We start from the raw sequence: 57,671 nt of genomic DNA, 5'->3' as shown, positions 1-57,671 counted from the left end.
GCGCGCCGCCGTCGTCAGTGTTACGTTTTTGGGGAGTAATGAGTACCGGCATTAAGCCCTGACTGGCCGGTCGGCAACCCTCCTTCCACGGCGGGGTGCCTCAGGTGAATACTCGGCATATCGACCCCTTCGAGCTGCAAGCGTGAGAAAAGGAGATCCGTCGTGTCAGACGCCCCCGCCGTTGCACCGCTGTCATCCCAGCAGGATAAACCTGAGGAAAAGCTGTCCTACCGCCTGATCACTGGGCCGGACGACCGCTCGTTCTGTGAACGCATCTCGGCTGCCCTGAGCGAAGGATACGTCCTGCACGGCAGCCCGGCAGCCACCTTCAACGGCACCAGCGTCATCGTGGCCCAGGCCGTCATCCTGCCAGCCGCCATCGCCACCGCGGATGCCGCCGTCGCCACCGCCGTTGACCGGCTGGACTCCGACGAGGACCTCAGCGAAGAAGCATACGAGGGCCACGCATGAGCTACGCCGGAGACCTCACCCCGCAGGATGCGTGGGCCAAGCTCGAGGACGGTGCCATCCTGGTGGATGTGCGGACCGAGGGCGAATGGGCGCACATCGGCATTCCGGACACCGCGGCCACGGAGAACGATCCGCTCTTCATCCAGTGGACCTTTCCCGGCGGCATTCCCAATCCCGACTTCGTCGAGCAGCTGAAGCAGCAGGCGCCTGAGGACACCCGGGTGGAGCTGCTGTTCCTGTGCCGCTCCGGCCAGCGCTCCATCGCCGCCGCCACCGCTGCCACGCAGGCCGGCTTCACGGCCTACAACGTCCTCGAAGGTTTCGAGGGCGAGCCCGACCGCTACGGTGAGCGCACCGTGAACGGATGGAAGAACCGCGGACTGCCGACGAACCTGGGAAAGAACTAAGTTGACCTTTAATCACGACGCCGCCGGCTGGAGCCCCGATACCCAGGCCGTCCGCGGCGGGCTGGACCGCACCAATTTCCAAGAGACCACCGAACCGGTCTTCCTGAACTCCGGGTTCGTCTATGAGTCGGCCGCGGCCGCGGAGCGCGCCTTCACCGGCGAGGACGAACGCTTCGTCTACTCGCGCTACGGCAACCCTTCAGTGGCCACCTTCCAGGAGCGGCTCCGCCTGCTCGAAGGCACCGAGGCGTGCTTTGCGACGGCGTCCGGCATGGCTGCCGTTTTCACCGCCCTGGGTGCCCTGCTCGGCGCCGGAGACCGTGTGGTCGCCAGCCGTTCCTTGTTCGGCTCCTGCTTCGTGATCCTCAACGAGATCCTGCCGCGCTGGGGTGTGGAGACCGTATTCGTGGACGGTCCGGACCTCGAGCAATGGCGCACTGCCCTCTCGGTGCCCACCACGGCGGTCTTCTTCGAATCCCCGTCCAATCCCATGCAGGAAATCGTGGACATCGCTGCGGTCAGCGAACTCGCCCACGCCGCCGGCGCCAAGGTGGTGGCGGACAACGTCTTCGCCACCCCGCTGCTGCAGCGCTGCGGGGACCTCGGGGCGGACGTGATCGTCTACTCCGGCACCAAGCACATCGACGGCCAGGGCCGCGTGATGGGCGGGGCCATCCTGGGCACCAAGGAATTCATCGACGGCCCAGTCAAGCAGCTCATGCGCCATACCGGGCCGGCGCTCTCCTCCTTCAATGCCTGGGTCCTCACCAAGGGCCTGGAGACCATGTCGCTGCGCGTGAACCACTCCTCCGCCACGGCGCTGCGCCTGGCCGAATGGCTGGAAACCCAGCCTGCCGTCAGCTGGGTCAAGTACCCGCTGCTCAAGTCGCACCCGCAGTTCGAGCTGGCGGCCAGGCAGATGAAGGCCGGCGGCACCGTCCTCACGCTGGAACTTGCGACGACGGCAGGCCAGTCAGGCAAGGAAGCCGCCTTTGCGCTGCTGGACGCCCTGAAGATCATCGACATCTCCAACAACCTGGGCGATGCCAAGTCGCTGATCACCCACCCCGCCACCACGACGCACCGGGCCATGGGTCCTGAAGGACGTGCAGCGATCGGGCTCAGTGACGGTGTGGTGCGGCTGTCCGTCGGCCTCGAGGACGCCGATGACCTCATCGCGGACCTGGAGCAGGCGCTCAAGCAGATCTGACCTCTCCGCCCTTCGGGGCCGCCTGTTTCTTACCTCCAATGGCAGGCTGTGAACGTGCGTTGCGCTGCGCGTCCCTTCGTTTCGGGCATCCTTGAGAACGGCACGCCCGCACGGTTTAGTGGATGGACGGGCAGGGTTTACCCAGGGTTTACATGGATGGTCTTGTAGGGTCCATGTGCGCTGGGCAGACTCTAAGAACACCGATGGGCCGATGAAACCCCTATCGGTTCAGCACCCCACCCAAGGACAGACGCAGCGATGCGTTCGGGGCCGCGGCCGCGACGACGCTGCGTGCAGCCTCCCTGACCGGAAGGACCGCCATGGCCGGAGTATTTGAAGTATTTGTTGATGCAGAGTCCCAGTTCCGGTTCCGGCTGAAGGCCCCCGATGGAACCGTGCTGGCCATCTCCGCTCCCTTCGAGGACAAGCGTGCGGCTGCGGCCGGGATCGCCAACGTCCGCGAATGCGCAGGAACGGGGCTCATCACGGACCTCTCCCCGGCCGCATCCCAGGTGACAGCCGGCGCTGTGCAGGAGCCGGCCCCCGCCCGCGCATCAGCCCCCAAACAGGCGCCTCTCCCGGCACGGGCCGACCACCGCCGGCAGGGATTCGGCGCGAAGCGCACGCCGTCGGATGCCACCGGTTCGCCGCTCCGCCGTCCGGCGGCAGCGCCGACCCGGTGGACCGGGGCGGCGTAACAGGCACCTGGCCGGTTTTACTTAGGTAAGGCTTAACTAATATCCTCTTCCGGTGACCACGCAGCTTGATTTCGCGCGGGTGCCCTTCGCCGCCGATCTCGCAGGCCATGGGGACAGGCCCGCAATTCAGACCGACGATTTCACTCTCACCTACCGGGAACTGGCCGGCAGGGTCGATGCCCTCGCGCTCCGCCTGGGCACCCAGCGGCGCCTGGTGGCACTGGCCGCGGCGAACGACGTCGACTCGCTGGTGGCCTACCTCGCCGCCCTGGTTGGCGGCCACCCGCTGATCCTGCTTCCGGAAGACAAGCCGGCGGCGCTCGAGTCGCTGGTGGCCGCGTACGACCCCGATGTGGTGCTGCGCTCCGCGAACGGACAAACGCTGTTCGAGGAACGCAGGGCAGGCACCGCGCACGAACTCCATCCGGACCTGGCGCTTCTGCTCAGCACTTCCGGTTCCACCGGCTCGCCGAAGCTGGTGCGCCTGTCCGCCGCCAATCTGCAAGCCAACGCGGAGTCGATTGCCGAGTACCTGGGCATCGGCCCGGAAGACCGCGCCGCCACCACCCTGCCGATGTCCTATTGCTACGGGCTGTCCGTGATCAACAGCCACCTGCTTCGCGGTGCGGGCCTGGTGCTCACCGATCTGTCAGTAGTTGATCTGTGCTTCTGGGAGCTTTTCCGCACCGCCGGCGCGACGTCCTTCGCGGCGGTGCCCTACACCTTCGAACTGCTGGAGCGGGTGGGCTTTGCCGGGATGGACCTTCCCCGCCTGCGGTATGTCACCCAGGCCGGCGGCCGGCTCGCCCCCGAACGCGTGCAAAGCTACGCCGAACTCGGCCGCCGGAAGGGCTGGGAACTGTTCGTCATGTACGGCCAGACGGAGGCCACCGCCCGGATGGCGTACCTTCCGCCCAGGCTGGCCGCCGGGCACCCCGGCGCCATCGGCATCCCCGTGCCGGGCGGCGCCTTCCGCATCGAGCCGGTAGCCGGCCTCGAGCACGGCGAACTCGTTTACACCGGCCCCAACGTCATGCTCGGCTATGCGGAGACTCCGGAGGATCTCGGCGCCGGCCGCATGGTCCACGAACTCCGTACCGGGGATCTGGCCAGGAAGCACCCGTCCGGCGTCTACGAGGTGGTGGGGCGGCGCAGCCGGTTCGTCAAAATCGTCGGCCTCCGGGTTGACCTCGGCCAGGTGGAGCGGATCCTGGCCGACCTGGGGGTTGAAGCGGCGAGCGCAGGCACGGACCAGGGCCTCGTCGTCGCGGTCGAGGGGGACCACGACACTCATCTGCTGGCCAAAGTCCTGTCGCAGGGCATCGGTCTGCCCCGTGCGGCCCTGGAGCTGCACGGCGTCGGGCATCTCCCCCGCCTGGCCACCGGCAAGGTGGACTACCCGGCGGTCCTGGCGCTTTCAAAACGGGCGCTGCCGGAAGCCTCGGCACACGGCCCGGGTTCCGCCGTCGGGCCCGGCAGCGGACCGGACGACGTGCGGCGGATCTTCCGCGACACCCTGGAGCGCACCGACATCGGCGATGGCGACACGTTCGTCTCGCTCGGCGGCGACTCGCTGTCCTACGTGGCAACGTCCGTCCGCCTGGAGCAGCTGCTGGGCCACCTCCCGGCGGACTGGCACGTCACGCCGGTCCGCGTCCTGGAGCAGCGCGCGGGGAAGAAGCCTGCCGGGAAGATGCGGCGGTTCTTTGCCCCGCTCGAAACCAGCATCGTGCTCAGGGCCGTGGCCATTGTGCTCATCGTGGGCACCCACGTGGGGCTGATGAAATGGCCGGGAATGGCCCATGTGCTCATGGCGGTTGCCGGGTACAACTTCGCCCGCTTCCAGCTCACCGGGGAGCGGCTTCCCCGGTTCAGGCGCCAACTCAGCAGCCTGGCACGCGTGGCGGTGCCCAGCATGGCCTTCATCGGAGTGGCCTACCTGATCACCGACCGGTACACCCTGGCCAATGTCCTGCTACTGAATTCGATCGTTGGCCCCGAAGCCGTGACCACGCAGTGGCACTTCTGGTTCATCGAGGTGCTGGTCTACATTCTCCTGGCCATGACGGCCCTGCTGGCCATACCTTGGGCGGACCGGGCGGAGCGGCGGTTCCCCCTGCTTTTTCCGCTTGCCCTCACCGGTCTGGCGCTGCTCTCGCGCTATGACATCGTTGATCCCGGCATCCCCCACCCGTCGCCCACCCTGTGGCTGTTTGCCCTGGGCTGGGCCGTTGCCCGGACCCGGACCTGGGTCCAGCGGTGTGCGGTATCGATCCTCGCCGTCCTCACTGTCCCCGGATACTTCTTCGGAGACAACCACCGCGAGCTGACGCTCGTTGCCGGAATCCTGGTGCTCACGTGGCTGCCCACCATCCCCGTACCCAGGGGGCTGCAGCGGCTGGCGGTCCTGCTGGCCAGCGCCTCCCTCTACGCATACCTCGTGCACTGGCTGGTCTACCCGCTGCTGGTTGCCGTCAGCCCGGCACTTGCTGTGGCCGCATCGCTGGCGGCCGGGGTGGCCTACTGGGCAGTGTGCACGCGCGTCATGGGGCTGGTGGGCCGGACCAGCCGGGCCACGCTTCGCCGCCGGTTCGGCCGGGCCGGGGTCCGCTGCTCCTGAACAGATGGCCCTCAGACTGTCTGCAGCTCGCGGGAGGCCACGGCTGAGACCAGCATGGAGCCGGCCGCGGTGACGGGGTCGATCACGGGAAGCGCGTCGAAGATTCCTGTCGGCAGCAGGAAGGCTTCCGGCGTCTCCACGCTTTCGGGGCCGTCGATCAGGAGCATCCTGTCGCCGAGGGCATCAGAAATGGAGCCTGGTACCGAGTGCTTGAGGCCCAGTACACCCGCCCTGCCGCCGAAGGCGAGGGCCGCCGCCGCAGCCGCGGAACCGGCACCGATCACGGGGATATCCAGCAGGGCACGCGCCTCCGGCAGCCCGGGATCGGCAGCGCAGCTGATGACCAGCGCGTCGACGTCCGGCGCCATCTCCAGCGCCAGTTCAACCACCTTCGGCGCCGCGCGCCGCAGCGAGTCAGCGTCGTGGACTCCGGACGGCTGGTCCGGAATGCACCGCGACGTGACATCGAAGCCGAAGGTGTCGCGGAGCAGCTTGCCGTGCGAGTTGAGCAGCCGCCTGTCCGTGGTGGTCAAAGCCCTGATGATTCCTACGCGCATGGTCCGTTCCTTCCCCGGGCGGTTCTTGTGATGTCACACTAACCAGCCGACATTTCAGGCGGATTACCACGCGCGAACTGGCAGGTAATGCCTTCAAACGCGCGTTTTGAGGGCATTACCTGCCTGTTCGCGCTCCAGGGATGAGGCTTGAGTGTTCCTTCGCGCCTGGGGGTGACGGTCAGCGCTGGCGGACGCGCAGTAGTTCGGGGGCTTCCTCGTTGTCGGGACCGACATACCCCTCGCCCTTGTGGGTGGCCCGCACGGCGTGTGCGACGACGGCGCCCAGCCCGCCGTCGTCGGGCTCTGTTTTGTCCAGCACCGCCTGACGGACCGTGCGCTGCTCAGCGGCGCCGGTGCCACGCGCGAAGATCTCCTCGATTCCCCGCCGGGCCAGGTCCAGCTCCCCGTTCTCGGCCAGCACCGGTTCCAGGTAGTCGACCAGCGAACGGACCACGTCCTCGGCGGGCGCCGGCCGGAAGCTGCCGAAGTCCAGCAGCTCACCGCGCAGGCCGAAGTTGCTGGCCTGCCATGCCGCCATGCGCAGCAGCACCGTGGGCACGGGCGCCGGATCCACACCCTCGCGCCATTCCCGGCAGGCCGATTCCACGAGCGCACGGACCAGGACGGCGATCAGCGCTGCATCCTCGGCGCGGAGGCAGACATCGGCCACCCGCACCTCCACGGTGGGATGGTTCCGGGAGAGCCGCGCGTCGAAGTAGATCATGCCCTCGTCCAGCACCACGCCGCTGTCCAGCAGCCGGGTCACCACGCGGCGGTAGGAGGACAGGCTGCCGTAGATGGCGGACGGGCCCGACGACGGCCAGCGGTTCCACGCCTGCGTCCGGTAGCTCTCGAAGCCGGTCTCCAGGCCGTTCCAGAACGGGGAGTTGGCGCTGAGCGCGATCAGGACGGCCAGCTTGTCCCGGATCCTGTCCAGCACGGCCACGCCTTCGTCCGGGGATTCGATGTAGGTGTGGACGTGGAATCCGCAGGTGAGCTGTTCCTGGGCGGTCAGGCCGAACCGTTCCAGCATCCTGGCGTAGCGCGGATCCGGCGTCGTGTGGCTGGACAGGGCCAGCGGTGAGGTGGCCAGGGCGGCGATCCGCGCGCCGTGGACCTGTGCGGCGTCATCCGCCAGTGCGCGTCCGGCGCGGATCTGGCGCAGCAGTTCCGCGTGCTCGAGGCAGGGGCGTGTCTGCGTCTCGATCTGCTCAAGCTTGAGTTCGGCGCTCAAGCCCATCTCGTCGTCGTCGCACTTGGTTTCGGCCTTTTTCTTCACCAGCCGGGGCTTGCCCGGAGCGTCGTCGGCGGCGAGTTTGCGGCCCGCCAACAGGGCATCGGCGAGCGCCAGCGGTTCCCCGCTGCCCGGATCAACGATCAGGAGCTCTTCCTCCACGCCAAAAGTCCGCATGCCTACATTGTGCGCCAGGCCAGCGAAAACGTCCCCGACATGACGAAGCGCGAACGTACACTTGTGGCCCTAAACCGGGTGGTTAAAGGGGCCCCAAGTGTACGTTCGCGCTGGAGGAGGGGTCAGTCCTGGAAGTACTCGATCTTGGCACCGATGGTGTTGAGCCGCTCGGCCAGGTCCTCGTACCCGCGCTCAATGACGTAGATGTTGCGCAGCTCGGACACGCCGCGGGCCGCCAGCATGGCCAGCAGCAGGCACGCGGCGGGGCGCAGCGCGGGCGGGCAGCCCACCTCCGCGGCGCGCCAGCGCGTGGGGCCATTGACGTAGATCCTGTGCGGGTCCAGCAGCTGGATCCGGGCACCCAGCTTGTTCAGCTCCGTCAGGTAGATGGCGCGGTTCTCGTAGACCCAGTCATGGATCATGGTCTGGCCCTCGGCGTTACCGGCGATCACCGCGAAGAACGGCAGGTTGTCGATGTTCAGCCCCGGGAAGGGCATCGGGTGGATCTTGTCCTCCGGTGCGCGCAGCTCGGAGGGCTTGGTGGTCACGTCCACCAGCCGGGTGCGCCCGTTGCGGGCGGTGTACTCGCCGGAGACCTCCAGCTGCTGGCCCATCTGCTCCAGCGTGGCCAGCTCGATCTCCATGAACTCGATGGGCACGCGGCGGATGGTCACCTCGGAGTTGGTGACGATGCCGGCCGTGATAAGGCTCATCGCCTCGATCGGGTCTTCCGAAGGGAAGTATTCGATGTCGACGTCGATGGTCGGCTTGCCGGTGATCTTCAGCGTGGTGGTCCCCGACGCCGTCGATCTCCACGCCCAGCCGCTGCAGGTAGAAGCAGAGGTCCTGGACCATGTAATTGGGGCTGGCGTTGCGGATGACCGTGGTGCCGCAGCGGTGGGCGGCGGCCATGATGGCATTTTCGGTCACGGTGTCGCCGCGCTCGGTCAGCACAAAGGACCGGTCGAGGTCGTCGGTGGGCGGTGCCTGCACGGAGTAGAAGCCTGAGCTGGCCTCCACGGACAGGCCGAACTGCCGCAGCGCCTGCATGTGCGGCTCCACGGTGCGGATGCCCAGATCGCAGCCGCCGGCGTAGGGCAGCCGGTATTCATCGGTCTCATCAAGCAGCGGGCCCAGCAGCATGATCACGCTCCGGGTGCGGCGTGCGGCCTCGGCGTCCATGGACTCGAGATCAAGATCGGCAGGGCGGCGGAGCTGGAGGTCGTTGTCGTTGAGCCAGGTGCATTCGACGCCGATGCTGCTCAGGACCTCCACGATGCGGTTGACTTCCTCGATGCGGGCCAGCCGGCGCAGCGTGGTGGTCCCGCGGTTGATGAGGCTGGCGCAGAGCAGGGCGACCCCGGCGTTCTTGCTGGTGTTGACATCAACGGAACCGGAGAGCGTCCGGCCGCCTTCCACGCGGAGGTGGGTCATCTGCGATTTGCCGAGCTGGACGATGCTGCGGCCGAAGATCGTTTCCAGCCGCTGGATCATTTTCAGGCTCAGGTTCTGTTTGCCCTGTTCCATCCGGGCCACGGCGCTCTGGCTGGTGCCGAGTTCCGCGGCCAGCTGGCCCTGGGTCCACCCCTTCTGCCCGCGGGCATCGCGGAGCAGGAGGCCGACGTGTTCAGCGGTCTGTTGAGTCATGCACAAAAATATATCAGCTATGAGTTATTCCGTCGCCTTTGACGCGACCGAATCGGGTTACTGCGGCTTGACATACCCGTTACATGCATAAATTTTCCGTAACGGACGGGAGTGGTGTGACAGAATCCGTCTCGGCATCCGCGGCCCCGGTCAAGCCCCGGCGCACGCCTTGACCCCAAAGCACATTCGGGAGCAAGCTAGCGGTACCTGTTGCGGCCGCGAGGGAACGGGAGGCCGCCGTGTCCATTTTCAGCTCCGCTGTCCTGACCAGGAGGCGCCCGGAAGGGCGCCGGGCTTCAGCGCTGCTGTCCTTCATCGTCGCAACCGCCGTCGGATTTATCCCGGGACCAAGGCTCGACGACGGCGCGCCGCCGGCATCTGGATCAGAAGTCACCCAGGCGTCCCCCGGGGCTTCCGCCGGTCCCGGCGGCGCAGCGCAGGCGCAAACGCGCGCAACCCGGCAACCACCGCAGCAGGCAACCCGGCAACCCCCGCAGCAGCCGTCAGGGTCCGACGAGGATGCACCGGCAGGCAACGACGTTTCCTGGCCGCAGTGCAGCGACGACCTGCCTGACGATCCCGCGTTCGCCATTGTCGGGGTCAACAACGGGCTGGCGAACACCACGAACCCGTGCCTCCACGAGCAGCTTGACTGGGCGGATGGTTCCCCAGGCGGGACCGGGCAGCCACGCCTGGCGCTCTACGTGAACACGGCCAATCCCGGGCTGCGCGGCACCTGGTGGCCGACGAACAACGAGTACGGCGGCGAGACCGTCTCCAACCCCTACGGCACGTGCCAGGGGCAGGAAGACGCGGCGTGCGCCTACATGTACGGCTACGCCAAGGCCTTCGACGACGCCTACCTGCGCACCATCCCCGAACCTGAGACGTACCTCTGGTGGCTGGACGTGGAGACGGGCAACAGCTGGTCAGGCGACAGGAACGCGAACCGGGCTGACCTCGAAGGCATGGCGGACTTCTTCCACAGCATCGGTGCCAGGGTGGGCATCTACTCCTCCGCCCGGCAGTGGGGACAGATCGTCGGCGAGGTGGGGTCGGCCAGCAGCCTCTACTCCCTGCCAAGCTGGCTCGCCGGGGCGCACAGCGCCGCCGAGGCCAAGGACATGTGTTCCGCGGCGCCCCTCACCGCCGGAAGCAAGGTGGTCCTCACGCAGTTCGTGGCCGACGGTTTCGACCACGACCACTCCTGCATCTGAGGTCAACGGCTGGCTTTACCCAGGTTTGCTCCGCGCAGGCGGAGCAGGAAGCAGGTGGAGCAGGACGCAGGCGGAGCAGGACGCAGGCGGAGCAGGACGCAGGCGGAGCAGGACGCAGGCGGAGCAGGACGCAGGCGGAGCAGGACGCAGGCGGAGCAGAGGGAGCCGGCAGTGAACGAGGCCCGGATGGAGCGGCCAGCCCGGCCATAGCCTCCTAGGAGCCCTCCAGCCACACCATGTGCCACGTGCCGGCCCACAGCGCGGCGGCAACGGCACCGGCGGCGATGAGGACTCCGCCCAGCACCACCCAGATGTCCAGCACGCTGTAGGTGGATACACGCGCCCAGGTCCGGCTGGCACCACCGAAACCGCGGGCCTCCATGGTCACCGCCAGCCGGGTGGCACGGCGGATGGCCTGGACCATGAGGCCGAAGCTCTGCCCCAGGGTGGCCCGCATGCGCTGCCACGGGTTGCCGCGCGATCCCACGCCGCGGGCTCGCCGGGCCATGCCGATGGTTTGCCATTCCTCTGCCATCAGCCCGACCAGCCGCATCGCGGCCAGGGTACCCAGCACAAAACGGTGCGGCAGCCGGGCCTTCTGGGCCAGGGCGTCCGCCAGGTCGGTGGGATCGGTGCAGCTCATCAGCAGCACCGCGGGCAGGGCGATGGCCAGGCCCCGGAGCAGAAAAGCCAGCCCCAGCTGAAGGGAACCTTCGCTCATGGACCAGAGTCCGACGTCGAGCAGTATCCTTCCGCTGTCCGGCGCCAGGATGGAGGTGCTCCAGCCGCCCACGGCGGCAGCCAGGATCAGCGGCCAGCCGCGCTGCCAGAGCAGCGAAAACGTGAGCCCGGCCAGCGGAAAGACCAGCAGCTCGCAGGCGAGGGCCACGGAGGCGGACATCCAGTCGATGGACAGCGCCAGTGCCAAAGTGACGAGGAAGACCGCGGCGAACTTGGCCAGCGGATTGGCTCGGGTCAGCACCGCCCGGTTTCCGGCGAGTGTCAGCGCTTCCCTCATGTCGCCGCCTGTTCTGGTGTCGGCTCAATGGCTCGCGGCTCGGGCCGGCCCCTGGAGCCCAGCCGGAGCTCGGTGCCGCCGAGCACATGGGTGAACTCCTCGTCGTGCGTCACGGACACCACGGCAGTGCCGGCGTCGAGCAGTTCGGAAAGGAACGAGGCAAGCTCCGCCCAGGTGTTGGCGTCCTGGCCGAACGTGGGCTCGTCCAGGACCAGCACCTGCGGGTGCGCGGCCAGGACCGTGGCCACCGACAACCGGCGCTTCTCACCGCCGGACAGGGTGTAGGGGTTGGCGTCCACCAGGTGCGTGAGGCGCAGGCGCTCCAGGAGTTCGTCGACGCGCTCCTCGCCGTGGCCCAGGTGGCGTGGGCCGAACTGCAGCTCGTCCAGGACGCGGCCGGTGACGAACTGGTGCTCGGGCTCCTGGAACACGGTGCCGATCCGTGAGATCAGGTGCTCGGCCTTCCACTTGTACGGGTCGATCCCGGCGCCGCCGCTCAGCTCAACGGTCGCGGAGACCTTGCCGTCCACCGGCGGCAGCAGCCCGGCGAGGGTCAGCGCAAAGGTGGACTTGCCGGCGCCGTTGGGACCTGTGACCGTCAGCGCCTCCCCCGCCCGGACCTGTGCCGTGACGTCGCGCAGCACGGGCTCCGGAGGTACGGAGCGGAAGCCGCGGCGCCGGGGACGTTCCCGCGACACCGCGAGCTTTTCGGCCGCGAGCAGCAGCTGGCCGCTATTGGTGTTGGATGCGGCGGCCGCGGTGCGGTGCCGGGTTTCGGGAACGTAGCCCGGGACCCAGACGCCGGCGGCGGTGAGCATCCCGCGGGCCTGTTCGAGGACCTCGTCCGGCGTGCCGTCGATCAGCACCGCGCCGTTCGCCGCCGACCCCGGCTGCAGAACCACAATGCGGTCCACCAGGTCTTTCCAGGCAGCAACCCGGTGCTCCACCACCACCAGGGTGGCCCCGGTCTTGTCGAGGCAGCGGCCCACGGCGTCCCGGACCTCCAGGACACCGGCGGGATCGAGGTTCGCGGTCGGCTCGTCCAACAGAATCAGTCCCGGCCTCATCGCCAGGATCCCGGCGAGCGCCAGGCGCTGCTTCTGGCCGCCGGACAGGGCCGACGTCGGGTGGTTCAGCGGCAGGTGAGCGAGTCCGACGTCGTCCAGTGCCTCGTGCACGCGGCGCCAGATCTCCTCGCGGGGGACTGAGAGGTTTTCGGCGCCGAAGGCGACGTCGTCGCCCAGACGGGAAAGCACCACCTGGGTTTCCGGGTCCTGCTGCATGAGTCCGGCACGGCCGCGCTGCGCGCGCGGCGGTGCGCCGTCGATGAGCAGCTCACCGCTTTCGTCGGCGTCGTCGGGGTCCGGCGCCGCGGTGCCCCGTGGACCGCCGTCATCCGCCGGACCGCCGCCGGAGTCGCTGTCCCCCAGTACGCCGGCCAAGGCGTGAAGCAGCGTGGATTTGCCGGCCCCGGAAGGGCCCAGCAGCATGACCCGTTCACCGGGTCGGATGTCCAGGTCCAGGGCGTGGACGGCCGGCCCGGTCCGGCCGGCGTGGCGCCAGCCCCAGCCGCGGGCGTGTACCGCGGCGGGGCGGACGCCGCCGTCGTGATGTGCGGGCATCAGGAGAAGACAGGCTCCGTGGCTGCCTTGCGGGACGCGAAGGAGCTCAGTACGCCCGTCCTGGGAAGGAGCTCAGTACGCCCGTCCTGGCCAGGCCGCGGGTGGCGATCCAGGACAGGGCACCGGCGATGACCGCGCCGGAGATGGCGCAGAACAGGATGTACGCGAGCTTGTCTCCCGCGGTGTAGGCGATGTTCCAGCCCCACGGTGCGAAGGAGTCGTTGAGGCCGCAGAACAGGCCGGCGCCGGCACCCGCAAGCAGCGAGGCCGGGAGGTTGAACTTGCGGTACAGCAGGGCGGCGAACACGAGCTCCGCACCCAGGCCCTGGAGGACGCCGGAAATCAGCACCGTGGTGCCGTACTGGGAGCCCATGATGAGCTCGCCGGTGGCCGCGACCGTTTCGCAGAACAGGGCGGCGCCGGGCTTGCGGATAATAAGCATGCCCAGGACCGCCGGGATCATCCAGCCGCCGGCGTACAGGCCGCTGAGCGGCGGGTAGACGGCGTTGACGGGAGTGGAGATGAGGTTGGCGCCCTGGGACCAGGCCCAGAAGATGACGCCGCCGGCAACGGCGATGAGCGCCGCCACCACGATGTCAGCCACGCGCCAGTTATAGCTGGTCTTCTTGATTGCTGCAGTTGTCATGATGGTCCTCCTGAGGAACAGGAGGGGAAAGCGTTCCCCGGCTGCAGGTGGCGGGGCCACTGCTGCCGGGCGCTCTGAGAACTCGACTCCCTTGCGCCGGTACTAGCCGGATCAGGTTCGAGGGTCTGCGGCTGTCCGCACTCTCAGCGCCCATCCGCGGCTGCTCTGGCATTTGCCTTTGCATCCCGACGGCGGCGCTCCCCTGTCGTGATAAATCTGCCCTTGTGGGCTGGTCCAGTTTACACCTCGGCGGCCCCGGAATCCCGGGGCCGCCGTCACAATCCGGGAGTCTTCCTGCGCGGCCGGGACAGCCGCCCGGAGTACATTGGGGCCATGACGCTACAGGACTCCGGCAGCGCTGCCCTGCCCGCCTTTGACCCCGATTCCGCCGAGGAGCAGCCAGCGGGATCCCTGCAAGCCCTGATCGGTCAGATCGAGGGTGAAATCGCCGAACTGCAGTTCCCGAGGTTCAGCAAGGACGACGCCCTGGCGCTCGGCCTGGAACTGGTTGAACGCGGCAAGGAGGACAACCTCCCCATTGCCATCGACATCACCAAGGGTGAACAGGTCCTCTTCCACGTGGCGCTCGAGGGTGCCACCCCGGACAACGAGGGCTGGGTGCGGGCCAAGCAGCGCACTGCCGTGCGCTATGAGGAGCCGTCGCTGCTGGTGGGCCTGCGCGGCAGGGCCGGCGGCGGACGGATCGAGGACAACGCCTGGTTCGACCAGTCCATCTACGCCGCCCACGGCGGGGCTTTCCCCATCTATGTTCGGGACGTGGGAGCGGTGGCCGTGGTCACGGTGTCCGGGCTGCCCCAAAAGGCGGACCATGACCTCGTGGTGCAGGCGTTGCGGGAAATCCACGGGTCCATGGGTCATGGCTAGCGTTTCATGCCGATAGGCTAGGCAGAGACCAGTGTTCATCACGCGAGGAGTTCCGGAATGAGTTTCTTGATCAAGCTGCTTGGCACGGGCATCAGCCTGCTGGCAGGATTCGCCGGCACCAAGGCCGTCGATACCATCTGGGAAAAGGTCACCGGGCAGAAGCCGCCTAAGGGTGACAAGGACGATGTCCCCACCACGATGCGCACAGCCCTGACGTTCGCCCTCATCTCCGCGTCCGTGAGCGCGGTCATCCAGGTGCTGGCCAACCGCGGCACGCAGCGGGCCATCACCCGCTTCGCGAAGACCCAGGACATCGTCTAGGCGCTGCGGCCCCTCGAATAGGGTGGGGCTGTGACTGCTGGCTTCGCCGGCCCGTTGGGTTTTTCCAAGCCCGGCAGCCCAATCTATAGACGTTCTGAACCGGCAGTGCTGATGACCTCGGCCGGACTCACAACAGCCGGACCCGGCGCCGCAGATCCGCGGAGCCGGGTCCGGCCATGTCAGCAGCTCCGCAACTGTGTTCCTTGCGCCGCGTGTGGTTACCGGACCCCCACCGATCTCCTGCGGCACACGATAGATCCAAGGTTTTTCCAACCCAAAATCCGAACGTTTTTCCAACCCGTGCCGCTTTTAGTGGATGCCATCAGCGTCTTTTCGAGGAGACAAAAATGGTATTCACCCCACATTTCCTGTCGGTCCAGCAACTGACCCCACGGCATCGGGCCCAGCACCCCGCATCCCGGCGCCGCGGAATTGCCGCCCTGACCGCCGTTCTTCTGGCCGCGACTGGCGCGGGAACCTCGCTGGCCGCCACCCAGGTAACCCAGACCAACACGACCAAGCTGACCGCCGTCGGCCCTGTCAACACCGAGTACGGTTTCCCGTCCTGGTACGAAGACAGCAACAAGACCCGCCTCGAGCTCTGCCTGGACGCGGAAAACCCGCTCTGCGGCTTCCTGCCCGGCGACATTCCGGACGAGACCGCACCCATTTCCTTCCCGGACAACTTCCCGGAAGAGGCGTTCTACATGCTCGCCAGCTCCGAACTGACCCTTCCCGGCGGTGGCCGCGCCGTCCTGGTCCTTGGCCTGGAAGCAGCTTTCGCCAACACGGTCACCCAAGGCGACCAGATCGTCTTCGGCCGGCAGCGCATCGTGGTCAAGGGCGGACCCGCCAACGCCACCCTGACATTCCAGCACCCCTACGGCACCATCACCATCGACACCGACGGCACCGGCGGAGGCAAGCTCGTCGAGGACATCTCCCCCGCCGTCGGCAACTTCTCCACGGCGCTCAAGAGCAACATCGGGCCGTTCCTGAAGTGGGACCCGGCCACCGCCCCGGCGGCGCCCGAAGGCTACCTCGGCGACCCGGGCCAGGACCACACCGTCACCGGCAGCCCGTTCGGCTACAACAAATTCTCCGTTAACGGCGGCGGTCTGTCCCTGGAAACGGACCAGTTCACCGTCCAGGGCAAGATCTCCACCAACCAGGGCGTCAACGGCGACAGCGCCGTCGTGAACGGCAACATGATCGACGTGTTCGCCAGCAGCGGCAACGGCGCCCAGCTCCAGGTGGACGGCCAGGCCGGCGTTTTCGAGACCACCCCCATGCTCAGCGATCCCGACACTGGCCGGTACTACGCCCGTGTCCAGTTCACCGGAACCGCCCCCTCCACCGTGAAGATCACCAACATCGGCGACAAGCCCGCCAGCAGCAGCCAGATCAACGTCACCAAACCCAGCGGCGTCATGGTCACCAAGGCCCTCTACGACGGAACCAACCTGACCGTCGGCGCCATTTCCACCGTCGGCTACCCGCTGACCGTCACCGGCCTGGGAACCCTTGAGGCACCGGCCACCGCGGGAACGCCGGCCGAAAAGACCTTCGCTGTCAAGGCTCCCCCGGCCAGCGTCACCGTGAAAACCGGGGACGGCGGTACCGCTTCACTGCCCGTGACAGTCTCCGGCGGCGCGGCGTCCGCGACGGGCCTGCCCGCCGTCACTCCGGCCCCGGATCCAGGCCCCGTCGTCGACACCGGCAGCGGCTCCGTCCCCGGCGCAACGCAGCCGGCGACGGCGGTAGCCACCGCCGCGTCGACCTCCATCACCCGCGGCGGAACCGTCCAGCTGGACGGCAGTGCCTCCACCGGCGCCGCCAGCTACAAGTGGCTCCAGGTCAGCGGACCCGCCGTCAGCTTCTCCAGCGACACGGCCGCCAAACCCACCATCACCGTCCCGTTCTACGCCAAAACCGCGGACACGGCACCGTTGACCGCCAAGTCCAACGATCCCATCCAGCTCCAGCTGATCGTCACGGACGCCAACGGCATCGGCAGTGCTCCCGCGACCGTGAACCTGACGGTCCAGACGGACACCGTCACCGTCGCCGGCTCTCGGCACCGGCTCGGCACCGAGCTCCGGATCACGGGCACCTCAGCGCTGGCCGGCAACACCGCCGTCCTGACCCCGGCCACCACCGTGGTCATCTACGACACCACACCCGGCCGGGCGGTCTCCAAGATCGGCACCGCCCAGGTGGACACCCTCGGCGCCTGGTCCTACCGGGCCAAACCGGGACCGAACCGGCAGATCACCAGCGTCCTGGTCCAGTCCAGCCGCGGCGGCACCGCCACCGGGGTAGTGGCGACCCGCTAGATCCAGCCATCAAGCCAGTACCGGGGTCCTGTCTGTTCAGCAGACGGGGCCCCGGCCCTTTAAGCCCGCCCCTTTTTAGTCAGTCCCCTTTTAGTCAGTCCTCGACCCACTCGAGCAGGTCGCCGGGCTGGCAGCCGAGCACTTTGCACATCGCCTCCAGCGTGCTGAAGCGCACGGCCTTGGCCCGCCCGTTCTTCAGCACGGCAACGTTGGCCGGCGTCAGGCCAATCCGGTCCGCGAACTCCCCCACGCTCATCTTGCGTTTGGCCAGTTCGACGTCGATGCGCACCACGATGGGCATCAGATCACGGCTTCCATGTCGGTCCGCAGTGCCGTGGCCTGCCGCAGCAGAGCGCGCATCACCACCATGAGCAGTCCGATGACGGCGCCCCCGACCAGCATCAGCATCAGCATCATCGGCACTCCGGGATCGTCGGCGTTCAGCACGATGAAGAGGAAGAGGCCGGCGAGCAGGACCCAGGCAGTGAGCACCGCCCATACGATCGCGTCCACCCAGGCCAGGGCTGCCTTGCTGAAGATGCGGTCCCGTTTGACCATGGTGAGGAGTTTCCAGGTGCTCACGATCACCACCTGCACGCAGGCCACCTCCACCACGGCGAAGACGGTCAGCGGCCACTGCAGAGGCGCATCGGCGGGATTCTCCTGCGCCATGTGGGCAAACTGCCCGGGCAAGGACAGGGTCTGGAACACCAGCAGCAGGGCGAAGGCCATGACCAGCAGGATCCGGAGCGCGGTTACCGCCAGGTTTGTCTTGTGCATAGATCGAGTATCGCTGGTTTCCTATCGACTTTCAATCGCTTACGAGGACGGGTGGTTGCCGCCGTCGTCCTCTTCCTCTTCGCGGGCCGCCTTGGCTGCCTTCACCACCACGGCCTCCAGCTCGTCGGTGCTGAGCAGTTCCTTGTGGAGGTGCTTGGTGCGGTAGCCGGCGCGGCCGACCATGTGGGCCGAGACCGGCACGGTGAGCAGCTGGAAGATCCAGGCCACGGCCAGCACCGGCCACACCCACCAGGTGCGCAGCTGCAGCCCCACCGCAGCCAGCAGCAGGAACAGGCCGAGCACCTGCGGCTTGGTGGCGGCGTGCATGCGGCTCATCAGGTCCGGGAAGCGGAGCAGGCCGATGGCGGCGGCGAGCGACATCAGTGCGCCCAGCACCATGAACACAGCCGACACAGCATCGATCACGGCATCCACGGCATTCGGTTCAGGACTCATTGGGCTGCCCCCGCCTGTCGGCCACGAAGCGGGCCACCGTCACCGAGCCGATGAACCCGATGACGGAGATGGCCACCACCAGCATCAGGTTATTCAGGTGCCGGTTCACGGCCATGTCGATGCACAGCGCCGCACCGAGAATGGCCAGCAATACGTCCGCCGCGAGGACCCGGTCCAGCAGCGACGGGCCGCGCGCGATGCGGATGATCGCGCCCGCGGCAGCGAGGGCCAACGCCACGGCCGTAACGGTGAGGACCAGCTCCATCATGCGCCAACCTCCTGGTTCAGGGCGGCAAGCTCTTCCTTTGTTCCCATGATCCGGATAAGCCCCGCCTCAGTGGCGCGGACTTCCTTGCGCAGCCTGAGGACGTCCTCCCCGTTCCGGACGTTCAGTCCATGGATGTAGAGCGTGGAAGTGGACCTGTCCACCTCCACCACCAGCGACCCCGGGATCAGGGAAATCACGTGGCCGGTTGCCGTCACCATCAGGTCTGAATGGCTGCGCAACGGAACGGCGACGACGGCGTTGGTCACCTTGGGCCCCCGGGCCACCGCGAGGTAGAACACCTGGCAGCTGGCGGACACCACCTTGCCGAGGAACACCACCGCGAAGGGAATGGCCCGCAGCACGTTGAAGCGGCCGCTTAGCTCCACCGGCGGCAGGTAGAACAGGCGGGCCACCGCAATCGCCAATAGGGCTCCGAAGAGCAAATTGCCGGGGCTGAAGTCCTGCCAGAGCGCTCCCCAGACGATGACCAGCCACACCAGCAGCGGCAGTTCCTGCCGCAGGGACACCTTTTTCCGGCTCACTTTCCGCCCCCGCTCAGCGCCAAAGCGGGAACGGGCGCGCCGTCACCGAGCACCGCCTGGATGTAGGCGGACCTGTCCAGCATGGCCGCGGCGGACTGGTCCGCCACCTGGAACAGCGGCCCGGCGAAGACCGTGAGTGCTACGCCCAGCACCACCAGGCCCAGGGTGGAGCCCACCATGGTCCGCGGCAGGAGCCGTACCGCCGTGCCGCCTTCCGCTGCCGTGTCACGTTCCGCGTCCGGGGCGGGAGCCAGGAGCACGGGGTCGGGGTGCTCCGCATCCTCGGCCTTGCGCCAGAACGCACGGTTCCATACGCGGGCAACGGCCAGGAGGGTCAGAAGGCTCGTCAGCACGCCCCCGATCACCAGGGCGTAGGCCAGCGGGGTGCCCAGCCCGATGCCGGCCTGCATCAGGCCGAGCTTGCCCAGGAATCCGGAGAAGGGCGGGATGCCCGCAAGGTTCATGGCGGGAACGAAGAACAGCAGCGCCAGCAGCGGGGACAGCTTGGCCAGCCCGGCCAGGCGGTCCACAGCGGAACTGCCGCCGCGGCGCTCGATCAGGCCGGTGACCAGGAACAGGCTCGTCTGGATGGTGATGTGGTGCGCCACATAGAACACTGCAGCGGCCAGCCCGGCCACGGAGGACATCGCCAGGCCGAACACCATGTAGCCGATATGGCTGACCAGGGTGAACGACAGCAGACGCTTAATGTCGCTCTGGGCGAGCGCACCCAGAATGCCGACCACCATGGTCAGCAGCGCCACCACCATCAGGGGCGTGTTAAGGCTGTCGCCGGGAAACAACAGGGTTTCGGTGCGGACCATGGCGTAGACACCCACCTTGGTCAGCAGGCCGGCGAACACGGCTGTGACCGGGGCCGGCGCGGTGGGGTACGAGTCCGGAAGCCAAAAGGACAGCGGGAACACGGCGGCCTTGATGCCGAAGGCCACCAGGAGCATGACGTGCAGGAGCGTCTTGGTTCCCTGGTCCAGTTCGGACAGCTTGATGGCAAGGTCCGCCATGTTGATGGTGCCGGTCGCGCCGTAGACCATGGCGATGGCAATCAGGAACAGCACTGACGACACCACCGAGACCACGACATAGGTGACGCCCGCCCGGATGCGGGGGCCTGTGCCGCCGAGGGTCATCAGCACATAGCTTGCCGTCAGCAGGATCTCGAAGCCGACGTACAGGTTGAACAGGTCCCCGGAGAGAAACGCGTTGGAGACCCCGGCCACGAGGATCAGGTACGTGGGGTGGAAGATCGAAACCGGGGCGTCCTGGTCGCCGTCGGCCATGCCCTGCCCGGTGGCGTACACGAGGACGGCCAGGCTCACCGCGGAGGACACCACGAGCATGAGGGAGGAGAACTGGTCCACCACCAGGACGATCCCAAAGGGCGGAACCCAGCCTCCGATGTTCACCGCGGACGTGCCGCCGTTCCAGACGGACGCCAGGAGCAAGCACTCCAGCAGCAGGGTGAGTGAGAGCAGGCCGATGCTGACGGCCCGCTGTGCGCGGGAGTGCCGGATCAGCACGAACGTCAGCGCCGCTCCCAGGATGGGAAGTACGACGGCGAGCGGGGCAAGGCTTGCGAGGTTCACTTCGCGCCCCCGTCCGTGTCAGTGCCGTTTTCCGTGCCCGTGTTTGTGTCTGTGGCGATGTTCCCGGATCCCGGTTTCTCCTCCTGCGCCGCGTGTTCCGCCAGGAGGGTCCGGCCGCCTGCCTCCACGGTCGCCGTCGGCTCCGCCGCCGCGGAGCCGTCCGGTCCGCGCATGGGCAGCGGGAACTCGGAGGTTTCCACGGGGATGACGGCGTCGTCTTCCGCGTCGAAGCTGGGCGTCTCGGCCACGCGGCGGTCCTCGATGTCGTCCTGGATGTCGTCCTGGCGGGCAAGCACCCAGGTCCGGTAGATGATGCCCAGCATGAAGGCCGTCACCGCGAAGGAAATGACGATGGACGTCAGGATCAGTGCCTGCGGCAGGGGGTCGTTGTAGGAGGCCGGGTCTGTGTCCTTGCTGAAGAAGGGTGCCAGCCCGGCGTAGCCGCCGGTGGCGAGGATCAGCAGGTTGGTGGCGTTGGCCAGCAGCATCAGCCCCAACAGCACACGCGTGAGGCTGCGTTCGAGGATGAGGTAGATGCCGCAGGCATAAAGGGCGCCCATGACGGTCAGCAGGGTCAGGTTGACTGTCATGCGGTTCCGCCTCGGGTGGATCCTGCCGGGACGCCGCCGGACACTTCTTCGCTGCCCTCGTCGCCTTCCTGCGCGGCCTGCTGCAGGGGGCGTTCTTCAAAGTGCTCGTCGATCTCGGCGCCGAGGCTGCGGAGCACATCCAGCACCAGGCCGACCACGACGATGTACACGCCGGTGTCGAAGATGGTGGAGGTGACAAACTTGATGTCGCCGAACACCGGCAGCCAGAACTCGATGATGGCGCTCTGGAACACCTGCCCGCCCAGCAGGACCGGCGCGGCCCCGGACAGCGCGGCCGTGGCAAGTCCGACCCCGAGCAGGGTGCCGGCGCTGATGGGGGTGGCTTCCCGCAGTTCGAAGCGGCCGCCCGCAAGGTAGCGCAGGGTCAGGGCCATACCGGCCATGAGTCCGCCGGCGAAGCCGCCGCCGGGGAGGTTGTGTCCTGCCAGCAGCAGGTAGAGCGAGAAGATGATCATCGAGTGGAAGACCAGCCGCGTGACCACCTCGAAGATGATGGAGCGGCGCTCCGGTGCCAGCGTGCGTCCGGCAACAAGCCACGGGTCCCGCGTGGCCGCGGCGAACTTCCGGGTCAGCGCCAGCGCGGCGCCGTCCCGCGACGATTTGTCCACGCCGTGGCGGCGGCCCACGGTCCCCTCGGCCACGGCGGATGACGTGCGGAGCCGGTCCCCGCGGCCCCGGACGAAGATGAGGCTCGCCACGCCGGTGGCGGCCAGCGCCAGCACGGAGATCTCACCGAAGGTGTCCCACGCGCGGATGTCCACCAGGGTGACGTTGACGATGTTGAGCCCGCCGCCGCCCTCGTACGCCAGCTTGGGGAACTCGAGGGAGACGGGCGTGGCGATGCGGACGCCCATGGCGTGGATGGCTGCGAAGACCATGGTGGCGCCGAAGGACAGGCCGATGATTACGCGGACCACCCGGTACTTGCCGCGGGTGCGGTCCCGCAGTTCCGCGGGGAGGCTGCGCATGGCCAGCACGAACGCCACCAGGATGATGGTTTCGACGAGCATCTGCGTCAGGGCCAGGTCCGGGGCGCCCTGCAGCGCGAACATCAGGGCGATGCCGTAGCCGGTGACGGACACCATGAGCACGGCAAGGAAGCGCTTGTTGGCGCGGACAGCGGCGAGTGCCCCGATGACGATCCCCGCTCCGGCCACCAGTTGCAGCGGCGAGTTGGGGTCGACGAAATACAGCCCTTCGGGAAGCGGCTTGTTCGCAGCGATCAGGGCGGACAGGGGCAGCACAAAGGCGACGCTGAGGATCACAGCAAGGTAGAAATACAGCGAGCCGCGCTGCGTGCGTCCGGTAATCCACACGGCAATGTCGTCCAGCGCCCCGATGGTCAGCTGGTATCCGCGGTCGGCGTCGAACCAGGGCGGAACGGCACTCTGGATCCGGTCCACCACCGCCCGTCCGTAGAACATCGCCGCGCCGGCCGCGAAGGTGATGGCGGTCAGGCCCAGGGCGGGGGTCAGCCCGTGCCACAGCGCAAGGTGCCCTGCGGCACCTGCCGCAGTGCCGGCGTCGTGCGTTCCCTCGGTGAACGTTCCCCCGGTAAACAGGGCGGCATACGGCTGAATCCAGGCGTCCACCGGTACCGGCCACAGGCCGTAGGCGATGGTCAGGCCGCTCAGGACTGCCGGGGCCGCCAGGAAGGAGGGCCGGATGGCCTTGAACGGGGTGGGCTCAACGCCCGGTTTCACGGCGAAGGCACCCCACATGAAGCGCGCGCTGTAGGCGAAGGTCAGTATGGAGCCGAGCACCGTGCCCGCCAGGACCACTGCGCCCCAGGGCCCGTAGCCGGGCTCGCCGGCGAAGTGCACGAACGCCTCGAGCACGGACTCTTTCGCCACGAAGCCGCCCAGCAGCGGGATGCCGGCCATAGAGGCGGCGCCGACGCCGGCCACGATGCCGAGGGCCCGGGAGGAGCGGAAAACGCCAGAAAGGTTGCGGATGTCGCGTGTGCCGGACTGGTGGTCGATGATGCCCACCACCAGGAAGAGCGTTGCCTTGAAGAGCCCGTGCGCGAGCAGCATGGCGAGGCCGGCGAGCGCGGCGTCCGGCTTGCCGAGCCCCACCACCATGGTGATGAACCCCAACTGGCTCACGGTGCCGTACGCCAGGATGAGCTTGATGTCCGTCTGGCGCAATGCCCGGTAGCCACCCACCAGCATCGTGGCGAGCCCGAGCCCGAGGACCACCGGCAGCCAATAGGCGGTGTCCGTGAAGCCCGGGGCGAGGCGCGCCACGATGTACACCCCGGCCTTCACCATCGCTGCGGCGTGCAGGTAGGCGCTCACGGGAGTTGGCGCCGCCATGGCGCCGGGAAGCCAGAAGTGGAAGGGAACCAGCGCAGATTTGGTCACCGCACCGGCCAGGATGAGGACGACGGCGGCGCCCACGGCACCCGCCGCCGGTCCGGAAACCAGCTGTGGTGCCTGCTCGAGGATGGAAGAGATCCGGTAGGTGCCGGCGGTGGCACCTAGCATGATCAGGCCGACGAGCATGGCCAGGCCGCCGGCGGTGGTGACCATGAGGGCCTGCAGCGCGGAGCGGCGGGCGGCCAGCCGTGTCCGTGCGTAACCGATCAGGAGGTACGACAGGACGGTGGTGAGTTCCCAGAAGATGAACATCATCAGCAGGTCATCCGCGGTGACCAGCCCGAACATGGCCCCGGCGAATGCCAGCAACTGCGCGCCGAAACCGCCGAGGTAGCTGTCCTTGTCCTTGAAGTAGCGTGCGCAGTAGACCAGCACCAGGGCGCCGACGCCGAGGACCAGCAGCGACATGACCCAGGCCAGGGCGTCCATGCGGAAGGCGAATTCGATGCCGAGGCTCGGGATCCACGGGACGGTTTCGGCTGCGGCTCCGGTGTTCGCGGCTCCGGTGCCGTAGACGGCGGCGTGCTGGAACAGGAGCCAGATGAATGAACCGGCGGGGACCGCGGCCAGCGCGTAGAACGAGTTGCGGCCGAACTTCCGGAAGATGAACGGCGCCACAGCGGCCACCGCGAAGTGCACGGCAAGGACTGTGATCACTGGTATCTCCGCAAAGTCAGAATTCGGTTATCAAAAGTTGGAGCAGGCGGTCATTCGTTGGGTTCGGTCCCGACAGTTTATCAAGGGGGCACTGCCAGTTTTCCCCGCACTGGACAGCCGCAGCGCAAGTTTCTCCAGCCTGCGGGAGAGTTCCCCTTCCCTGTTCGCTGCGGGCGGATAGCATCGGCCTATGAACTCCGCAGCCGCATCAGAGGCAACGCAGCCGTCGTCGGAACTCGAGGCAGGGCCGCAGGCCTCCAGCAAGGGCCGCATCCTGGCCTGGGCGGCGTGGGACTGGGGGTCCGCGGCGTTCAACGCGGTCATGACGACGTTCGTCTTCACCGTCTACCTGACGTCCCAGGCGTTTGGCGGCGAAGACCGGGCGTCAGCAGTGCTCGGTGGAGCGCTGGCCATTGCGGGGGCGGCCATCGCGCTGCTCGCACCCGTCACGGGCCAGCGGTCCGACACCGGGGGCCGCCGCAAGCTCTGGCTGGGAGTGAACACGGCCGCCGTCGCAATCCTGACGGCGTTGTGCTTCTTCGTGTTTCCCCGGCCCGGGTTCCTCCTGCTGGGGGTGTCGCTGATCGCCCTGGCCAACATCTTCTTCGAGTTCGCGGCCGTCAACTACAACGCCATGCTGGCGCAGATTTCGACGCCGCGGAACATCGGCAAGGTCAGCGGCTTCGGCTGGGGCATGGGCTATCTCGGCGGCATCGCGGCCCTGCTCATCGTGCTTGAGCTGTTCGTGCAGCCTCGCTTCGAGTGGTTCGGCGCCTCCACCCAGGACGGCCTGAACATCCGGCTGGTGGCGGTGTTCTCCGCCCTGTGGTTCTTCATCTTCGCGCTGCCGGTGATGTTCGCTGTCCCGGAGCTGCCCAAACCGAAGCGCGCGGCGCGCCTGGGGTTCCTGGCGTCGTACGGGCTGCTGGCGCGCAGGATCAAGGCCATCTACCGGACCAGCCCGCACACCATCTTCTTCCTGCTGGCCAGCGCCATCTTCCGCGACGGGCTGGCGGCGGTCTTCACCTTCGGCGGGATCATCGCCGCCGGCACCTTCGGCTTCGCACTGCCGCAGGTCATCTTCTTCGCGATTTTCGGCAACATCGTGGCGGCCGTGGGCGCGATCCTCGGCGGCTTCCTGGATGACAGGGTGGGGCCCAAGGCCGTGATCATCGGTTCCCTCACCGGCCTGCTGGCCGCGGGAACGGTCATCCTGGTGCTGGGCAACGACAACCACACGTTCTTCGGAGTGCCCTGGTCCGGGGCCGCGACGTTCTGGGTTTTCGGCCTGTTCCTTTGCCTGTTCGTCGGGCCCGCCCAGTCCTCCTCACGCGCGTATCTGGCCCGGCTGGCCCCGCAGGGCGAATCCGGCGAGCTCTTCGGCCTGTACGCGACCACCGGCCGTGCGGTCAGCTTTCTCGCCCCGGCCCTGTTCACGCTGTGCATCACCGTGGCCACTCCCCTGGTGGCCCAGGGCGACGCGCAGCGCTGGGGCATCCTGGGCATCATGGTGGTGCTGCTCGCCGGGCTGCTGGTCCTTCTGCCCGTCAAGGCCCCGAGCGAGGCAGAGATCGCCGTCGTCCCGCAGTCCTGACCGGCTCCGGCCCCGGCTCGGAGCGCGAACGTACACTTCAGCCCCCCGGCGGAGCGCGAACGTACACTTCAGCCCCCGGGCGGAGCGCGAACGTACACTTCAGCCCCCAGCGGGGCCCCACGGATTCAATCGAAATCGCAGGTTCGCGGACTAGGCTGATGTTATGTACATGGAAGAGACAGACCTCCCGGGACTGGGCAGGCGCAAGGACTTCATGACAGCATCCGGCCGGCGCATCGGGGTGGTGGAACTGCGCGAGGGCCAGACCGAGCTGTTCGTTTCCACCTGGGATGACCCGGACACGTGCCAGGCTTCCATTCCGCTGACCGGCGAGGAGGCGGCGTGCCTGGGAAATCTGCTGGGTGGCCAGCACCTTGCCATGACGCTGACCGAGGCGCACCGGGAAGTTCCCGGCATTGCCACCCGGCAGTTCTCCATTGCCGCGGACTCCCCTTTCCAGAACCAGCCCATGGGCAAAGCCCGCATCCGCACCAGGTGCGGCGTTTCGATTGTGGCGATCATGCGTGAAGGCGAGGTGGTTCCTTCGCCAGGCCCCGACCTAGTCCTTCACCCCGGCGACCTGCTGGTCGCCGTCGGCACGCAAGAGGGGCTGGACGCTGCGGCCGACATCCTGCGCAACGGCTGACCCTCATGGACCGCGTGGCCCTGTCCCTCATCGAACTCGGGGCAGTTGTGTTCTGCCTCGGCCTGCTGGCGAGGCTGGCGGGGCGGATCGGGATGTCTCCCATTCCGCTGTATCTGGTGGGCGGGCTGTGCTTCGGCGCCGGTGGCGTCGTGGAGCTGAGCGGCATGAAGGAGTTTTCCCACCTTTCGGGTGAGATCGGAGTCATCCTGCTCCTGCTTATGCTCGGTCTGGAATATACGGCGACGGAGCTTGTGACCGGCCTGCGCAGATCGTGGAAAGCCGGCATCCTCGACTTCGTCCTGAACTTCCTTCCCGGCGCTGCGTTGGCCGCCCTTCTCGGCTGGGGCGTCGTAGGCGCCATGGTTATGGGCGGCGTCACGTATATATCGTCGTCGGGCATCGCGGCCAAGGTCATCACGGACCTTGGCCGCATCGGTAACCGTGAGACGCCGGTGATCCTCTCCATCCTGGTCTTCGAGGACCTGGCCATGGCGATTTATCTGCCCATCCTCACCGCCACGCTTGCCGGGGTCAGCTTTCTGGGCGGCCTGCAGACCGTGGGCGTTTCGCTGGCTGTGGTCACGGTGGTGCTGCTGGTTGCCCTGCGGCACGGGCACCATGTCTCCAAAGCCGTGCACAGCGAGAATTCGGAGGTCTTCCTGCTGAACCTGCTGGGGGCAGCCCTGCTGGTGTCCGGCGTGGCTGCGGTGCTGCAGGTGTCCGCCGCAGTGGGCGCCTTCATGCTCGGCATCGCGATCTCGGGCGCCACGGCCCACAGTGCGACGCGGATCCTCGAGCCGCTGCGGGACCTCTTCGCCGCCATCTTCTTTGTGGCGTTCGGGCTCAACACCGACCCCACCTCCATCCCTCCGGTGCTGGCGTGGGCGCTCGTCCTGGCGGTTATCACAGCCGCCACCAAGATCATCACCGGAGTGTGGGCTGCCAAGCGTGCCGGCATTGCGCGGCCGGGCCGCTTTCGCGCCGGGGCTGCGCTGATTGCACGCGGCGAGTTCTCCATTGTCATCGCCGGCCTCGCGGTGACGTCAGGGGTGGTTACGGACGAGCTCGCCGCCCTCGCCACGGCGTACGTTCTCATCATGGCGGTCATGGGCCCGCTGGCTGCCCGTTACGTCGAGCCCCTCGTCAAGAAGTTCTCCCGCCCGGCGCGGCCGGAGCCCGTCCGGGCCTGAGCCCGAGTCGGACCCGTTTCGGAGGGCCCACCCCTCGAGACGTGAGATCTCGACGTTTGCGGGGCGGCCAAGCGGCGGGATCTCACCTCTCGGCGCGCCACCCGCACCGCACCAGCGCGTCCAGTACCCGCTGGGCGCACCCGTCGAAGCCCCAGGTCCTGACCTGTGACGCCGTGATCGTCACCGAAGTCCAGCCGATCGCTGCGATGGACTCGTCCCTTCGGATGTCTGATTCGCGCTGGGGTGGTTCAAGGTGGTGCCGGTCGTCGTAGTTCACAGCCACCTTGAACTTTGGAAAGGCCATGTCCGGCCAAGCCAACTCCCAGTCGGTTTCATCCGTGATCACGTGGCCCAGTGCCGGTTCGGGCAGGCCCAATCTGCCCAGCGCCAGCCTAAGCCGCGTCTCGGGCGCCGAGTCCGCTCCCACTCTGGCCAAGCCCAGTGCAGCCTTGGCCTTGCGGATTCCCCGCGCGCCGCTGCTGCGCTCCACCTGCTGCTGCAGATCGGCCATGGAGCAGAGGGCCAGTTTCCGCGGGCCAAAGCTTCTGGACTGGCTGCAGATGAAGAAGTCAGCCGCAACCACCAGATCCTCGAGCCCAAGAATGGCGGCGAGATCCAGCCATGTTCGTGCCGGGCTCGTGATGGGAACGCCGTCAAGCTCCGTGAGGTCGGTGTTCAGCAATTCCAGCCGGTGGCCGGCCACGCCCTTGCGCACGGGCCGGTTCCCGCCGTCGAACCGCGCCAAATGCACCCTCAAGTCACTCTGCACACTCCACGGAAGCGGGCATCGCCACAGCCGTCCGGCGGTCCCCAGGCAGCAGGCAGCCGACGGACAGAGCCCGGACAGCAGCCGGCAGGTGTGTGCAAAGTCCTGTTCGACACCCCACGGAACACGCACCCCACGGCTTGCCACCCGAAGGTCACTGCGCCAGGCCCGATGCGCGGCAACACCCGCAGACCGTTGCTCATCGAGCGTGAACGACCTGCCGGCAAGCGGACCAGGCAGCGGCGGCGGCTTTCTCATGCGCCATTGTGTGCACGTCCGGGCAGGTCCCCCGCGGTTATCCACAGTGTGGAGGAGAGGTGGTGAGCGCGTTCCGTCACCGAGAGGTGAGATCTCGACGTTTACGCAACCGCAAAGCGGCGAGACCTCACGTCTCGGCGCGAACAGCGGGCGCTAAATGTCGGTGCGGTGGAAGTTCAGGTGGCTGCGGCTGGCAGTGGGGCCGCGCTGGCCCTGGTAGCGGTTGCCGTACTCGCCGGAGCCGTAGGGGAACTCCGCGGCGGAGGTCAGCCGGAAGAAGCAGAGCTGGCCGATCTTCATGCCCGGCCAGAGCTTAATAGGCAGCGTGGCCATGTTGGACAGCTCCAGTGTGACGTGCCCGGAGAAGCCGGGATCGATAAAGCCGGCCGTTGAATGCGTCAGCAGGCCGAGGCGGCCAAGCGAAGACTTGCCCTCGAGGCGCGCGGCAATGTCGTCCGGCAGCGTGACGGTTTCGTAGGTGGAGCCGAGCACGAACTCGCCGGGGTGCAGGATGAACGGTTCGCCCTCCTCCACCTCCACCAGCCGGGTCAGCTCGGGCTGCTCTTCGGCGGGGTCGATGTGAGCGTATTTGTGGTTGTCGAACAGCCGGAAATAACGGTCAATCCGGACATCCACCGAGGACGGCTGGACCATCGCGGCTTCGTACGGATCGAGGACGATCCGTTCGGAATCAATTTCGGCACGAATGTCGCGGTCAGAGATCAGCACACCCTCAAAAATACCATTGCTGCTCCCCTGCCCTGCCGCTAGTGTTGCGTGAACAATCAGGCTGGCGGTCTCACGTCATACGGCCAGAAATAGAGCTGGGGATATTTTGAACAGGATTGCGGCCAAGGCCGCTGTTGCACTCGCCTGCGCCCTCGCGCTGGCGGCACCCGCGGCCAGCGGCGTGCCAACTATGGCAGCCGCCCGGAGTTCCGCGACGCCCGCTGCCATGCCGGGCGCCACTGCTGCCACACCGGACGCCGCCGCTGCACCGTCCCCGGCAACGCCCGACGACGGCGGGCCGGCCACCGCGGCACCCTCACCCCGGCTGCCGCTCGCCGGAGCGCCTGGAACGGCCGTGCATACCGCAACACCGGCGGTGACGACGGCGGCCGCTACCGCCCCGGCACCCGCCGCTGCCGAGGAAGAGCCCGCCGCTGCAAGCCCCGCCACTCAACCGGCGCCCGCGCAGCCCGTTCCAGCCGGGACCACGCGCCCCGCAGCCGAGGGCCCGCCCGAGCCGGCCTCCATCCCGCCGCTCTCAGCCCCCGCCGACGCGTTCGCCGCGCCGCAAGACACGGCACCGCAGTACGCCGCGCCGCAAGACACCGCCCGGACGGACCCAGGTGCCGCCGCAAAAGGCCTGCTGACACCGCAGGCGCTGGTGCCGGACAGCAACGCCGCCCAGGTGGCCGCCGTCTTCACCGCGATCAACACCTACCGGACGTCCCTGGGCCTGCCGGCCGTCAAGTACCACGCAACGGTTGCCGGCATGGCACAGGAATGGTCGGACAGCATTGCGTCCCGCGAGGTCGTTGAACACCGGGCCAGCTTCTGGACAGACGCCCGCGCCCTGGGTCCCACCAACGGCGCCGGCGAGGTCATTGCCGTCCGTTGGGACCGCGACGCCGCGCAGCTCGTTGAGTGGTGGAAGAACTCGCCGGCGCACAATGCCATCCTCACGGACCCCCGGTTCAACGTGGTCGGCATCGGCATCACCTTCACCGACGGCAACTGGCAGACCACGCCCAACCGCTACACCATGTGGGGAGTGGTGGACTTCTTCGGCTACACGGCCCTGCCCGCCGGGACCACGGCTGCCCCGGGTGGCAGCACCTCGGCTCCCGTGCAGCCGACCGATGTGTGCGAGCCCCTGGTGAAGCACATGCCGCCCACGTTGGACCTCACGACCGCCGCTGTCAGGAGCGCCGGGGACATCGTGTCGGTGGACGCGGCGGGGCAGCTTAACAACCGGCCCGCACTGGGTGCCGGACAGTTCGGCCCGCCCGAAACCATCGGCTCCGGCTTCGCGGCCGCCCGGCAGGTTTTCGTAACCGACTGGGACCGCGACGGCGTTTACGACGTCCTGGTGCAATGGACCGACGGCCGCCTCACCCTGTATCCCGGGCAGCTGGCGGGCGGCTTCCTGCCGCCGGCCACGCTGGGGCAGTCCGGCTGGGCGGGCATGACCCTTGCCGTCGGCGGTTGGTGCTCCACCAACCGGCTCCCCGAGCTCCTGGCCCTCGACTCCGACTCAAACCTCTGGCTCTATCCCAACCGGGGCACCGGCGACCTGGTCCAGCGGACCCTCATCGCGTCCGGCGTCGCAGCGACCCGGCTCGCCATGGTGGATTACGACGGCGACGGGTTCCAGGACCTGCTGGCCCGCCAAGGCGACGGCAGCGTTCTGCTCTACCGCGGTTCCGGCGGCCCGTCACCCAAAGCCGAAGCCCGGACCCTGGTCGCCAGCGGCTGGGGCGACGTGACAGCCATCCGTGCACTGCACGGCGTCACCGGCGCTTACTCGACCGGCCTCGTCCTGCAGCGGACCGGACCAGCCGGCCCCGTGCAGTACTGGAACCTCGACGGCGGAGTCCTTTCGCCGCCGTCGGCCATCCCTGGAACTTGGGCGGGCCAGCAGCTGGCCCAGTAAGAAGCAGTAAAGCGCGGCAGAGGGGAAGCCTCAGTCCGCCGTCGTGCGATCTTCGATAACGGCAGGGAGCCTGGCGAGCTGGCCCACGGCCGCGCGGAGCTGGCGCCGGCGCGCCGGGCGGAGGAAGCTCCAGAAGCCGCGCGCCGGGGCCTCCAGCGCGAAGCGCACCCGGGTCCCGGCGGTCTCGGTGCTGAGGTAGAAACCGCCGCGCAGGAGGGACGGGCCGGCCACTACCTGGAACTGGATTTCGGCGCCCGGCCGGGCATGGGTGATCTCGTAATCGCGCGCCACCGGGCGGCCATGGGGCCCGTCCACGGTGACCTGGTACCTGGCTCCCGGGCTGCCGGCGCTGCCCGAACTGAGCGCCACGCTCCGGACGTCGGCCTGCCATCTGGGCAGATTCGCGCCGTCAAGGAGGAAGGACCAGACCGTCATGGCGTCGCGCGCAACGAGGACCTCGTGTTCTGCACCTGCCATGGGGATCCTTTTTCCGACGTCGGGCCTGCCTTGCGTAGCCCGTTCCCCTTACTGCAGCTAACGAGATTCAGGATAGTCACCCGCACCGCCCGCGGCCGCGCACCGCACGGGCCTTTATCGAACAGTTACGGGAGCCCTTTCTGCCCGGCGGTCCGACGCGCGCCGACTCGGGATCCAGATGGCAGGCGTCACGGTACAACTGCGCTATGCTGGGTTCTGCCCCGGGCAGCTTCCGGTGCGACTGCGGCTGTAGCTCAATGGTAGAGCGCTAGCTTCCCAAGCTTGATACGCGGGTTCGATTCCCGTCAGCCGCTCCAATCCCCTCTTGAATGCGCGGATGCCGGTCCTAGTCCTAGACCGCCCGGCGCACCACCCGCAGCAGCCCCCGCCGGTTCCTCAGGTCCACCTTGAGCGTCAGCTCACCTTTGCGGGCAAGCACGACGGCGACACTCGCCGCGGCGAGCGCCGGCACCCCGCCCGCTACCAGCAGCCCGGTGTGCGGATCCAGCTGTTCGGCAATGAAACCGATCATGGGTCCGCCAAGGGCCTGGCCGCCGATCAGCACCATGATGTACAGGCTCATCACGCGGCCACGGATGCCCATGTTGGAGCTGGTCTGTACCAGCTGGTTGGACGCAGTGAGGAACATCAGGCACCAGAACCCGGACAGCACCAGCGCGGCGCCGAAGAGCGGCAGGGTGGGGACGGCGGCGGACAGGCACAGCATCAGCCCGTACATGCCGGCCGCCAGGACCACCGACCGCAGCCGGAGCTGCCGGCGCCGGGTGGAGGCGACCGCGCCGGTCAGTGCCCCGAGCGCCACCAGCGCGTTCAGCATGCCGTAACCGCCCGCGCCGATGCCGTACACCCGGGCCGCGAAGGCGGCGAGCAGCACCGGCAGGCTCATGGCGAACACGGAGATGAAGCCCACCATGAGCCACGGCCAGTAGATGGTGGGCTTGCTGAGCGCGTACCGCAGCCCCTCCCGCAGCATGCCCTTGGACTTGGGCGCCGGCGCGCTCACGAACAGCTCGTCCCGGCGCAGCAGCAGGAGCATCGTGACGGTGGAGCAGCAGGCCGCGGCATTGGCGGCGAAGGCCCAGCCGGCACCGACGGCGGTCAGCAGCACCCCGGCAATGGCCGGACCGATCAGCCCGCCGAGCTGGAACGTCGTCGAGTTCACGCTGATGGCGTTGCGCAGGTAGCGGGGGCCCACCAGCTCGTGGACGAAAACCTGCCGGGCGGGCTGGTCCAGCACCGTGACCAGGCCGAGCACCAGTGCGATGGCGTAGACGTGCCAGACCTCGATCCGCCCGGTGAGCGACAGGGCGGCGAGGGCAGCGGCCAGGACAGCCGCGGCGGACTGGCACAGGATGAGGATTTTGCGCTTGGAGAACCTGTCCGCGACCATCCCGCCCCAGGGACCGAGCAGCAGCGACGGCAGGAACTGCAGCGCCACGGTGAAGCCGACGGCGGTGACGGATCCGGAGATCTGGAGCACCAGCCAGTCCTGGGCGATGCGCTGCATCCAGATGGCGATGACGGCAATGAAGTGGCCCGTGGCGAAAAGCCGGAAGTTGGGGACCCGGAGTGAAATGAAGGTGTGGCGCCACGGAAGGCGTTCACTGACGACAGCGACGGGCTGGGTGACGGTGGCCAATGGCGGCGGTGGGGGTGTCACAGGAGTTTCCTCAGCTGAGCGGTCCGATGGGGGATGCCCTCAACGCTATGGCGCACCCTTCTGATTGTGGAAGACTATTGCTCCTATAACTATCATTGCTGAACGTAATGACCTGCCGTTCGAGGAGGATGCATGTTCGAACCGGCCCAGCTCCGATCTTTCCTCGCCGTGGCCGAAGCGCTTAGCTTCACCAAGGCGGCAGAGCGCCTGGGACTGGCCCAGCCAACGGTCAGCCAGCATGTGCGAAAGCTCGAGGCCTCCGCCAAACGGACGCTGATCAGCCGTGACACGAGGGACGTCAGCCTGACGGACAACGGCGATGCCATGGCAGGGTTCGCCCGCAGCATCCTCGCCGCCCACGACGCCGCCACCCGCTACTTCTCCGGCTCGGCCATGCGCGGGCGCCTGCGCTTTGGCACGGCCGACGACCTCGCCATCACCGGCCTCCCGCGTATCCTGCGCGAGTTCCGGCAAATCTACCCGCAGATCAACCTAGAGCTCACGGTCGGCCAGAGCGACCAGCTGTACAAGCGCCTGAACTCCGGCCAGCTGGACCTCGTCTTCGTGAAGTGGGTGGCCGGCGCCAAGGACGGCACCGTGGTCCAGCACGACACCTTTTCCTGGGTGGGCCTCGAACAGACCGCCCTGGAGCCGGGCCATCCGGTGCCGCTGATCGCGTACCCGGCGCCCAGCCTGAGCCGCAAGCTTGCCATCGATGCGCTTGAATCCGTGGGCAGGACGTGGCGCATCACGTGCACCACCAAGCAGATCAGCGGCGTGCTGGCTGCCGTCCGCGCCGGGATCGGGGTGGCCGTGATGCCGTCGTCGCTGGTGCCGGAGGACCTGAAAATCATCACCCGCCGCTTCGAGCTGCCGCCTGTGGGGGACGTCGATTTCACGCTGATCAGGAACCCGCTGGCGAACGCCGAGGTCATCGACGCCCTGACCCAGGCCATCATGGGAAGGACCCTCAAGAAGCCCGTTTAGCAGGGCTGAAGCCCGAAAAATGATTGATAACCGTTCGCAGCTGGCTTATGCTGTGACTGTTGCGGTCATGCAGCGGCTGCCAACACACCGGTTTCGAAGACGAACATTGCTTGGCAACGAAGCCCGCGTTGTTCGGGATAGGTACGCCGTGACCACAGCCGCAAACCCCCGCTATACCCGCCACTCCATGACCATGGACGCCGAATACGTTGGCCCGCCCAATTGCGAAAAGTGCGGAACAGACGAGTTCATTTATCTTGAGTCCTTCGTGCCGGCCAAGCACCGCCCGGACGGCACCGTCCGGAAACTGGGCGAAGTCGCCTACACCTGCACGCGATGCGAGGACTTTTCCGCACACAGCGTCCCGGCATCATGGGCTCCTCCCGGCTGGTATCTGGGTTAAGCAGCAACACGCAAAGAGAACGGGCGGGGACCTTCCGGGTGCCCGCCCGTTCCCTTTGCCTCGTACGGGCGACTCCCCTAGATCAGCGAGTCGGAGAGGTGGTTCGGCGTGCCGAACCGGTGCGCCGTGATGCTGACGGCCTGCTCATGCAGGAACGGCAGCATTTCGATGCGGCCGGCCTCCGTCACCTCGTGGGCGTAGATGGCCAGGTCCGGGCGGCCGCCGGTCGCTTCGGCCAGGTCGGCTGCGGAGCCGCCGATCAGTCGGATGCGTCCGCCGGACAGCTTGTCCGCCGCGGCGAGACGGCCCGCGGATGCCAGCCACGCGGCGTCGTCCTCCACCGTCACGGGGATGTCCAGTCCGGTAAGCACCGCACGCAGCTGGGCGGGAAGCTCGACGCCGGACGAAACAGTGACCGGCGCACCGGCAAGTACACCGGCGGCTACTGTCCGGACGAGCGCCCGGAGGGGTTCGCCGTCGGACAGCCGGACGGTGACCGGGAGCGCACGGTAGCGGAAGATGTTCCGCTCGGCGCTCAGGTTGGAGACGTCCTTGGCCGTGCCGAATTCATCCGCCCAGGCGAGGGCGTCAGAGCCCAGCGCCCGCTGCAGGGCCTCCAAGTCGGAAGCGCTGAGTTCACCCTTCACGGCGTCGAGGAGCCGCTGCACCCTGCGGTTCGCGATGCCCGCCGCGGCACCCTGGGTGCTCTCGGCGCTGGTCCACTCACCGAGGCCGGCGAGGTAGTTGGGGCCGCCCGCCTTGGTGCCGGCACCAACCGCCGACTTCTTCCAGCCGCCGAATGGCTGCCGCTGCACGATGGCGCCGGTGATGCCGCGGTTGATGTAGAGGTTGCCGGCCTGGATGGTGTCCAGCCACACTCCGAGTTCGTCGGTGTTGAGGGAGTGCAGGCCGGCGGTGAGGCCGTACTCGATCTGGTTTTGGATGGCGATGGCCTCTTCCAGGGTGTCCGCGGTCATGACGCCGAGGACAGGACCGAAGAACTCGGTCAGGTGGAAGTAGGAACCGCGCTTGACGCCGTAGCGCACGCCCGGACTCCAAAGCCGGCCGGTGTCGTCGAGCTTGCGGGGCTCAACAGCCCAGTTCTCGCCGTCGCCGAGGGTGATCAGCGCGTTGAGCAGCTTGCCCTTGGCCGGCTCAATGATCGGGCCCATCTGGCTGGTGGGGTCCTGCGGGTAGCCCACCTTGAGGGAGGTCACGGCGTCGATCAGCTGGTTGTGGAACCGCTTCGAGGTGGCCACGGAGCCCACCAGGATCACCAGCGAGGCGGCGGAGCACTTCTGCCCGGCGTGGCCGAAGGCGGAGTAGGCAACGTCCTTCGCGGCGAGGTCCAGGTCAGCGCTGGGGGTGACGATGATGGCGTTCTTGCCGCTGGTTTCGGCCAGCAGCGGCAGGTCCTTGCGGAACGAGCGGAACAGTTCGGCGGTCTCGTAGCCGCCGGTGAGGATGACGCGGTCCACGGCGGGGTGGGAGATCAGCTGCTGGCCGAGCTCGCGTTCGCCCAGCTGCACCATGGTGAGCACGTCACGCGGGACGCCTGCCTCCCACAGTGCCTCGATCATCACGGCGCCGCTGCGGCGGGCCTGCTTGGCAGGCTTGATCACGACGGCGGAGCCGGCGGCCAGTGCCGCAAGCGTGGAGCCGGCAGGGATGGCAACCGGGAAGTTCCACGGCGGCGTGACCACGGTGAGTTTCGCTGGAACGAACGTGGCGCCGTCGACCTGGTCCAGCTTGCGGGCGGACTCGGCGTAGTAGTGGGCGAAGTCCACGGCCTCGCTGACCTCGGGGTCGCCCTGGTCGATGGTCTTGCCGGTTTCGCTGGCCATGACCTCGAGCAGGTCCGCGCGGCGGGCCTCCAGGACGTCGCCGGCGCGGTGCAGGATCTCGGCGCGCTCGGCGCCGGAGAGCGCACCCCATGCCTTGCCCTTTTCGATGGCGGTGGCGATCACGGTGTTGAGGGTGTCAGCGTCCGTGATGGTGGCAGCCTCGACGGAGGCGTTGCCAAGGGTCGACGTCGGCACCCGTTCCAGGATGGCGCGGCCCCAGTCGCGGTTGGCGGGCAGGGACGGGTCCGTGTCCGGGGTGTTCCGGAAGCCGGTGCGGGGCATCAGCTCTGCCGGGTGGTTGCGGTTCTGCAGGCGGTTGGGCGCCGGGACCTCGTCGTCGAGCTCTTCCAGGGAGGACAGGAAGCGCTGCTTTTCGCGTTCGAACAGTTCTTCGTTCTCGCTGAGCTCGAAGACGGCGGACATGAAGTTTTCCTGGCTGGCGCCCTCTTCCAGGCGGCGGATCAGGTAAGCGATCGCGACGTCGAATTCGGCCGGGTGCACCACGGGTGTGTAGAGCAGCAGGGATCCGACGTCCTTCTTGACGGCCTCGGCCTGGCCCTGTGCCATGCCGAGCAGCATCTCGAATTCGATGCCCGACTCGACGCCGCGCTGCTTGGCCAGCAGCCAGGCGAAGGCGATGTCGAACAGGTTGTGGCCGGCGACGCCGATGCGGATGTTGCCGATCCGGTCCGGGTGCAGCGCGTAGTTGATGACGCGCTTATAGTTGATGTCCGAGTCGAGCTTGGTGCCCCAGGTGGCCAGCGGCCAGTCGTGCAGCGAGGCTTCCACCTGCTCCATGGGGAGGTTGGCGCCCTTGACCACGCGGACCTTGATGGCCGCGCCGCCGTCTGCGCGGCGGGCGGCTGCCCACTCCTGCAGCCGGATCATCGCGGCGAGGGCGTCCGGGAGGTAGGCCTGGAGCACGATGCCGGCTTCCAGGTCCTTGAACTCGGGCTTGTCCAGGATCCGGGTGAAGACCGCGATGGTCATGTCCAGGTCCTTGTACTCCTCCATGTCCAGGTTGATGAACTTGGGCTTGGGGAAGGAAGCGGCGCGGGCGAACAGCGGGGCGAGCTTCTCGACGACGTGCTCTACGGCCTCATCGAAGGCCCAGGCGGAGTGCGGGGCCACGGTGGAGGACACCTTGATGGATACGTAGTCCACGTCCGGGCGGGCCAGCAGCGTGTGGGTTCCCTCAAGCCGGCGGGAGGCCTCGTGCTCGCCGAGCACTGCCTCGCCGAGGAGGTTCACGTTGAGCTTGATGCCCTCCTTGCGGATCTTGGCGATGGCCGGGCCCAGCTTGGAGTCGGTGGCGTCGACGATGAGGTGGCCCACCATTTCGCGCAGGACCTTGCGGGCTACGGGGATGACAACCTGGGGCAGGACCGGGGCCATGCGTCCGCCCACCTGGACAGCGCTGCGCATGTACCAGGGCAGGAAGGCGGGAACCTTCGGGGCGAGGGCGGCGAGGTTCCGGGCGGCGACGTGCAGGTCCTCGGGGCGGACCACGCCGTCGACGAAGCCCACGGTGAAGTCCAGGCCGTTCGGGTCCTTGAGGACGCCGGCGAGCTGCTCGGCGGAGGCGTCCACGGGAACCTTGCTGGCTTCGGTCAGCCAGCGGCGGACGAGGGCGATTGCGTCGGTGGCCAGAGCGGTCGCTTCGGCGACGTCGGACCCTGCCGAGGGGGTGGCGACGGCGCCGGATACAGTGGCGCCCTTGCCTGCCTGCACGCGGTGATCCGTTGCGGTGTTGGTCATGGCTTTCCTCGTTCTTTCAGTGCGATTGGATCGTCTTATCCATCAGTATGAGCCTCGCTTCCCTTAAGATAAAGCGATCTTTCCTGAGCAATACACGTTAGAAATACCGATCGTTCTGTATTGCCGCCAGGCAGCCCGAAGCAGCGCCGGTACGCCGCCGGCGCGACGACGTGAGGAACGGTTTGGAAAATCCCCGCAGGACGTGAGGAAGGGTTTGGAAAATCCCTGCAACAAGTGATCGAGCGTTGCGGATCCCAAACGCGTCCTCAGCTCCTGCCGCTTTTTCCCAAACGCGTCCTCAGCTCCTGCCGCTTTTTCCCAAACGCGTCCTCAGATCCTGCGGCTTTTTCCCAAACGCGTCCTCAGCTTTCGTCGCTAAAACGACGAACCCTCCCGCACCTGACAGGTGCGGGAGGGTTCGTCGGCATGGCGCAGGGCTGCGGCTACACGGGTGTGTGCATCTCCACGGCCTCGTTGTGCCGCGGACTGTTCGGGTTCATGAGGGAGTGCCGTTTGCCGTAACCGAAGTAAATCACCAGGCCGATAACGAGCCAGATGACGAAGCGCAGCCACGTCTCCCAGTGCAGCTGGAACATCAGGAAGGCGGAGGCCAGGACACCGAATGCGGGTACCACCGGCATCAGCGGCAGGCGGAAGGTCCGCGGCGCCTCCGGCTTGGTGTAGCGGAACATGATCACGGAAACGCATACCACCACGAACGCGGCGAGGATGCCGATGTTGGTGAGGTCGGCGACGGCCTTGATGGGGAACACACCGGCCAGAAGCGCCGATGCAACACCGCCGATCCAGGTCACGCGCTGCGGGGTTCCGTGCCGGTCGGTCTTCGAGAACCAGCCGGGAAGGAGGCCGTCGCGGCTCATGGAGAACCACACACGGGTGACGCCGAGGAGGAACGTGAGCATCACGGTGAGGATGGACAGCACGGCGAACACGGAGATGATGGTCGCGATGACGGGAAGACCGACGCCCTGGAACGCCGAAGCGAAGCCGGCGGCAGGATCGATGTCCTTGTAGTTCTGCATGCCGGTGAGCACGAGGGTGGCGGCTACGTAGAGCAGCATGGCGATGATGAGGGACAGGACGATGGCCTTGGGCATGTGCTTCTTGCCGTCGGTCGCCTCTTCGGCCGCGGTACTCATGGCGTCGTAACCGAACACGGCGAAGAACACGGTGGCCGAACCCGCCACGACGGGTCCGAAGCCGCTGGGCATGAACGGGGTGAAGTTCTGGGTGTTGATGTAGAAGACGCCCAACCCGATGATGAACAGGATCAGGACAACCTTGATGGCCACGGCGATCAGTTCAAACCGGCCGAAGGTCTTGGTGCCGCGGGAGAGGATCCAGGTGACCAGCAGACAGACAAGGATCGCCGGGATATTGATGATGCCTCCCTTGCCCTCATCCACTGTGGACGTCATCCACGCGGGCATGTGGATCCCGATGCCGGTCAGGAAGGCATCAAAATACCCGGAGATGCCGATGGCCACCACAGCCACGATGGCGATGTATTCCAGCAGCAGGTCCCAGCCGATGAACCAGCCGATGATTTCGCCCAGGGCCACGTAGCCATAGGTGTACGCCGAGCCGGCACGCGGAATCATGCCGGCGAACTCTGCGTAGGACAGCGCGGCGGCAGCCGAGGCCAGGCCGGCGATCAGGAAGGAGATCAGCACCGCCGGTCCGACGCCAGGGGTGTCAGCACTGCCGTGCGCCACAAGGCCTGCCAGCGAAAAGATGCCGACGCCGATGATGCCGCCGACGCCGATGGCGGTCAGCTGCCACAGCCCGAGGGACTTGAATAGGCCGCTGTGCTTGTTCTCTACTTCGATGTCGTCAATGGGCTTGCGCCTCAGGATTGACTGCGAGGGATCTGTTGTACTCATCGGGACTCCTGCGTAGGTGCGGCCCCATCATTTCGCCCTGTGATGGGGGTAACTCAATCTGTTTAGTATGCAAGCCCTGTTGCGTTAGATAAAGTGCATACTTCTAACCAGTATTCGTTAGTCCAACTATTCATTTGTGCAAACCAAGGAACAGTCCATGCTTGATGTCCGCCGGTTGAGGCTGCTCCGCGAGCTGAAGATCCGGGGCACGCTCGCCGAGGTGGCAGCAGCCCTGCAGTACAGTCCATCCTCAGTTTCCCAACAATTGGCCCTGCTTGAGAAGGAAGTTGGGGTGGAACTGCTGAGGAAAACCGGCCGCCGCGTGCAGCTCACCCCGCAGGCGGAGGTTCTGGTGGCACATACTGCCCACCTGCTGGAAACCCTGGAGCAGGCCGAGGCGGATCTGGCCGCATCCCTGACCACCGTCTCCGGCACGGTACGGATCGCCGTCTTCCAGTCCGCAGCACTGGCTCTGATGCCTGACGCACTGACCCGCCTCGCCGCAACGTACCCCGAGGTCCGGATTGAGATGACGCAGCGCGAGCCGGAGACTGCGCTGCATGAGACGTGGGCGCGCGACTTCGACCTGGTCATCGCCGAGCAGTACCCCGGCCATGCGGCGCCGCGCTACCCCGAACTTGACCGCGTACGCCTCACAGGGGACGCCATCCGCCTCGCAGTGCCGCCGCCCGCCGCGGGCAGGGCGGCAGTCGAGTCCCTCGCGGACACTGCGGAGATGCCCTGGGTGATGGAACCCCGCGGTGCGGCGTCGCGGCACTGGGCCGAGCAGGCCTGCAGGAGTGCAGGCTTCGAGCCGGACGTCCGTTTTGAAACAGCCGACCTCCAGGCCCAGATCCGCCTGATCGAGTCCGGAAACGCCGTCGCCCTGATGCCGGATCTGGTGTGGACCGGCCGGGGCACCACGGCGAAGCTGCTGGACCTTCCCGGCAAGCCGAGGCGGACGGTCTTCACGTCCGTGCGGCGCTCCGGTGCGCAACGGCCCGCCATCCTCGCGGCACGTGAGATTCTTGCCTCCACCGCCGCCTCCATTGCGGCCGCCCAGGAAATCGACACCGGGGCGGACGCCTCCGGTGCGCCCGCGGCAAGCCCCGCAGCGGCAGCATCCGCCGCAGAAGCAGCATCGGACGGATTACCAGAAGGAACGACAAACGGCGGAGAAACGGTGTAGCGGGGTGTTCCCTGGCTCACAGCCAAGCGTTGACCCCGGCGTTAGACTGTTGACGTTATGAATCGCACAATGTTTAAGTCCAAAATCCACCGGGCCACTGTCACGCACGCGGACCTGCACTATGTGGGCTCGGTCACCGTTGACCTGGACCTGCTCGACGCTGCCGACATCCTGCCCGGCGAGCTCGTGGCCATTGTGGATGTCACCAACGGCGCCCGTCTGGAGACCTACACCATCGCCGGCGAGCGCGGCTCCGGCGTGATCGGGATCAACGGCCCCGCCGCCCACCTGGTGCACGAGAACGACACCGTCATTCTGATCACCTACGCGCAGATGACCACCGAGGAAGCCAAGGCCTACGAGCCGAAGGTTGTCCACGTGGACAAGGACAACCGCATCATCCAGTTGGGCAATGACCCCGCCGAAGGCCTCACCCCTGGCCTGATGCGCCCGCCGTTCGCGCTCAACAACGCTGCACTGAGCTAAGAACATCGCCGCGGGGCTAATCGCCAACAGCGAGATCCCTGCCACAACGTGGACCGCGGCTGAATAAATCTGATTAGGCTGGGATGGTGGATGCCACCCCCTGCCTAAGCCTGTCCCCCACGGCGATCCCGTGCTAGGCGTCCTCGCAGGCTTTTTTGTGGTCTGGTGCATCATTCTGGTGGGCATGTTCGTGGGCAGGCGCAGGATTCTGGGCGAGAACGCCCGCCAGGTGCTGAGCGGGCTCACCTTCTTCGTGGCCAGCCCCGCGCTGCTCTTCGAGACGCTTAGCCGGGCCAGCCTCCGTGACGTGTTCGCCGCCCCGCTGCTCGTGGCAGCAGTCGGTGCCGTCATCACCGCCGCCCTGTTTTTCATCATCGTCAGGTTCGCGCTTAAGCGCAGCGTTCCGGAATCACTGATGTCGTCCATGAGCGCCTCGCTGGCCAACTCCGCCAACCTGGGCATCCCGATTGCCGTCTACGTTCTCGGGGACGCCAGCCATGTCGCTCCCTTGCTGATTTTCCAGCTGGCGTTTTTCACGCCGATGTTCCTCATGGCTCTGGATGCCACCACCAGCTCGCACCGGACCACGCCGCTCCGGTTCGTGATGCTGATCCTGAAAAACCCCATGATTGTCGGTTCGGCCCTCGGGCTGCTGGTCGCGGGAACCGGGTTTCAGGTCCCGCCGCTGCTGCTGGAGCCCGTCCACCTGATCGGCGGCGCCGCAATTCCTGCCATGCTTATGGCATTCGGCATGAGCCTGAACGGATCGAAGCCGCTGCAGGCGGACGCCGGACGAAGAACCGATGCCCTGCTGGCCAGCGGCTTTAAGCTCTTCGTCCACCCCGCCATTGCATATGTCTTTGCGCGCTTCGCCCTCGGCCTGGATGGCGCGGCACTGTTCGCCGTCGTGGTCACGTCCGCCCTGCCAACGGCGCAGAATGTGTTTGTTGCCGCCAGCCGCTACAAGGCCGGGCTCACGGTGGCGAAGGACACCGTCCTGATCACCACCGTCGTCGCCGTGCCTGCGATGATCGGTGTGGCCCTGCTCCTGGCATAACTGCCGCCCCACCCCAAAGCCCACCCCTGACCGCGCCGCGGCGGCCGCCCGAACTGGAGGAACCTTGAACACCACACTGGACACCGTGATCATCGGAGGCGGAGCCATGGGTTCCGCTGCCGCCTGGGCGCTGGCTGCCCGTGGACGCGACGTGACCCTGCTTGAGCAGTTCACGCCCGGCCACCACAAGGGCGCCTCGCACGGCGCAACCCGGAACCTAAGCCTTGCCTACGCGGAGCCCGAGTACGTCGCCATGCTGGCCGAAACGCTGAAGCTCTGGGCCGAGCTCGAAGTCGAGAGCGGCGAGCAACTGCTGGCGCGCACCGGCGTCGTCAACCACGGCCCCGACCCGCACCTCGGCGAGATCCACGCCGCGCTGAACAGCGCCGGCCTGCGGGCGGACTTCGTGCCGCTGGCCGAAGCCGGCGAGCGCTGGCGCGGCATCCGCTTCGACCAGCAGGTGCTCCATATGCCCGACGGCGGCCAGATCAACCCCGAGGCCGCCCTTCCTGCGTTCCAGCGGCTCGCGGCACGGAATGGCGCGGCCATCAGGCATGGCGCGAAGGTTGTGGGGCTGGACATACTCGACGACGGCGTCCGGCTCACCGTGGACGACGGCGGGCGGACGGAGGTGCTCACCGCCCGGCAGGCGGTGGTCACCGCGGGCGGCTGGACCTCCAAGCTGCTCGCAGGCTCAGTCGCCACCCCGCGCCTGACAGTCACGCAGGAGCAGCCGGCCCACTTCGGCATCACCGACGACGGCGCCACCTGGCCGGGCTTCAACCACTTCCCGGGAGAGGGCGGGGACTACGCGGGCTTCTACTCCCCCGTGTACGGCATGCTGACCCCCGGCGAAGGCGTCAAGGCGGGCTGGCACGGTGTGGGGCCGGTGGTGGACCCGGACCGGAGGTCCTACCTGCCCGAACCGCGCCAGCGCGCAGCCCTCCGGCAGTACGCGAGGGACTGGCTGCCCGGCGTGGACGCCGACACCATGACCGACATCAGCTGCACCTACACCACCGCCCCGGACCACAACTTCGTGCTGGACCGGATCGGCCCCGTGGTCATCGGGGCAGGCTTCGCCGGCCACGGCTTCAAGTTCACACCGGTGGTGGGCCGGATCCTCGCGGACCTTGCCACGGGCGAGGGCGCCGCACCGGCGATCTTCGCGGCTTCCCGCGCCTAGAGCCTCCCGCGCCTAGACCTCGCAGCCGTGGGTTCAGCCCCGCTGGTGCCCCTCCAGGAGCCGCGCGCAGCGGATAAACCCGAGGTGTGAATACGCCTGCGGGTGGTTCCCCAGATGCGTCTCGGTGCCCGGATCGTACTCCTCCGGAAGCAGCCCCGTGGGCCCGAACAGGTTGACCAGCTGGTCGAAGAGATCCCAGGCGTCGGCGATCCGGCCCACCGCCACGTACGCCTCGATCAGCCAAGTGGTGCAGATGTGGAAGCCGCCCTCCAGGCCCGGCAGGCCGTCGTCGTACTTGTACCGGAAAACCGTGGGTCCCACCCGGAGTTCACGCTCCACGGCCGCGACAGTGTCCAGGTACCTCTGGTCGCGGACGTCGAGCAGTCCGGACAGTCCGATGTGCAGCACAGCGGCGTCGAGGTCCGGGCTGTCGTAGGCGACGGTGTAGGACGCGGCTGTATGGTCCCATCCGTCACGGAGCACCTCCTCCCGGATGGTGGCCGCCGTGTCCGCCCAGGCAGGATCGGGGCTGCGGCCGTGCCGGGCGGCCGTGCGCAGGGCCCGGTCCAGGGTCACCCAGCACATCACCTTGGTGTAGACATGGTGCCTCGGCGCGCGCCGCGCCTCCCAAATGCCGTGGTCCGGCTCGTGCCACCGCGCCAGCACGGCGCTGGCCATCTGGACCAGCAGCTCCCAGTGCCCGTCCGCCAGCGAGCGCCGGGACTCGCTCAGCCCGTGGATCAGCTCCGCAATCGGGCCAAAGACATCGAGCTGGACCTGATGGTCCGCGGCATTGCCGATCCGCACGGGACGCGAACCCGCGTATCCAGGGAGGCTCTCGATGATGGCCTCCGTGGACAGCGGAGCGCCGGTGACGGAATACAGGGGATGCAGCCATTCCGGCCCGGGGGCGTTCGCCAGGATCCCGGTCAGCCAGTTGAGGAAGCCGTCGGCCTCCGCCGTTGATCCCAGGTCCACCAGGGCGTTGACGGTCATGGATCCGTCGCGCAGCCAGCAGTAGCGGTAATCCCAGTTGCGGGTGCCGCCGATGCCCTCCGGAAGGGACGTGGTGGGGGCCGCAAGCACCGCGCCGGTGGGCTCATGGACCAGTGCGCGCAGCACCAGTGCCGAGCGCCGCACGAGGGACGGCTTGACGGAAGGCAGCCTCAGCCCCTGCACCCAGCGCCGGGAATGATGCGCGACGGCGGCCCTGCGGTCCGCTTCACCTGTCCCGTCAGCGTGCTGAGGCTCAGTATCACCGCACCTGAGGTTGAGGACCACCGGTCCGTGCTGCAGGTTAACCTCAGCGGTGGCTGTTGCATGCCGACCGTCCGAAGTGATGGCAAACGTGACGTCCGGCGCCAGCAGGATGATGGGGTCGGAGGTGCCGACGACGTGGAGCTCGCTGCCGCGGACCTCCATGCTGAAGGGCGCATTGGCGTAGTCCGGACGGGGTGCGAAGACGATCCGGGCCGCCCCGGTGCCTGACAGCACCCGGACCAGGCTGGTGATGCCTTCCGGGGCGGGCTCAAGATAATCGGTCACGGTGACGTTGGCCCACCGCGTTTCCACGATCATGGTGCTGTCCACGTACCGCTGGCCAAGAACCCGCGACGCCTTGACCGGTTCCACCGAGAAGTGCCCGGCGGCGTCGCCGCCCAATATATGGGCAAAGAGCGAGCCCGAGTCCGGCAACGGATGGCTCATCCAGCAGATCTTGGCCTCGGGCGTCACCAGGGCCGTGGAGGAGCCGTTCCCGATCATGGAGTGCCGCTCCAGGCCGACGGCGTCCTCGCCGAAAAGCCAGGCCCGGCGCAGCTCGAAGAGGATGCCGAGCACACGTGCGAATGATTCCGGATCCTTCAGCCGGTGTTTGGCCTCCGATGGCATGTCCCCTACCCACAGCCCCATGTCCGGGCCGCGGAGTGTGGCCATGGCCAGTTCGTCGCTCACGGCGTCCCCGGCGTACAGGGCGGCGCTCACCCCCAGCCGGGCCCTCAGATGGTCCAGGGCATCGGCTTTGGAGGGCTGCAGCACGGACAGGTCCAGGACGGAGCCGTCCACAATGAAGAAGAGCCCGAGGGCCCGGGCGACCTCCTCCGCCTTCCTGGCACACCTGGCCACGACGTCCGGGGCGGCGGACCGGGTGTGGACAGAGACGGCGACGGGCTTCCGTTCGATGCTGATGCCCTTGTCCGCCCCCACCGCTTCGAGCAGGGCCTGGTTGGCCTGCTGCAGCACCGACTCGGTGGCGAGGGACAGTCCGTGCGCGAACCCCATGTCGAACTCCGCCCCGTGCGAACCCACCAGGTGGACTTCGGCGGGAAGCCTGGAGACGGCGGCGAGGTCACGCAGGGACCGTCCGGAGATGACTGCGGCGTGCGTGTTCGGAAGTGCGGCCAGGGCCCGGAGGGCGATGGCCGCGCTGCCCAGCGGCAGCGTTTCCGTGGAGATACCCTCTGCGGCGCACAGGGTTCCGCCGTAATTGCAGGCGACGAGCAGGCCCGGCGTCCGGGCCAGGATCTTCAGTTCGCCGAGCAGCTGGGGTGTGAGCCCGTCGTCGGCTGCCTCCGACTGGACGAAGGCCCGCAGCAGGCCCAACGGAAGGGATTTGGTCAGCAGTGCGGAATCGGCCACCGTCTGGTTGAGCGGAGTGGGCATGCGCGGCAATCCTTCGGATGATCCCCAATCGGACTCGGACACCTAAAGTGTCCGCCGCGGCCGTTTCCCCTGAATATCCCCGTCATTGCGTTCGTGTAACTTTGCGGGCCCTCTACCTGTCAAGCGGGTCAGCAGTTGGGCGAATCGTATTCGTAGGCCCCGGCGTCAGCAGCGGCCGTTCCGGCGCAGTCCCCGTTCTGCACGGCGGGGGCCTTCAGAAGGTCCACCGTGTAGGGCGTGGTGCCCGCCCTGTCGATGGCGGGACTGGTGCCCGTCAGTCGCAGGTCCGCCGGAGCACTCGCGAAGCGGGCCGGCGCCGTCGTTGACGTGCTGTTCGGGGTGATGTTGACGGGACCGTTCAGGACATTCTGCTTCTCGGTCCAGCCGGAACCGTTGATCCACAGGGAGTTCCTGACGCCCACCAGGATGTTGGCGCGGATCACCGTTGAGGCGGGGCAGGTCGCGTGGCATACGATTGCCTGCGACTGCGTGCCGGTCAGGTAGACCGTGTTGAACTCAAACACGGTGCCGTTGGTGGGACCGAATGACGTTCCGTTTCCACGGGCAATCAGGCCCTTGGCCTCGGAGCAGTTGGCGCCGCAGGTTGAACGGATGAGGTTGTAGCGGAAAGTGTTGCCGTCTGCCGTGCCCGAGGACTTTCCAAGTTCGGAGAAGTTGTTGTTGTCCAGCGACACATTGTGGTGAATGTTGTTGCGGTTGCCGTTGTAGAGTTCAAACGCACCGCCGTCCTGGTTGAAGTCATAGGACTTGCCGGTGGAGCCGCTGACGGTGTTGCCGGAAAACTCGTTGTCGCTGCCGTTAATCAGTACGCCAAATGCCCCCGAGTCGTCGCTGCAGTTCACGGCGGCCGACGTCCCGCAATTCGTGCCCGGCGTATTTACATTCATCACGTTGTTATTGGTGAGTGAATTTCCCGTGTATTTGCCGAAGTCGGAGCCGGTTCCGACCTTAAGCCCAACGGCGTTGTAGGACGCGCTGGTGTTCCGCACGGTATTGCGGTCTCCGGTGACGCTGACTCCCGCGTAGCCGCAAGTCACGGCACGCAGGCCCTCCAGGATGGTGTAGCTGCCGTTGATCCTGATGCAGTTTCCGGATTTTCCGCCGGTGACTATGGGGGCGTTGCCCGTGCCGTAGCTGTTCAGCGTGATGGGGGCGGTGGAGGTTCCGCTTTGGGCGGTGACGATGCCGCCGCTGAACGTGTCGCCCCGGCGTAAGCTGACGGTGTCACCCGGCTTGAGAACCGCCTGGTTGACCCTGGACAGCGTCTTCCATGCCGATGTGCTGGCGGTGCCGGAGTTGCTGTCGCTGCCGGCGGCGCTGACATAGTACGTGGTGCCCGCGGCAGACGCCGGAGCAGCAGCTCCGGCAATCAGTCCGCCGACCATCAGGAGGGTGGTGAGGACGGCCGGGGCCGGAGACTTGATCTTCAATTTTTCCCCAGGCATTTAGGATGGCGGCCCGGGTCTGTAGTGATTTGAGACCGCTACATTTCAACCCGGCCGGCAACGAGTGTTTAGATCGAGACCTTGCGCCCTTAAAGCTAGGTTCCGTCCCGGATGAAGTCAACAGATATGAGTTGAAATGGGGGCGCTGAAGACTTAGACGCTGACCAGTCCGGCTGCCTCTGCAAGCAGCTCCACCGAGCGCAGCCGTTCGGCGGTTCCGGTGCTCTGGTGCGCCACGATGAGCTCGTCGGCGCCGGCGTGCCGGGCAAAGCCGTCCAGGTAATCCAGCACGGCGTCGGGGGTGCCCACGGCCGAGTACTTCATCATCTGTGAGACGTGCTGTCCCTGCGGCGAATCCAGGATCATGTCGGCTTCGTCGTCGGTGAATTGCCGCCCGCCGCCGAAGAACAGCGAGACGCGGGACCGCATCGTGGCGCGCAGCATCTCCTGGGCGTCCGAGGCAGCATCGGCGGCCACCACGTTCACGCCGGCGATGACGTGCGGCGCGGACAGCTGCTCCGACGGCTTGAACTCCCGGCGGTACACGGCGACGGCGTCCTGCAGCGCATTCGGCGCGAAGTGGGAGGCGAAAGCGTACGGCAGCCCCAGCTGGGCTGCCAGCCGCGCCCCGAAGAGGGAGGAGCCCAGGATGTAGAGGGGCACGTTGGTTCCCCTGCCCGGCGTAGCTTCCACGCCCTGAACGCGGGTGGGCCCGGTGAGGTAGCCCTGCAGTTCCAGAACGTCCTGCGGGAAAGTGTCGGCCGAATGCGGGTCACGGCGCAGGGCGCGCATGGTGTTCTGGTCACTGCCCGGCGCACGGCCAAGGCCCAGGTCAATCCGGCCGGGATGCAGGGTCTCCAGGGTTCCGAACTGCTCCGCTATGGTGAGCGGGGAATGGTTGGGCAGCATCACCCCGCCGGCCCCCAGACGGATGGTCTCGGTGTGGGCGGCAACGTGGGCAATCAGCACAGACGTGGCGGAGGACGCAATGGAGGACATGTTGTGGTGCTCGGCGTACCAGACCCGCCGGTAGCCAAGTTTTTCAGCCAGCCGGGCCATGGCGACGCTCCCGGCAAAGCTCTCCGCCGCCGTCTGGCCCTTGCCGATGGTTGCCAGGTCGAGGATGGAGAGGGGAACAGTCACGGCAGGACGGCCTTTCGTAGGGGGGTGCGCAGCTGCCGGCCCCATGGTGGTCCGGCACGTGTAGAACAACGACGGCGGAGCCCGGGTTATTTCTTTCTGCGCCGGTGACGCTGTCCACATATCCCGTCGATTCACCTCCCGCTATGCTGGCGGCATGGCCAACAAGTCCACCGCAGATAAAGTAGCCACCATCCAAAAGGGATACGCCCTGGAGGGTGCCACCATCGAGCTGGGCGCCGCCATCGTGGACGGTGAACTGCACAAGGACGCTCCGGTCCGGCTGCCGCTGTCCATGATGAACCGGCACGGGCTCGTAGCCGGCGCCACCGGCACAGGAAAGACCGTCACCCTGCACATGATGGCCGAGCAGCTCTCGACCGCCGGGGTCCCCGTTTTCCTGGCCGACATCAAGGGCGACCTGTCCGGGCTGGCCATGGCGGCCGCCGGAAGCGACAAGCTGGCCAAACGGACTGAGAGCATCGGGCAGGCATGGTCCGGGAAGACGTTTCCGGTGGAGTTCCTGGCCTTGGGCGGGGACGGCGACGGCATCCCGGTCCGCGCAACGATTACGTCGTTCGGGCCCATCCTGCTCTCCCGGGTCCTTGAGCTCAACGACACCCAGGAATCAAGCCTCCAGCTCGTGTTCCATTTTGCGGACAAGAAGAACCTTGAGCTGGTGGACCTGAAGGACCTGCGCGCCGTCATCCAGTTCCTCATCTCCGACGAGGGCAAGGAAGCGCTCAAGGAACTGGGCGGCCTGTCCAAGGCCACCGCCGGCGTCATCCTCCGCGAGCTGGTGACCCTCGAGGCGCAGGGCATGGAGCGGTTCTTCGGCGAGCCTGAGTTCGACACCGCCGAGCTGCTCCGCACGGCACCTGACGGGCGCGGCGTCATCAGCTGCCTGGAGCTGCCCACCCTGCAGACCAAGCCGATGGTCTTTTCCACGTTCCTCATGTGGCTTCTCGCCGACCTGTTCGAGGACCTGCCCGAAGCCGGCGACCTCGACAAGCCCAAGCTCGTCTTCTTCCTGGACGAGGCGCACCTGCTCTTCAACGACGCCTCCAAAGCCTTCCTGGAAGCCATCACCACCACCGTCCGCCTGATCCGTTCCAAGGGCGTGGGCATCTTCTTCGTCACGCAGACCCCGAAGGATGTCCCCGCGGGCGTCCTCGGGCAGCTGGCCAACCGCGTCCAGCACGCCCTGCGGGCGTTCACGCCGGAAGATGCGAAGGCGCTTAAGGCCACCGTCTCCACGTTCCCGGTCAGCGACTACGACCTCGAGGAAACCCTGACATCCGCGGGCATCGGCGAGGCCGTCATCACGGTCATGAACGAAAGAGGGGCGCCGACGCCTGTCGCACTCACCCGGCTGCGGGCACCGGAATCCGTCATGGGTCCCAGCAGCCCCGAACTGGTCAGGAGCACCGTGGCGGGGTCGGCGCTGCTCGCGAAGTACGGCACGGCGGTGGACAACGTCTCAGCGTACGAGAAGCTGACCGGCAGGGCCGGGGCAGCCACCGGCGCCGCGGCGCCCGGCCAGCCGGGCGCCGCGGCGCCCGGCCAGCCGCCTGTGCCGTCGCCCGAAGTGTTCGTTCCCGGCAGTCCCGACCCAACAGCCGTCGACGACGAAGCCCGCCGCATCGAGGAGGAGATCCTAGGCCGCCCCAGCAGCAGACAGCCGAACAGCCAGCCAGGTTCCGGGCGGGCAGACAGCAGGCCCGCACCTCCGCCCCCGGCCAGGCGCCAGGCTCCCCCGCCCGGGGGCATGATGGACGACATCACCGGCGCCCTGGGCGGGGTCCTGGGAAGCGGCCTGAAAAGCATGGCCCGGTCCATGGGAACCCAGCTCGGCCGGGAGCTCCTGCGGGGAGTTTTTGGCACCTCGTCCCGGCGCCGGCGCTAGCGTAAGGCAGCGCCGGAAGCGGCGGGTGAGCGCCCGCGGTCGGGCATTCCTGCACGCTGGCTGAGCGTCACGGGGACGGGCGCTACTCCAGAGTTGCGTGGCGTTGCAGGTAACGTGGGGTGCGTGCAAATGAGTCAAGCGTTGGTGAAGACGGCTGCCGGATGGCTGCTGGGCCTCATGCTTGCCATCGTTGGCGCCATCGTTTCCGTCAATCTGGTCAACTCCTCCGTGGCCAGTCCGCAGCAGCCCGTCCGCGAATATCTGGAGGCCCTGCAGCACGGCGAAGGCGAGCGCGCGCTGGGCCTGCTCCGGGCGTCGGTGCCGGACGCCGACCCCGCCATGCTCGACGGCACGGCCCTGCAGACGTCGGCCTCACGGATCACCAACGTCAAGCTCGGGGCCGCAGTTGCGCGTGGCGGCAACCGGGTAATGGTGCCGATGGACTACACCATCGACGGCAGCCAGCTGCACACCGAGTTCCTGCTGGAGAGCACCGGCACGGAATGGCTGTTCTTCCACAAATGGTCCTTCGTGCCCACCACCCTGCCCACCGTGGACGTGACGGTGGTGAACTCCAGTGAGGCAACGATGAACGGCGTGCCGGTGAACATGCCCGGCGGCCACAACAGCTTCGCCGTGTTCTACCCGGGCGAGTACGAGGCGTCCCTCAACGGCCAGTACTTCGCAGCTCCGCCCACCCGGGCCACGGTCTCCGGACGGGAGGCTCCCGCCGCGCCGCTTAACCTGCTGACGCACGCCACGGACGAGCTGAACCAGGCGGTGTCCGCCCGCGTCAAGGAGTTCCTCGACAAGTGCGCGGCGGAAGCCGGCCAGCAGCAGCGGCTCCAGCCCGACTGCCCGTTCTACCACGTGACCAACAACCGCGTGGTGGACGGGACCATCAAGTGGAGCATCACCGCGTATCCGAAGGTCACAATCGAGCCGTTTGACGGCAAGTGGGTGGTGGCGCCGCTGGACGGCAAGGCCAAGATCACCGCCCAGCAGATTGACCTGTTCACGGGAGCCGTCTCTCCTCTGGATGAGGAGCACGACTTCAGCTTCACCACGCGTCTGGACATCGACGGCGACACCATCAAGGTCACGCCGCTGCTCACCTTCTAGGGGCAGCGGCCTGGCCGGTGCTTCAGCGGGGGGACCTCAGTCCATGCCGCGCAGGTCCAGCACCAGGTCCGTGTCGCCGTCGGCCTGCAGCACCACGGGGATGCCCCAGTCCTGCTGGTAGAGGTGGCACGCGGCGTGGTCCGGGATCTCGCCGTCCTCGGTTTCCGGGCCGTCGCAGGCAGCCGCGCGGGCGGTAATGTGCAGCACGCCCTCTGAAACGTCAGAGGCCAGCTCGAGTGTGCGGAGCAGGCCCACGGAAGTCCCGGCGCCGGACACGAGCAGTTCCGGCGGGGTGGAGGAGATCTTCATCTGGGTGGGGTCACCCCAGCGGTCATCGAGCTTCTGCCCGGTGGGCGCCGTGAAGCGGACCGTGAGCTCCAGCAGACCGGGCGCCACAGGGCTCTTGGGCCGGTGCGTCTGGGCGGCGCCCTCGTCCACCTGCTGCGCCTCCTTGGGGATGGGCACGTACACGAGCTGGTGCTTGTTCGCTTCCACCACCACCAGCAGCGGCTCAGAGCCCGCCACCTGCGTGTGGTCGACAATCACGTCAGACGGCTCGGCCAGGCCACGCGCCAGCGTGGAGACCGTGCCGGCGGCCGGGTCGTAGCGGCGCACAGCACCGTTGTACGTGTCGGCGATCGCCACGGAGCCGTCGGGCAGCACCGTGACACCCAGCGGGTGCTGCAGGCGCGCCTCGGACGCCGCGCCGTCCCGGAACCCAAAGTCGAAGAGGCCCTTGCCTATCGCTGATTCAACGGTGACCGTTCCGTCGTCGTCGATCACCAGTTTGCGCAGGGCAGAGGTCTCAGAGTCCGCAACCCAGATGTTCCCGTCGGCGTCCTCAGCCACACCCGACGGCTGCGCAAACCACGACTCGTGGGCCGCCCCGTCCAGCAGGCCTTCCAGCCCGTTGCCGGCGACGATCGAGACATCCCCGCTGAGCGGCTCGTAGCTGAAGATCTGGTGCACACCGGCCATGGCGATCACCACGGCGTTCAGCTTGCTGGACCAGACAACGTCCCACGGCGAGCTGAGGGCAACATCAAGGGGGTGGTCCCCCAGACGTCCGGTGAAACCGGCCGCGTCTTCGTCCACGCGGGCAGGCCCGGTCTCGAGGAGCCGCTGCACGCCGCTTCCCACGAGGGTGGTGATGGTTCCGTCTGCGAGCGACAGTCCCCGCAGGCGGTGGTTAACGGAGTCGGCAATTACGACGTCGTAGCCCGTCTTCGCTGCCACGCCTTCCGGCAGTAGGACAAGACCCTGCGGTTCGTTGAACCGGGCGGCGCCGGCGGCGCCGTCGGCATGGCCTTTCTCCCCGGAACCGTACGTGTTCAGCACGGTGTGGAAATCTGTGCCGAGCTCCAGAACACGGTGGTGGCCGGTATCGGTGACCAGCCACGTACCGGCGTCGGACGCGGCGCCGGCGGCAGCACCGGCGTCGGACGTTGAACTGGCGGACGCCGAACCACGGCCGGCCGGAAGGTAGAGGGCCTTGCCCGGGAACCGCAGGGTTCCCGACGTCGGCTCCGGGGCCACGTAGGGGCCGCTGCCGCGGTGAAGCGTGCCGCGGGCCTCATGCTCGGCGATCAGCTCGGGAATGAGCACGCCCAGGCCGTCGGCGTGGCCTTCGCCCGACAGGTGCGCCACGATGTACCCCTCGGGGTCAATGACCACCAGCGTGGGCCAGGCGCGTGCCGTGTAGGCCTTCCAGGTCTCCAGCTCCGGGTCGTCCAGGACGGGATGGTGGATCTCGTAGCGCTCCACGGCGGCGGCCAGCGCGGCAGGGTCTGCCTCGTGCTCGAACTTCGGCGAATGCACGCCCACGGTGACCAGGACGTCGGAGTACTTCTCCTCCAGCGGCCGGAGTTCGTCCAGCACGTGCAGGCAGTTGATGCAGCAGAAGGTCCAGAAGTCCAGGAGCACGATCTTGCCGCGCAGGGCTTCCAGGTCCAGGGACTTGCCGCCGGTGTTCAGCCAGTTACGGCCCACCAGTTCGGAGGCGCGGACCCGGAGGTGGGTGCGTACGGTTTCGCTCATCAGCGTCCTTCCAGCTTTGAGTTGCGTTCGGCCAGCTTGGCGTCGCGTTCCGCCAATTTGGCAAACATATCGTTGTAAGCGGTGAGGTCGGCGTCGTTATTCCTGTCCGCAGCCCGGTCGGTGCGCCGGGTTTCGCGTTCATCGGACCTGGACCACATGATGGCGACGCCGATCGCCACCAGAAGTGTGGGCACTTCGCCGATTCCCCAGGCCACGGCGCCGCCCATCTGCTGGTCCAGGAGGGCCGAGCCTCCCCAGGTGCGGCCGAGGTTGCCGAAGTAGTCGGCGGCCAGCAGGTTGGTGCCGCCCATGATGGCCACGCCGAAGAAGGCGTGGAAGCCCATGGTGGCCAGCAGGAGCAGGAGGCGGAAGGGGTAGGGCGCGCGGCGCGGCAGCGGGTCGGTTCCGATCATGCTGAGCACGAAGATGTACCCCGTCAGGGCAAAGTGCAGGTTCATCAGCTCGTGGCCCACGTGTTCCCGCATCGCGAGGCTGAAGGCGTCCGAGTAGTAGAACAGGATGATGGAGCCGGCGAAGTTGGCCGCGGCGAACAGCGGATGGGTGACCACCTGCGAGAACTTCGAGTGCACGAACAGCAGGATCCATTCGCGGAGGCCGCGGGACCCGTCCTTCCTCGACGGAAGTGCCCGGAGCGCGAGCGTCACGGGGGCGCCGAGGACCAGGAAGATTGGGGCCACCATGGTGAGGGCCATGTGGTCCACCATGTGCGCTGAGAACAGTACGCGGCCGTATACCGACGGCGGTCCCGAGGTGATGTAGGTCAGCACCACCAGGCCGATGATCCAGTTCGTCGTGCGGAACCAGGCCCACTTGTCCCCGCGTGCGCGAACCTTGGCCACGCCCAGCAGGTAGGACACCAGGCCGAAGATTCCGACTGCGATCCAGAGCCAGTCGAGGCGCCATTCGGTGAGCCAGCGTTCGGGCGTCAGCTCAGGGGGCAGCTCGTAGCCGGAGAGGATGAATGCCGGGGTGGCATCCGCGGCATAGCTGGTGGGTTCCGGCGGCGCTGAGCGCCCCAGTGCGACGGCGATGCCGGACGTGGCGCCCATGATGAGGAGTTCGATGAGGATCAGCTGCCACAGCACCCGCCGTGCGGACAGGGCCGCCCCCGCCCGGGCCAACTGCGGGATGACCCATTGCCGGTGCATGAAGCCGATTCCGCCCAGTACCAACGTGGCGGCGGCCTTCGCCAGGATCAGCTGCCCGTAGGCCGAGTCGAACAGGGCAGCCCAGCTGGTCACCCGGATGCTGGCATTGATAACGCCCGATGCGAAGACAAGCGCGAAGGCGAAACCTGCGAGCGAGGAGAACCGGCGGAGGACGGGCTCGGTGATGTCCTGGCCTCCCGGCTGGGCTGCCTGGCCGCTGCGGGCCGCGTTTCGAGGCGCGAGACTGCCTGAGAGGAGGGCGAGCAGGATGATGCCGCCAACCCAGGCGCTGACCCCCACCAGGTGCAGGCCCAGCGAGTTGATGGCACCCTCGTGGTCGTTGGAGCTGGCGGAGTGGCCGATCAGCGCGGTGGGAACCAGCCCGATCAGCGCAAGCAGCAGCGTGAACGCCAGGCCGGTCAGGGAACGCACGCCGAAGAGGGCGGTTGTCACGACGGCGGCGATGATCGTGACGGCCAGCCAGGCGCGTCCGGTTTCAATGTCAGTCATGAAGTAGACGAGGGCACGGGTGAATTCGGCATCCCCGGAGATGCCCTGCCCCGCCACGTCGGAGTATGTCAGCACCAGCACGGCGATGGCAGACAACGTCCACGCCACGCCGGCGGCCGCAGCGATGGCCAGGGCCCGGGTGAAGGCCGGGTGCTCGGGGGCGTCGGCGTCCTTCGACCGCGCGGCACCGAGCTTGTGCGGCAGGACTCCTGCGGCGAAGATGAGCCCGCCGATTACCGTGGCCAGGGAAACGTTGTGGATGGCCTTGCTGACCGGCAGCCCCCACCGGACCAGTGCACCGGGGTCCGAGACCTCGCGGGCGGCTGCCGCACCGGAGAACAGCAACGCGGCCACCAGTCCCAGGAAGAGGGCACCGAGCCCGGCCAGCTGCCAGGCCCGCTGAATGCCGAAGGCACTGTCAGTGGCCCGCGTTCCCGAATCGGGCGCGGGTTGCGGAGTTAGGGGTTTTGCTGCTGAGGGCACCTATCCATTGTCCGCTACCGTCGCCGCGGCAGCGAATCGGGGGTTTGGCGGATCTTTGGTTAAAAGCAAAGGGAGCGGCACCCCGCGGGGTGCCGCTCCACTGAACTGCGTAAAGACTACTTCTTGGAGACAGCGGCCTTCAGCTTGGAGCCGGCGGTCAGCTTGACGCTGTGGCCAGCGGCAATCTGGATGGTCTCGCCGGTCTGCGGGTTGCGGCCCGTGCGGGCTGCGCGGTCGGTACGCTCAACTGCGAGCCAGCCCGGGATGGTGATCTTCTCGCCGGCGGCGACAGAAGATTCGAAAACCTCGAACAGTGCATCGAGCACGGAGTTGACGGCTGCCTGGCTGGTGCCGGCCTTGCCTGCTACCTCGGAAACAAGTTCACTACGGTTCTTAGCCATGTATGTCCTCCTGGACGCTTTTGATTCTGGATCCTGCATGCGGCGTGCGTGCAAGCCACTGTTCGAAAACTTACCAGCTTGCACCCGCGAGGGGGATAAATTCCGCGTGTTTCCGCCACTTTTTGATCTAAATCACCGGTATTTCAAGGATTTCCATCCAAATGCGGCCTCCATCCTTGATCCCCGCTCCCGTTTGGCGCCGCCCCGGCCGGTCCTTCTCCGGGGGGCCCCTGGTGGAGGCTGGGAAAGCCCGGCCGTGTTCGTGCTGGTGGAGGCTGTAGAGAAACCCCGGTCCTGTCTCCAGCGGGGGGTGGGGGTGGGGTTTA

At 67.3% G+C, this 57,671-nt stretch carries 45 protein-coding genes, 1 tRNA gene, 2 pseudogenes and 2 riboswitches; of the genes and pseudogenes, 22 read left to right on the top strand and 26 right to left on the bottom strand.

The window, feature by feature from the left end; translation table 11 throughout:
* Positions 1-34: 34 nt before the first annotated feature.
* Positions 35-149, top strand: a riboswitch (SAM riboswitch).
* Positions 150-162: 13 nt separating this feature from the next.
* The 5 genes from ABIE00_RS00240 (at position 163) to ABIE00_RS00220 (ending at position 5,406) form a co-directional block, all read left to right on the top strand.
* Complete coding sequence (locus ABIE00_RS00240) at positions 163-471, top strand: DUF1737 domain-containing protein (RefSeq protein WP_354255215.1); 309 nt, start codon at positions 163-165, stop codon at positions 469-471.
* A complete protein-coding gene (locus tag ABIE00_RS00235) occupies positions 468-878 on the top strand; it encodes a rhodanese-like domain-containing protein (RefSeq protein WP_354255213.1) in 411 nt (136 codons plus the stop codon). The genes ABIE00_RS00240 and ABIE00_RS00235 overlap by 4 nt, the downstream gene beginning before the upstream one ends.
* A 1-nt stretch (position 879) precedes the next feature.
* Complete coding sequence (locus ABIE00_RS00230) at positions 880-2,088, top strand: O-succinylhomoserine sulfhydrylase (RefSeq protein ID WP_354255210.1); 1,209 nt, start codon at positions 880-882, stop codon at positions 2,086-2,088.
* Positions 2,089-2,408: 320 nt separating this feature from the next.
* Positions 2,409-2,786 carry a YegP family protein gene (locus ABIE00_RS00225; RefSeq protein ID WP_354255207.1) on the top strand — a complete coding sequence of 126 codons (378 nt, stop codon included), beginning with the start codon at positions 2,409-2,411 and terminating at the stop codon, positions 2,784-2,786.
* Positions 2,787-2,838: 52 nt separating this feature from the next.
* The gene (locus ABIE00_RS00220) at positions 2,839-5,406 is read left to right on the top strand and encodes an AMP-binding protein (protein ID WP_354255204.1); all 2,568 of its coding nucleotides are present in this window, start codon (positions 2,839-2,841) and stop codon (positions 5,404-5,406) included.
* Between the two features lie 11 nt (positions 5,407-5,417).
* Here the strand turns inward: ABIE00_RS00220 and ABIE00_RS00215 are convergent, their stop codons facing one another.
* The 3 genes and pseudogenes from ABIE00_RS00215 to ABIE00_RS00205 all read right to left on the bottom strand — a co-directional run bounded on the left by ABIE00_RS00215 (position 5,418) and on the right by ABIE00_RS00205 (position 9,021).
* Entirely contained in the window at positions 5,418-5,963 is a 546-nt protein-coding gene (locus ABIE00_RS00215) for an aspartate/glutamate racemase family protein (protein ID WP_354255201.1), read from the bottom strand.
* A gap of 178 nt (positions 5,964-6,141) precedes the next feature.
* Positions 6,142-7,374 (bottom strand): glutamate--cysteine ligase 2, encoded by a 1,233-nt coding sequence (locus ABIE00_RS00210; protein ID WP_354255198.1) that lies wholly within the window; start codon positions 7,372-7,374, stop codon positions 6,142-6,144.
* A 122-nt stretch (positions 7,375-7,496) separates the two neighbouring features.
* A pseudogene (locus ABIE00_RS00205) lies at positions 7,497-9,021 on the bottom strand (UDP-N-acetylglucosamine 1-carboxyvinyltransferase).
* Positions 9,022-9,260: 239 nt separating this feature from the next.
* Between ABIE00_RS00205 and ABIE00_RS00200 the strand changes: the two are divergent.
* On the top strand, positions 9,261-10,238 hold the full coding sequence (locus ABIE00_RS00200) for a glycoside hydrolase family 25 domain-containing protein (protein WP_354255195.1): 978 nt from the start codon (positions 9,261-9,263) through the stop codon (positions 10,236-10,238).
* Between the two features lie 214 nt (positions 10,239-10,452).
* On the opposite strand, the gene ABIE00_RS00195 is transcribed toward ABIE00_RS00200, so the two are convergent.
* The 3 genes and pseudogenes from ABIE00_RS00195 to ABIE00_RS00185 all read right to left on the bottom strand — a co-directional run bounded on the left by ABIE00_RS00195 (position 10,453) and on the right by ABIE00_RS00185 (position 13,524).
* Complete coding sequence (locus ABIE00_RS00195; protein ID WP_354255191.1) at positions 10,453-11,256, bottom strand: energy-coupling factor transporter transmembrane component T family protein; 804 nt, start codon at positions 11,254-11,256, stop codon at positions 10,453-10,455.
* On the bottom strand, positions 11,253-12,878 hold the full coding sequence (locus tag ABIE00_RS00190; protein WP_354255188.1) for an ABC transporter ATP-binding protein: 1,626 nt from the start codon (positions 12,876-12,878) through the stop codon (positions 11,253-11,255). Before ABIE00_RS00190 ends, ABIE00_RS00195 begins: the two co-directional genes overlap by 4 nt.
* A pseudogene (locus tag ABIE00_RS00185) lies at positions 12,878-13,524 on the bottom strand (ECF transporter S component). Before ABIE00_RS00185 ends, ABIE00_RS00190 begins: the two are co-directional and overlap by 1 nt.
* A 70-nt stretch (positions 13,525-13,594) precedes the next feature.
* Positions 13,595-13,738: riboswitch (TPP riboswitch) on the bottom strand.
* A 119-nt stretch (positions 13,739-13,857) separates the two neighbouring features.
* Between ABIE00_RS00185 and ABIE00_RS00180 the strand changes: the two are divergent.
* From ABIE00_RS00180 to ABIE00_RS00170, 3 genes are all read left to right on the top strand, one after another.
* Positions 13,858-14,409, top strand: coding sequence for a heme-degrading domain-containing protein (locus tag ABIE00_RS00180; protein ID WP_354255185.1), 552 nt, complete (start codon positions 13,858-13,860; stop codon positions 14,407-14,409).
* Positions 14,410-14,466: 57 nt separating this feature from the next.
* Entirely contained in the window at positions 14,467-14,730 is a 264-nt protein-coding gene (locus ABIE00_RS00175) for a DUF4235 domain-containing protein (protein ID WP_354255182.1), read from the top strand.
* A 347-nt stretch (positions 14,731-15,077) separates the two neighbouring features.
* Entirely contained in the window at positions 15,078-17,066 is a 1,989-nt protein-coding gene (locus tag ABIE00_RS00170; protein ID WP_354255179.1) for a hypothetical protein, read from the top strand.
* A gap of 94 nt (positions 17,067-17,160) precedes the next feature.
* Here the strand turns inward: ABIE00_RS00170 and ABIE00_RS00165 are convergent, their stop codons facing one another.
* The 8 genes from ABIE00_RS00165 to ABIE00_RS00130 are packed head-to-tail and all read right to left on the bottom strand — an operon-like array spanning position 17,161 to position 24,365.
* Positions 17,161-17,367, bottom strand: a complete 207-nt coding sequence (locus ABIE00_RS00165) for a helix-turn-helix domain-containing protein (RefSeq protein WP_331574471.1) — start codon at positions 17,365-17,367, stop codon at positions 17,161-17,163.
* On the bottom strand, positions 17,367-17,846 hold the full coding sequence (locus tag ABIE00_RS00160; protein ID WP_354255177.1) for a DUF2975 domain-containing protein: 480 nt from the start codon (positions 17,844-17,846) through the stop codon (positions 17,367-17,369). The genes ABIE00_RS00165 and ABIE00_RS00160 overlap by 1 nt, the downstream gene beginning before the upstream one ends.
* A 39-nt stretch (positions 17,847-17,885) precedes the next feature.
* A complete protein-coding gene (gene mnhG, locus ABIE00_RS00155; RefSeq protein ID WP_354255174.1) occupies positions 17,886-18,302 on the bottom strand; it encodes a monovalent cation/H(+) antiporter subunit G in 417 nt (138 codons plus the stop codon).
* Positions 18,292-18,570 carry an MrpF/PhaF family protein gene (locus ABIE00_RS00150; RefSeq protein ID WP_354255172.1) on the bottom strand — a complete coding sequence of 93 codons (279 nt, stop codon included), beginning with the start codon at positions 18,568-18,570 and terminating at the stop codon, positions 18,292-18,294. The genes mnhG and ABIE00_RS00150 overlap by 11 nt, the downstream gene beginning before the upstream one ends.
* Positions 18,567-19,112, bottom strand: coding sequence for a Na+/H+ antiporter subunit E (locus tag ABIE00_RS00145; protein WP_354255169.1), 546 nt, complete (start codon positions 19,110-19,112; stop codon positions 18,567-18,569). The genes ABIE00_RS00150 and ABIE00_RS00145 overlap by 4 nt, the downstream gene beginning before the upstream one ends.
* Entirely contained in the window at positions 19,109-20,716 is a 1,608-nt protein-coding gene (locus tag ABIE00_RS00140) for a Na+/H+ antiporter subunit D (RefSeq protein ID WP_354255166.1), read from the bottom strand. The genes ABIE00_RS00145 and ABIE00_RS00140 overlap by 4 nt, the downstream gene beginning before the upstream one ends.
* Entirely contained in the window at positions 20,713-21,306 is a 594-nt protein-coding gene (locus tag ABIE00_RS00135; protein WP_354255164.1) for a Na(+)/H(+) antiporter subunit C, read from the bottom strand. Before ABIE00_RS00135 ends, ABIE00_RS00140 begins: the two co-directional genes overlap by 4 nt.
* Positions 21,303-24,365 (bottom strand): Na+/H+ antiporter subunit A, encoded by a 3,063-nt coding sequence (locus tag ABIE00_RS00130; RefSeq protein ID WP_354255161.1) that lies wholly within the window; start codon positions 24,363-24,365, stop codon positions 21,303-21,305. Before ABIE00_RS00130 ends, ABIE00_RS00135 begins: the two co-directional genes overlap by 4 nt.
* Positions 24,366-24,555: 190 nt before the next feature.
* Between ABIE00_RS00130 and ABIE00_RS00125 the strand changes: the two genes are divergently transcribed.
* The 3 genes from ABIE00_RS00125 to ABIE00_RS00115 all read left to right on the top strand — a co-directional run bounded on the left by ABIE00_RS00125 (position 24,556) and on the right by ABIE00_RS00115 (position 27,795).
* Positions 24,556-25,959 carry an MFS transporter gene (locus ABIE00_RS00125; RefSeq protein ID WP_354255158.1) on the top strand — a complete coding sequence of 468 codons (1,404 nt, stop codon included), beginning with the start codon at positions 24,556-24,558 and terminating at the stop codon, positions 25,957-25,959.
* A gap of 163 nt (positions 25,960-26,122) precedes the next feature.
* Positions 26,123-26,605 (top strand): cation:proton antiporter regulatory subunit, encoded by a 483-nt coding sequence (locus ABIE00_RS00120; protein WP_331574489.1) that lies wholly within the window; start codon positions 26,123-26,125, stop codon positions 26,603-26,605.
* 5 nt (positions 26,606-26,610) lie between these two features.
* Positions 26,611-27,795, top strand: coding sequence for a cation:proton antiporter (locus tag ABIE00_RS00115; protein ID WP_331574491.1), 1,185 nt, complete (start codon positions 26,611-26,613; stop codon positions 27,793-27,795).
* An 82-nt stretch (positions 27,796-27,877) separates the two neighbouring features.
* Here ABIE00_RS00115 and ABIE00_RS00110 read toward each other — a convergent pair whose 3' ends face one another.
* Together ABIE00_RS00110 and dcd are read right to left on the bottom strand one after the other, a co-directional pair.
* Positions 27,878-28,564, bottom strand: coding sequence for a putative endonuclease domain-containing protein (locus tag ABIE00_RS00110; RefSeq protein ID WP_354255154.1), 687 nt, complete (start codon positions 28,562-28,564; stop codon positions 27,878-27,880).
* Positions 28,565-28,972: 408 nt separating this feature from the next.
* Positions 28,973-29,548, bottom strand: coding sequence for a dCTP deaminase (gene dcd / locus ABIE00_RS00105; protein WP_003803277.1), 576 nt, complete (start codon positions 29,546-29,548; stop codon positions 28,973-28,975).
* Between the two features lie 106 nt (positions 29,549-29,654).
* Here dcd and ABIE00_RS00100 point away from each other — a divergent pair, with 106 nt between their 5' ends.
* A complete protein-coding gene (locus ABIE00_RS00100) occupies positions 29,655-31,478 on the top strand; it encodes a CAP domain-containing protein (RefSeq protein ID WP_354255151.1) in 1,824 nt (607 codons plus the stop codon).
* A 30-nt stretch (positions 31,479-31,508) separates the two neighbouring features.
* On the opposite strand, the gene ABIE00_RS00095 is transcribed toward ABIE00_RS00100, so the two are convergent.
* On the bottom strand, positions 31,509-31,955 hold the full coding sequence (locus tag ABIE00_RS00095) for an SRPBCC family protein (RefSeq protein WP_354255148.1): 447 nt from the start codon (positions 31,953-31,955) through the stop codon (positions 31,509-31,511).
* A 243-nt stretch (positions 31,956-32,198) separates the two neighbouring features.
* Between ABIE00_RS00095 and ABIE00_RS00090 the strand changes: the two genes are divergently transcribed.
* Positions 32,199-32,272, top strand: a tRNA-Gly gene (locus ABIE00_RS00090).
* A 35-nt stretch (positions 32,273-32,307) separates the two neighbouring features.
* On the opposite strand, the gene ABIE00_RS00085 is transcribed toward ABIE00_RS00090, so the two are convergent.
* Positions 32,308-33,636: an MFS transporter gene (locus ABIE00_RS00085; RefSeq protein WP_354255145.1), complete on the bottom strand. Its 1,329-nt coding sequence runs from the start codon at positions 33,634-33,636 to the stop codon at positions 32,308-32,310.
* 132 nt (positions 33,637-33,768) lie between these two features.
* On the opposite strand from ABIE00_RS00085, the gene ABIE00_RS00080 reads away from it, so the two are divergent.
* The gene (locus ABIE00_RS00080) at positions 33,769-34,623 is read left to right on the top strand and encodes a LysR substrate-binding domain-containing protein (protein WP_354255142.1); all 855 of its coding nucleotides are present in this window, start codon (positions 33,769-33,771) and stop codon (positions 34,621-34,623) included.
* A 148-nt stretch (positions 34,624-34,771) separates the two neighbouring features.
* Positions 34,772-35,026, top strand: coding sequence for a hypothetical protein (locus ABIE00_RS00075; protein WP_354255139.1), 255 nt, complete (start codon positions 34,772-34,774; stop codon positions 35,024-35,026).
* Positions 35,027-35,103: 77 nt separating this feature from the next.
* Here ABIE00_RS00075 and ABIE00_RS00070 read toward each other — a convergent pair whose 3' ends face one another.
* Positions 35,104-38,628: a bifunctional proline dehydrogenase/L-glutamate gamma-semialdehyde dehydrogenase gene (locus tag ABIE00_RS00070; RefSeq protein WP_354255136.1), complete on the bottom strand. Its 3,525-nt coding sequence runs from the start codon at positions 38,626-38,628 to the stop codon at positions 35,104-35,106.
* Positions 38,629-39,071: 443 nt separating this feature from the next.
* Entirely contained in the window at positions 39,072-40,532 is a 1,461-nt protein-coding gene (locus ABIE00_RS00065) for an amino acid permease (RefSeq protein ID WP_354255133.1), read from the bottom strand.
* A 157-nt stretch (positions 40,533-40,689) separates the two neighbouring features.
* On the opposite strand from ABIE00_RS00065, the gene ABIE00_RS00060 reads away from it, so the two are divergent.
* From ABIE00_RS00060 to ABIE00_RS00045, 4 genes are all read left to right on the top strand, one after another.
* Complete coding sequence (locus ABIE00_RS00060) at positions 40,690-41,721, top strand: LysR substrate-binding domain-containing protein (protein WP_354255130.1); 1,032 nt, start codon at positions 40,690-40,692, stop codon at positions 41,719-41,721.
* A 57-nt stretch (positions 41,722-41,778) separates the two neighbouring features.
* Positions 41,779-42,207, top strand: a complete 429-nt coding sequence (gene panD, locus ABIE00_RS00055; RefSeq protein ID WP_331570838.1) for an aspartate 1-decarboxylase — start codon at positions 41,779-41,781, stop codon at positions 42,205-42,207.
* A gap of 130 nt (positions 42,208-42,337) precedes the next feature.
* Entirely contained in the window at positions 42,338-43,264 is a 927-nt protein-coding gene (locus ABIE00_RS00050) for an AEC family transporter (protein WP_354255125.1), read from the top strand.
* A 64-nt stretch (positions 43,265-43,328) separates the two neighbouring features.
* Positions 43,329-44,450, top strand: coding sequence for an FAD-dependent oxidoreductase (locus ABIE00_RS00045; protein WP_354255122.1), 1,122 nt, complete (start codon positions 43,329-43,331; stop codon positions 44,448-44,450).
* A gap of 33 nt (positions 44,451-44,483) precedes the next feature.
* On the opposite strand, the gene ABIE00_RS00040 is transcribed toward ABIE00_RS00045, so the two are convergent.
* The 3 genes from ABIE00_RS00040 to ABIE00_RS00030 all read right to left on the bottom strand — a co-directional run bounded on the left by ABIE00_RS00040 (position 44,484) and on the right by ABIE00_RS00030 (position 49,720).
* Positions 44,484-47,111, bottom strand: a complete 2,628-nt coding sequence (locus ABIE00_RS00040) for a trehalase-like domain-containing protein (protein WP_354255119.1) — start codon at positions 47,109-47,111, stop codon at positions 44,484-44,486.
* Positions 47,112-47,239: 128 nt separating this feature from the next.
* Complete coding sequence (locus ABIE00_RS00035; protein WP_354255116.1) at positions 47,240-48,562, bottom strand: right-handed parallel beta-helix repeat-containing protein; 1,323 nt, start codon at positions 48,560-48,562, stop codon at positions 47,240-47,242.
* 168 nt (positions 48,563-48,730) lie between these two features.
* Positions 48,731-49,720: an LLM class flavin-dependent oxidoreductase gene (locus ABIE00_RS00030; RefSeq protein ID WP_354255113.1), complete on the bottom strand. Its 990-nt coding sequence runs from the start codon at positions 49,718-49,720 to the stop codon at positions 48,731-48,733.
* A gap of 154 nt (positions 49,721-49,874) precedes the next feature.
* On the opposite strand from ABIE00_RS00030, the gene ABIE00_RS00025 reads away from it, so the two are divergent.
* Positions 49,875-51,623 carry a helicase HerA-like domain-containing protein gene (locus ABIE00_RS00025; protein WP_354255110.1) on the top strand — a complete coding sequence of 583 codons (1,749 nt, stop codon included), beginning with the start codon at positions 49,875-49,877 and terminating at the stop codon, positions 51,621-51,623.
* 129 nt (positions 51,624-51,752) lie between these two features.
* Positions 51,753-52,745: a hypothetical protein gene (locus tag ABIE00_RS00020; protein ID WP_354255107.1), complete on the top strand. Its 993-nt coding sequence runs from the start codon at positions 51,753-51,755 to the stop codon at positions 52,743-52,745.
* Positions 52,746-52,781: 36 nt separating this feature from the next.
* Here ABIE00_RS00020 and ABIE00_RS00015 read toward each other — a convergent pair whose 3' ends face one another.
* The 3 genes from ABIE00_RS00015 to ABIE00_RS00005 all read right to left on the bottom strand — a co-directional run bounded on the left by ABIE00_RS00015 (position 52,782) and on the right by ABIE00_RS00005 (position 57,345).
* Positions 52,782-54,782, bottom strand: coding sequence for an NHL domain-containing thioredoxin family protein (locus tag ABIE00_RS00015; protein WP_354255105.1), 2,001 nt, complete (start codon positions 54,780-54,782; stop codon positions 52,782-52,784).
* Positions 54,782-56,944 (bottom strand): bifunctional copper resistance protein CopD/cytochrome c oxidase assembly protein, encoded by a 2,163-nt coding sequence (locus tag ABIE00_RS00010; protein ID WP_354255103.1) that lies wholly within the window; start codon positions 56,942-56,944, stop codon positions 54,782-54,784. The genes ABIE00_RS00015 and ABIE00_RS00010 overlap by 1 nt, the downstream gene beginning before the upstream one ends.
* Positions 56,945-57,060: 116 nt before the next feature.
* A complete protein-coding gene (locus ABIE00_RS00005; RefSeq protein WP_003803320.1) occupies positions 57,061-57,345 on the bottom strand; it encodes an HU family DNA-binding protein in 285 nt (94 codons plus the stop codon).
* Between the last annotated feature and the right edge of the window lie 326 nt (positions 57,346-57,671).

The sequence above is a fragment of the Arthrobacter sp. OAP107 genome (assembly GCF_040546765.1).
Lineage (GTDB): Bacteria > Actinomycetota > Actinomycetes > Actinomycetales > Micrococcaceae > Arthrobacter.
Note: the sequence above shows the minus strand (reverse complement) of the source record. Positions and strands in the feature narration are given on the sequence as shown.

What these genes read in the sequence shown, in the direction of transcription:
- ABIE00_RS00235 (WP_354255213.1), top strand. Translation starts at nt 468, where the DNA reads ATGAGCTACGCCGGAGACCTCACCCCGCAGGATGCGTGGGCCAAGCTC.
- ABIE00_RS00225 (WP_354255207.1), top strand. Translation starts at nt 2,409, where the DNA reads ATGGCCGGAGTATTTGAAGTATTTGTTGATGCAGAGTCCCAGTTCCGG.
- ABIE00_RS00215 (WP_354255201.1), bottom strand. Translation starts at nt 5,963, where the DNA reads ATGCGCGTAGGAATCATCAGGGCTTTGACCACCACGGACAGGCGGCTG.
- ABIE00_RS00210 (WP_354255198.1), bottom strand. Translation starts at nt 7,374, where the DNA reads ATGCGGACTTTTGGCGTGGAGGAAGAGCTCCTGATCGTTGATCCGGGC.
- ABIE00_RS00195 (WP_354255191.1), bottom strand. Translation starts at nt 11,256, where the DNA reads ATGAGGGAAGCGCTGACACTCGCCGGAAACCGGGCGGTGCTGACCCGA.
- ABIE00_RS00190 (WP_354255188.1), bottom strand. Translation starts at nt 12,878, where the DNA reads ATGCCCGCACATCACGACGGCGGCGTCCGCCCCGCCGCGGTACACGCC.
- ABIE00_RS00180 (WP_354255185.1), top strand. Translation starts at nt 13,858, where the DNA reads ATGACGCTACAGGACTCCGGCAGCGCTGCCCTGCCCGCCTTTGACCCC.
- ABIE00_RS00175 (WP_354255182.1), top strand. Translation starts at nt 14,467, where the DNA reads ATGAGTTTCTTGATCAAGCTGCTTGGCACGGGCATCAGCCTGCTGGCA.
- ABIE00_RS00170 (WP_354255179.1), top strand. Translation starts at nt 15,078, where the DNA reads ATGGTATTCACCCCACATTTCCTGTCGGTCCAGCAACTGACCCCACGG.
- ABIE00_RS00165 (WP_331574471.1), bottom strand. Translation starts at nt 17,367, where the DNA reads ATGCCCATCGTGGTGCGCATCGACGTCGAACTGGCCAAACGCAAGATG.
- ABIE00_RS00160 (WP_354255177.1), bottom strand. Translation starts at nt 17,846, where the DNA reads ATGCACAAGACAAACCTGGCGGTAACCGCGCTCCGGATCCTGCTGGTC.
- mnhG (WP_354255174.1), bottom strand. Translation starts at nt 18,302, where the DNA reads ATGAGTCCTGAACCGAATGCCGTGGATGCCGTGATCGATGCTGTGTCG.
- ABIE00_RS00150 (WP_354255172.1), bottom strand. Translation starts at nt 18,570, where the DNA reads ATGATGGAGCTGGTCCTCACCGTTACGGCCGTGGCGTTGGCCCTCGCT.
- ABIE00_RS00135 (WP_354255164.1), bottom strand. Translation starts at nt 21,306, where the DNA reads ATGACAGTCAACCTGACCCTGCTGACCGTCATGGGCGCCCTTTATGCC.
- ABIE00_RS00125 (WP_354255158.1), top strand. Translation starts at nt 24,556, where the DNA reads ATGAACTCCGCAGCCGCATCAGAGGCAACGCAGCCGTCGTCGGAACTC.
- ABIE00_RS00120 (WP_331574489.1), top strand. Translation starts at nt 26,123, where the DNA reads ATGTACATGGAAGAGACAGACCTCCCGGGACTGGGCAGGCGCAAGGAC.
- ABIE00_RS00115 (WP_331574491.1), top strand. Translation starts at nt 26,611, where the DNA reads ATGGACCGCGTGGCCCTGTCCCTCATCGAACTCGGGGCAGTTGTGTTC.
- ABIE00_RS00095 (WP_354255148.1), bottom strand. Translation starts at nt 31,955, where the DNA reads ATGGCAGGTGCAGAACACGAGGTCCTCGTTGCGCGCGACGCCATGACG.
- ABIE00_RS00080 (WP_354255142.1), top strand. Translation starts at nt 33,769, where the DNA reads ATGTTCGAACCGGCCCAGCTCCGATCTTTCCTCGCCGTGGCCGAAGCG.
- ABIE00_RS00070 (WP_354255136.1), bottom strand. Translation starts at nt 38,628, where the DNA reads ATGACCAACACCGCAACGGATCACCGCGTGCAGGCAGGCAAGGGCGCC.
- ABIE00_RS00065 (WP_354255133.1), bottom strand. Translation starts at nt 40,532, where the DNA reads ATGAGTACAACAGATCCCTCGCAGTCAATCCTGAGGCGCAAGCCCATT.
- ABIE00_RS00060 (WP_354255130.1), top strand. Translation starts at nt 40,690, where the DNA reads ATGCTTGATGTCCGCCGGTTGAGGCTGCTCCGCGAGCTGAAGATCCGG.
- panD (WP_331570838.1), top strand. Translation starts at nt 41,779, where the DNA reads ATGAATCGCACAATGTTTAAGTCCAAAATCCACCGGGCCACTGTCACG.
- ABIE00_RS00040 (WP_354255119.1), bottom strand. Translation starts at nt 47,111, where the DNA reads ATGCCCACTCCGCTCAACCAGACGGTGGCCGATTCCGCACTGCTGACC.
- ABIE00_RS00025 (WP_354255110.1), top strand. Translation starts at nt 49,875, where the DNA reads ATGGCCAACAAGTCCACCGCAGATAAAGTAGCCACCATCCAAAAGGGA.
- ABIE00_RS00020 (WP_354255107.1), top strand. Translation starts at nt 51,753, where the DNA reads ATGAGTCAAGCGTTGGTGAAGACGGCTGCCGGATGGCTGCTGGGCCTC.
- ABIE00_RS00015 (WP_354255105.1), bottom strand. Translation starts at nt 54,782, where the DNA reads ATGAGCGAAACCGTACGCACCCACCTCCGGGTCCGCGCCTCCGAACTG.
- ABIE00_RS00005 (WP_003803320.1), bottom strand. Translation starts at nt 57,345, where the DNA reads ATGGCTAAGAACCGTAGTGAACTTGTTTCCGAGGTAGCAGGCAAGGCC.